Source organism: Methylibium rhizosphaerae, assembly GCF_006386545.1.
GTDB lineage: Bacteria > Pseudomonadota > Gammaproteobacteria > Burkholderiales > Burkholderiaceae_C > Pseudorivibacter > Pseudorivibacter rhizosphaerae.
On record NZ_SWAR01000038.1, the window covers coordinates 1 to 52,994 of the forward strand.

The following is a 52,994-nucleotide window of genomic DNA, read 5'->3' on the forward strand; positions in this document are numbered from 1 at the left end:
CTGTTCATCATGAACAACGCCATCGGCCTCATCACGCCGCCGGTGGGCACCGTGCTCAACGTGGTGGCCGGCGTGGGCCGCATGAAGATGGACGCCGTCACCCGCGGCGTCCTGCCCTTCATGGCCGCTCAGTTCGCCGTCATGTTCCTGCTCGTGTTCTTCCCTTCGCTCGTGCTCGTGCCGCTGCGCTGGCTGTCGCAATGACCCGGCGCTTTCCCGCTTTCCATTCCAACCGAGGAGACAAACCATGAAGACCTGGACCCGCGCACTCGCTCTGGGCCTGGCCGCGCTGATGCCCCTGGGCGCCGCGCTCGCCGCCGACATCAAGGAACGCAGCATCAAGTTCGCCTTCCAGAACCAGAAGGGCCATCCGCAGGCCGAAGGCGCCCAGAAATTCGCCGACCTCGTGGCGCAGAAGTCCGGCAACAAGATCAGCGTCAAGCTCTTCCCGGGCGGCACGCTGGGCGGCGACGTGCAGACCATCTCGGCCCTGCAAGGCGGCACCATCGAGATGACGGTGCTCAACGCCGGCATCCTGACCTCGCACGTCAAGGAATTCGCGGTGTTCGACCTGCCCTTCCTGTTCGCCAATGCGCAGGAGGTCGATGCGGTGACCGACGGCCCGGTCGGCACCAGCCTGCTGGCCAAGCTTGCCGAGAAGAACCTGGTCGGCCTGGGCTACTGGGACCTCGGTTTTCGCAACCTCACCAACAGCAAGCGGCCCATCACCAAGGTCGAGGACATCGCCGGCCTCAAGATCCGCGTGATCCAGTCGCCGATCTACGTCGACATGTTCAATGCGCTGGGCGCAACCGCAACGCCCATGCCCTTCCCCGAGCTCTACCCGGCGCTCGAGCAGAAGGCGGTGGACGGGCAGGAGAACCCGTTCACCCTGATCCGCACCTCGAAGTTCTATGAAGTGCAGAAGCACCTGGCGGTGACCCGCCACGTCTACAACCCGCAGGCGCTGCTGGTGAGCAAGAAGCTGTGGGACTCGATGAGCGCCGACGAGCGGAAGATCCTCACCGAGGCCGCTGCCGAAGCCACCAAGTTCCAGCGCCAGCTGTCGCGCGGCCAGGCCGACGACGCCCTGGCCGATCTCAAGAAGGCCGGCATGCAGGTCACCGAGTTCTCGCCCGAGGAACTGCAGCGCATGCGCAACGCGGTCAAGCCGGTGGTCCACAAGTACAGCGCCCAGATCGGCGACGCCACGGTGAAGGAGGTGTTTGCCGAGATCGCCAAGGTGCGCGGCGGCAAGTGAGCCGCCGGCACATATGAACGGACACACGCCAGCATGAACGCCCCCTCGTCCCTGGCTGCAGCGGTGCGCCAGCCCCTCGCCGAACGCAAGATCCTCGTCGGCCTCATCGGCGCCGGTATCCAGCGTTCGCTGACGCCGCTGATGCACGAGGAAGAAGCGCGCCAGCAGGGCCTGCGGCTGCACTACCAGCTCATCGACCTCGACCGCACCGGCGCCACGGCAGGCGACCTGCCCGGGCTCGTCCGCGCGGCCCGCACCATGGGCTTTGCCGGGCTCAACATCACCTATCCGTGCAAGCAGGCGGTCATCCCGCTGCTCGACGAGCTGTCGGACGATGCCCGGGCCATGGGCGCGGTGAACACCGTGGTGTGCAGGGACGGCCGGCTGGTGGGGCACAACACCGACTGGTCGGGCTGGGGCGAGGCGTTCCGGCGCGCTCTGCCGCAGGCGGACCTGTCCCGCGTGGTGCTGCTGGGTGCCGGCGGCGCCGGCGCCGCGGTGGCGCATGCCGCGGTGCGGCTGGGCACGCAGCGGCTCATGGTGGTCGACCGCGAGCCGGAGCGGGCGCGTGCGCTGGCCGACAGCCTCAACGCGCTGTACGAGGGCAGCCACGTCGAGGCCCGAGACGATGTCGCCGCAGCGCTGGAAGGCGCCACGGGCCTGATCCATGCCACCCCCACCGGCATGGACAAGCTGCCCGGCCTGCCGCTGGCCGCCGAGCTGCTGCACCCGGGCCTGTGGGTGGCCGAGATCGTCTACTTCCCCATCGAGACCGCACTGCTGAAGGCGGCCCGCGCGCGCGGCTGCGCCACGGTCGACGGCGGCGGCATGGCGGTGTTCCAGGCGGTCGGCGCCTTCCGCCTGTTCACCGGCCTGGAGCCCGACGCAGCCCGCATGGAGATCCATTTCCGGCGCCTGCTGCGCGAGCGCGAGGCGGCCCCCCACCACGTCTGACAGGACGACCCATGCGCCGCTCCATCGCCACCGTTTCTCTCAGCGGCATGCTGCGCGAAAAGCTCGAGGCCATTGCCGCCGCACGCTTCGACGGCGTGGAGATCTTCGAGAACGACCTGCTGCAGTTCAGCGGCACGCCGCGCGACGTGCGCTCCATCGCCGCCGACCTGGGCCTTTCGATCGACCTGTTCCAGCCCTTTCGCGACTTCGAAGGCGTGAGCGACACCCAGTTGCGCCGCAACCTCGACCGCGCCGAGCGCAAGTTCGACCTGATGCAGGAGCTGGGCGCGCCGCTGCTGCTGGTGTGCTCGAACGTGCAGCCCGAGGTGGACGCGGACCTCGACCGCACCGCAGACCAGCTGCGCCAGCTCGCCGAGCGCGCCGCGCGGCGCGGCCTGCGCATCGGCTTCGAGGCGCTGGCCTGGGGCACGCGCACCTCGCACTACGCCCAGGCCTGGAACATCGTGCAGCGCGCCGACCACCCGCACCTGGGCCTCATCCTCGACAGCTTCCACGCGCTGGCGCTGCGCGACGACCCGGCGCCCATTGCGCAGATCCCCGGCGAGCGCATCTTCTTCGTGCAGCTGGCCGATGCGCCCTGGGTCCGCACCGACGTGCTGTCGCACAGCCGGCACTACCGCTGTTTCCCCGGCCAGGGCGAATTCGACGTGGCCGGCTTCACCCGGGCGGTGCTCGATGCCGGCTACACCGGCCCGCTGTCGCTGGAGATCTTCAACGACGAGTTCCGCGCCGCGCCGGCGCGGCCCACCGCGGGCGATGCGATGCGCTCGCTGCTGTGGCTGGAGGAGCAGGTGCGTGCGCGGCCCAGCCACGTGGCCAACGGCAGCCGGCGCGTCGCGCTGTTCGACCCGCCCCCGCCGCCGCAGCTCACCGGCTGGTCCTTCGTCGAGTTCGCCGTGGACGGCACCACCGGCGAGCGGCTGCGCAGCTTCCTCGAGACGCTCGGCTTCGAGCGCATCGGCCACCACCGTTCGAAGGAGGTCGACCTGTTCGGCCAGGGCGAGGTCCGGGTCGTGCTCAACCGCGAGGACGACTCCTTCGCCCGCAACTACTTCGAGCAGCACGGCCCCTCGGCCTGCGCCATCGCGCTGTCCACCGACGACGCGCTGGCCGCGCTGTCGCGTGCCGAGGCGCTGGGCGCGAGCCGCGTGGCCGGCAAGCTGGGGCCCAACGAGCTCAGCATCCCGGCGGTGCGCGCCCCCGACGGCAGCCTCGTCTACTTCTTCGACCTGCACCACGGCGGCCGTCATGGCTTCGAGGCCGACTTCACGCTGCTGCGCGAGCCCAGCGGCAGCGCGCCGCTCGGCCAGGCCGCGCACATCGACCACATCTCGCAGGTGGTGCCGGTGGGCCACGTCGACGGCTGGGTGCTGTTCTATCGCGCGGTGCTCGGCCTGCAGCCGGCGCCCAGCGTGCTGATGCACGACCCCTACGGCGTGATCCGCAGCCGTGCGGTGGAGTCGCCCGACCGCGCGGTGCGCTACTCGCTCAACGTCTCGGACCGCGACAACACCGCGGTGGCGCGTTCGCTGCACAGCTTCTCGGGCGCCGGCGTGCACCACATCTCGATCGAGGTGGACGACCTCGTCGCCACCGCGCGGGCGCTGCGCTCGCGCGGTGCACCGCTGCTGCCGGTGCCGGCCAACTACTACGACGACCTCGCCGCCAGGTACGACCTCGACGCCGGACTGCTCGACCAGCTGCACGGCCTGAACCTGTTCTACGACCGCAACGCCAGCGGCGGCGAATTCCTGCACCTGTACACCACGCCGTTCGAGGACCGCTTCTTCTTCGAATTCATCGAGCGGCGCGGCGGGTACGACCAGTACGGCGCGGTGAATGCGCCGGTGCGGCTGGCGGCGCTGGCCGAGTGGCGGGCGCGCCGCGCTGCCAGCACCGGCTGACGAAGGCTGATGCTGCGCCAATGAAAAGGCCCGGGCTCGCCCGGGCTTCGGCCTTGCATCAGCGCAAGCTCACTGGACCTTCGGCAGGGCCGGGATGGCCTGGCCGCAGTCGCCCTTCAGCGGCAGGTTGCGGCACACGTACTGGCCGGCGCTGTTCTCGGTGGCGGCACCCGCCGGAGCCGGCTGGTGCACCCGCTGCTTCCAGATCTGCCAGATCATGAAACCGTCGTTCGACCGGCCCTTGTTGCGCACGTAGTTCACCAGCGTCTCGACGTTGTAGTAGGGCGTCGCGATGTTGTTCTGGCCGGTGAGCATGTCGGCGTCGTAGACCGCGCCGTTGGCCGGGATCTTCAGCACCGCGCCGCCCGAGCCTTCGGGGGCGATCTCCAGGCCCACGTTGATCGGGCCGGGGAAGATGGCCCGGTAGGACTCGTAGCCTTCGCGCGGGTCGTAGTACTCGCCGCCGTCATACGACATCAGGTTCACATGGCTGAGCTTGCTCGCCTGCGTCTTGACCGCGGTGTACATGACGCCGCCGAACGGCGACCCCCACTGCACCTTGCCTTCCTCGAACGGCGTGCCCTTCACGTAGTAGGCGCCGGTGGACCAGCCGGCCACCGAGATGCCGAGGCTGGCGCCGCGTGCGCGGATCTCGTTGTGCAGGCTGCCGATGATCCCGACGATCTGCGGGTCGGTGTTGCAGCTGAAGGCGGCGGCCTCGGCCTTGTTGCAGGTCGAGCCATGGGCTTCCCAGTCGACGTCGATGCCCGAGGCCCCCAGGTCGAGGGCGAGGTCCACCACCCGCGGCGCATTGAAGCCGGCCCATTCGCTGCCCTGGCTGTAGGCCCAGCCGCCGATCGACACCCACACCTGCGTGCCGCGCGCCTTCAGCGCCGCCACGTTGTTGCGCAGGTCCTGCGCCTGCTGGGGCGTGAACACCCGCTGGCCATTGGGCGTGGCCGCGCCCTCGGCGAACTCGAAGCCGGCCACCAGCTGGTCGAAGGCGTAGCTGCCCTTCGTGTAGGTGGTGTTGGGCTTGGCGAAGGCCAGGTTCACATGGGTGAAGTAGTTCGGGATGTTGGCCGGGGTGAGGTCGTGGATGCTGGTGTTCCAGGTGCCGGCATACCCGACGTACATGCGCGAGCCCGGCGCCGGGGTGGGTGTGGGAGACGGCGTGGGCGTCGGAGAAGGCGTCGGCGTGGGCGACGGGGTGGGCGTGGGTGCGCCGCAGTCGTTGACCCTGGTCCAGGGCTGGCCGCTGCCGGCGGGGCCGTTGTGGGTGGCCGGGTTCTGGCCCTGCGTCCACCAGTTGGCCTTGTAGTTCACGCCGGACACGCTGGCGAGCGCGCCGCCACCGTAGGCGGCGGTGGCGCTCCAGGCCGGGCTGCAGCCGGGGGCGGGGGTCGGCGCAGGCGTGGGGCTCGGGCTCGGGCTCGGGCTCGGGCTCGGGGTCGGGGTCGGGGTCGGGGTCGGGCTCGGGGTCGGGCTCGGGGTCGGGGTCGGGGTTGGCGTGGGGCCTGGGATGGGAGCGGGCGTGGGGGTGGGCGCCGGCGTCGGGCCGCTGGCCGGGCCCAGGTCGAGCCACAGGCTCGCCACCGTGGGGTTCCAGCCGGTGGCGGCATGGTCGACCTGGTCGACCCGCGCCTGATAGTTGCGGCCGTTGTAGGTCACCAGGGTGCCGGCGGCATAGAAGGTATCGGGCTTCCAGGCGGGGTAGGTGGCGGCGTAGAGGGAGGTGGCCGCCACCGCGGCCCAGAGGCCACCGAGCACGCGCAGCCGCAGGCCACGCGCGGTGAGTTGAAGGGACATGTCTGACCTCGGAAAAGCGTTTGGAACCGGCAGGGTTCTGTCGGGCTTCTCGCCGGGACAGCATGGCGAGTGGCTGGACTATAGCCACTTCAATACCAATGACATACCAATATGAGGATACTCCCCGACGGGCGGCGCGAATCTGGTATGCGAGCGGAATGCGTCAGGCCTTCGGCCGGGTGGGCGGCAGCGGGATGCGTTCGGTCTCGCCCGGCACCCGGCCCATGCGGTCGGCGTCCCAGTCGGCCGCCGCCTGCGCCAGCCTCTCCTTGCGGCTGGACACGAAGTTCCAGTACATGAACCGGTGGCCCACCGGCGAGCCGCCGATGAGGACCACACGCGCGCCCTGGGGTGCCGCGAGCAGCGGCTCGCTGCCGGGCTCCAGCACCGCCATGGTGGTGGGCTCCACCGTCTCGCCTTGCAGGACCACTGCCCGGTCCACGCCGTAGATCGCCCGCTCCTGGGCGGCGGCGGGCAGCACCAGCGAGGCGCCGGGCGCCAGGCGGATGTCGAGGTAGAGCGTGGGCGACAGCGTGGCCACCGGCGAACGCAGGCCGAAGGCTTCACCGATCAGCACCCGCACCGCGGCGCCGTCGCGCTCGAGCTGCGGAATGTCCTCGGCCGCGGTGTGCGCGAAGCCCGGTTCGGCCTCCTCGTGTTCTGCGGGCAGCGCGGCCCACAGCTGCAGGCCGTGGATGGAGCGGGTGCGCCCGCGTTGGTCGTCCGGGGTGCGCTCCGAATGCACGATGCCGCGGCCGGAGGTCATCCAGTTGATCGCGCCGGGCTCGATGCGCTGCACCACGCCGGTGGAGTCGCGGTGCACCTGTGCGCCTTCGAACAGGTAGGTCACGGTGGCCAGGCCGATGTGCGGGTGCGGCCGCACGTCGTGGTCGTCGGCCGGCCCGGCGGTGATGGGACCGAAGTGGTCGAAGAAGATGAACGGCCCGACCGCCTGGCGCGCCATCGCGGGCAGCGTGCGGCGGACGAGGAAGCCGCCGCCGAGGTCCTTGGTGTGGGGGCGCAGCAGTTGCAGGGGCATCGCAGTCTCTTTCGTGGGGCTGTGGCGCCCGAGGGTACTGCGGCCCCGACCCCGGCGCCTAAAATCCCCGCCTTTCCCCTCCAGACCTTTCCGAAAGCCCGCCATGAGCCTCAAATGCGGCATCGTGGGCCTGCCGAACGTCGGCAAGTCCACCCTGTTCAACGCCCTCACCAAGGCCGGCATCGCCGCCGAGAACTACCCGTTCTGCACCATCGAGCCCAACGTGGGCATCGTCGAACTGCCGGATCCGCGCCTGGCCAGGCTGTCGGAGATCGTGAAGCCCGAGCGCATCGTGCCGGCCATCGTCGAGTTCGTGGACATCGCCGGCCTGGTGGCCGGCGCCTCCAAGGGCGAAGGGCTGGGCAACCAGTTCCTGGCGCACATCCGCGAGACGGACGCGATCGTGAACGTGGTGCGCTGCTTCGACGACGAGAACGTCATCCACGTGGCGGGCAAGGTGGATCCGATCGCCGACATCGAGGTGATCCAGACCGAGCTCTGCCTGGCCGACCTCGCCACGGTGGAAAAGAGCCTGGTGCGCTACACCAAGGTGGCCAAGGCCGGCAACGACAAGGAAGCGCAGCGGCTGGTGGCGGTGCTCGACAAGTGCCAGGCCGCGCTCAACGAGGCGAGGCCGGTGCGCAGCATCGACTTCAGCAAGGAGGAGCAGGCGGTGCTGAAGCCGCTGTGCCTCATCACCGCCAAGCCGGCGATGTTCGTCGGCAACGTCGACGAGCACGGCTTCGAGAACAACCCCTACCTCGAGCGCCTGAAGGAATACGCCGCGAAGCAGAACGCACCGGTGGTGGCCATCTGCGCCAAGACCGAGGCTGACCTGGCCGACATGAGCGACGAGGACAAGGAGCTGTTCCTGGCAGAGATGGGCCAGACCGAGCCGGGCCTGAACCGCCTGATCCGCGCCGCCTTCAAGCTGCTGGGGCTGCAGACCTACTTCACCGCGGGCGTGAAGGAGGTGCGCGCCTGGACCATCCACATCGGCGACACCGCGCCGCAGGCGGCGGGCGTCATCCACACCGATTTCGAGCGCGGCTTCATCCGCGCACAGACCATCGCCTACGACGACTTCATCGCCTACAAGGGCGAGCAGGGCGCGAAGGACGCCGGGAAGATGCGCGCCGAAGGCAAGGAATACGTCGTGAAGGATGGCGACGTCATGAACTTCCTCTTCAACGTGTAAGCTGACGATCGAATCAGTTCGGTGAACTGTTCAGCACGGGAGCAAGGCTCGATGCGGTTGTCGGATGACGAATTGGAGGCGCTGGCGAACGACCTGGAGTCCGATCGGGCCGAACGAAAGGAGTCGTTCCGAGGAGACTCCCCTGAGAAGGTACGGCAGGCGGTCTGTGCCCTTGCAAACGACCTGCCGGGGCATCATCGGTCAGGCATCGTGTTCATCGGACTGAAGGATGATGGCTCACCTTCAGGCGTGCAAATCACCGATGAGTTGTTGCGGTCGCTAGCCGACATCCGGACCGACGGGGCCATACAACCGATGCCGAGCATGTCGGTGGAGAAGAGACAGGTCAGAGGACGGGAGGTGGCCGTCATCACCGTGCTGCCGGCCGATGCTCCGCCGGTGCGCTACAAAGGTCGCACCTACATCCGTACGGGTCCACGCCGCGACATCGCCAACGCTCAGGACGAACGCATCCTGAATGAGCGCCGGCGGCACCGCAACCTGCCCTTCGACCTTCAGCCGATCGCGTTCGCAACGCTGGCCGACCTCAGTCGAGCCACTTTTGAGTCTGAGTACCTCGCAGGCGCCTTCGCCCCGGACGTTCTCGAGGCGAACCACCGCAGCTACGAAGAACGCCTGAGTGCCTGCCGCATGATCGAGTCGGTCGAGAACCCGGTGCCAACCGTGCTTGGCAATCTAGTAGTCGGTACTCGTCCGCGTGATCTCGTCCCTTGCGCCTACATCCAGTTTCTTCGTTTGGATGGGCCAGAGCTCGACGCTCCTATCGTTGACGAAGCGGCCGTAGACGGCCGGCTCGGTGAAGTGCTCAGCCGTATTGACGACAAGATCAAGGCTCACATAACGACGGCAATCGATATCCGTGCAGCGGACGTAGAAAAGCGACGCGCCCACTACCCTTTGGTGGCACTTCAGCAGTTGATCCGCAATGCGATCATGCATCGCAGCTATGAAGCCACACACGCGCCGGTCCGATTCACGTGGTTTTCAGATCGGATCGAAATCATCAATCCTGGCGGCCCCTATGGGATCGTGACCCAGGCGAACTTCGGGCAGCCCGGACTGACCGACTATCGAAACCCGCATCTGGCTGAGGCAATGAAAGTGCTCGGCTATGTGCAGCGCTTTGGTGTGGGCATCGCCACCGCCAGGCGGCTTCTAGCAGACAACGGTAATCCGCCGCCCGAGTTCGATCCTCGCGACACCCACGTGCTCGTGACCGTACGAAAGGCAACATGACGGTACCTGTCCTCACCTTCTTCAACAACAAGGGCGGTGTGGGCAAGACCTCGCTCGTCTACCACCTCTCATGGATGTTTGCTGAGCTCGGATGGAAGATCCTGGCTGTCGACCTTGACCCCCAAGCCAACCTGACCGCAGCCTTTCTCGACGAGGACGCATTGGCGGGCCTTTGGGACGACAAGGCCGGGGAATCCACCATCTTCAGGAGCGTCAAGCCACTGCTGGATGTCGGCGACTTCGCGCCAGTCAACCTGCAAAGGATCCACCACTCGCTTGCACTCATTCCAGGCGACCTTGGCTTGTCAGGGTTCGAGGACGAACTCTCGGGCACTTGGACCGACGCGCTGGGCGACAAGAACAAGGCACGCCCGTTCCGGATCCTGACTGCCTTCTGGCGGTCAGCGCAAGAAGCTGCCAACCGGTTCGATGCGGACCTTATTGTCTTTGACGTCGGCCCTAACCTGGGCGCGATCAACCGAGCCGCCCTGCTCGGCAGCAACCACGTTGTGGTGCCGCTAGGCGCCGACCTGTTCTCGCTGCAGGGGCTGCGGAACCTTGGTCCAACGTTGCGCGATTGGCGCGCTGGCTGGGATAGGCGGCGCGCGGGTTGGCCGGCGCCGGAATTCGCCTTGCCGGCCGGGGACATGCACCCGATTGGCTACATCGCCATGCGTCACGGTGTGCGGCTGACTCGCCCTGTGAAGGCCTATACACGCTGGCTCGATCAGATTCCTGGCGAGTTCAGGCGAAGTGTGCTTGGGCAGAAGGCAGAAGGAGTGCCTGCCATCGAAACAGATGAGCACTGCCTAGCGATGCTCAAGAACTACAACAGCCTCATGCCCCTCGCTCAAGAAGCACGCAAGCCGATCTTCTCGCTGCGGTCTGCCGACGGCGCAATTGGCTCGCACGCCAACGCGGTAAGCAACGCATATTCCGACTTCAAGGCACTGGCTGAGCGCATCGCTCAACTGATCAGTCTTCCTACGGTGCTTTTCTGACGTGAACGTTCATCCCACCCCCCTGTGCACCGGCGGCCCGGCGCTGTCGCCCGTCGTGGCCGGCGCCTGGCGGCTCGACAGCTGGGGCTGGAGCCGCGAGGAGCGGCTGCGCTGGATCGAGCAGTGCGTCGAACTCGGCATCACCAGCTTCGACCATGCGGCGGTCTACGGCAGCTACACCGCCGAGGGGCTGTTCGGCGAAGCGCTCGCGCTGGCGCCCGGCCTGCGCAACAGGCTGCAGCTGATCAGCAAGTGCGGCATCCAGCTGGTGTCGCCGCAGCGGCCCGGCACCCGGCTGCAGCACTACGACACTTCGGCGGCGCACATCGTGGCCTCCGCCGAGAACTCGCTGCGCGAGCTGCGCACCGACCATCTCGACCTGCTGCTGGTCCACAGGCCGGACGCGCTGCTGGATGCCGACGAAGTGGCCGAGGCCTTCGAGCGGCTGCGCAGCGCCGGCAAGGTACGGCATTTCGGCGTTTCCAACTTCACGCCGCCGCAGTTCGCGCTGCTCGACTCGCGGGTGGCGCTGGCCACCAACCAGATCGAGCTGTCGCCGCTGGCGCTGGACGCGCTGCACGACGGCACGCTCGACCAAGCCCAGCAGCTGGGCCGCCGGCCCATGATCTGGTCGCCGGTGGCGGGCGGGCGCCTGTTCACCGGCGACGACGAGCGATCGCGCCGCGTGCGCAACGCGCTCACCGGCATCGCCGAACGCCTGGGCGTGCTGCCGGCCACCGTAGCCTATGCATGGCTGTTCCGCCTGCCCAGCCGGCCGGTGCCGGTGGTGGGCTCGCGCCGCATCGACGCCCTGCGCGAAGCCTGGGCCGCGCAGGACGTGCAGCTCGACGCGCAGACCTGGTACGAGATCTGGACGGCCTCGACCGGGCACAACGTACCCTGAGGTAACGCCGGCTGGCTACGATGCCGCCTCACCCGAGGAGGAGGCATCGCCATGACCAAGAACCGCCCCGTGCGCTGGGGCCTGATCGGCGCCGCGCGCATTGCCGAGCGTGCCCTGGTGCCGGCGTTTCGCCGCAACGGCAGCCATATCGTCGCGGTGGGCTGCCGCGACCCGCAGCGCGGCACGGCTTTCGCGCAGCGCCTGGACATCGCCGAGGCGCAGACCTACGAGGCCGTGGTGGCGCGGCCCGACATCGACGCGGTCTACATCGGCTTGCACAACGGCGGCCACCTGCCATGGACGCTGGCGGCGCTGGCCGCCGGCAAGCACGTGCTGTGCGAGAAGCCGCTCGGTCTCGACGCGGGCGAGGTGCGGCAGATGCAGGCGGCCGAGCGCGCCGCGGGCAGACTGGTCTGCGAAGCCTTCATGTACCGCTTCCATCCGCAGGCCGAGCGGCTGCGCGCCCTGGTGGCCGGCGGCGCAGTGGGCACCCCGCGGCTGCTGCGCGGCAGCTTCGGCGCGCCGCTCGCCGACCCCGCCGACTGCCGCTTCGACCCAGCCATCGGCGGTGGCGCGCTGTACGACGTGGGTTGCTACCCGCTGAACCTGATGCGGCTGGTCATGGGCCGCGAACCCGAGGCGCTGGCCTTCACCGCGCAGTGCACCGACCGCGGCGTGGACCATGCCGGCCATGCGGTGCTGCGTTTCGCCGGCGACGGCCCGGCCGAGGCGCTGGCCCACCTGGACTGCGGCTTCAGCCTGGCCTTCGAAACCAGCTTCGAGGTGCTGGGCAGCGAGGGCGTGGCCCGGCTCGACCAGCCCTTCGTCTGCCGCGACGTCGAGACACGGCTGCACTGGCGCAATGCCGGCGGCGAGCACGTCGAGCGTTTCGAGCCCTGCGACCCCTATGCCCTGATGGTGCGGCACTTCGAGGGCGCCATGCGCGGCGAGCACCCGCTGCGCTGGGGGCTCGACGACGCGCTGCGGCAGGCCCTGCTGATCGACGCGCTCCTTGCGCTGCGCTGACTGCACCCCGGCCGCGGATCGGTGCAGGCCCCTGGCCGCGGCCGCCGGGGCTGGTTCATACTCGCGCACACGTTGCCGCCGGGGACGCCCCGTGCGCCGGCGGACCACCCCATGACCCGCAGCACGACGCCCACCCTCCTTGCGCAGTTGCTGATCACCTTCGTTGCCTATGCCGCGACCGGCTTCGCCGCGCTGGCCCTGGCAATACCCCCGAGCTATGCATCGCCGCTGTATCCGTCGGCCGGCATCGGCCTGGCGTTCCTGCTGGCCTGGGGCAATCGCATGGCGGTGGGCGTGGGGCTGGGCGCCTTCGCGATCAACTTCTGGCTGAGCTACGACCGCAGTGCAGCCGGCAGCAGCGTCTGGCTGCTGCCGACGGTCATTGCGGCGGGCGCCGCGCTGCAGGCCTGGGTCGGCGCGGCGTTGGCGCGGCGCCATGTCGCATGGCCGCTGCGGCTCGAAGCGCCGGCCGACATCGCCCGCTTCCTGCTGCTGGTCGGCCCGCTCGCCTGCCTGGTGAGCTCGAGCATCGCCGTCACCGCGCTGTGGTGGTCCGGCACGCTGGGCGTCGAGCATCTCGCGCTCACCTGGGGCACCTGGTGGGGCGGCGACACGCTGGGCGTGCTGATCGGCGCGCCGATCCTGCTCACGCTCATCGGCCGCCCGCGCGAGGACTGGGCGCCGCGGCGCACGACGGTGGGCCTGCCGCTGGCGGCGGTGACGGCCCTGCTGGCCATGGCCATCCTGCAGGTGAGCCGCTGGGATTCGCAGCGCCTGGAGGCGAACTTCCAGCGCGACGCCGGCAACATCACCAACACGGTGACGCTGCGCATGCAGTCACACCTCGACGCCCTGGACGCCGCGCACGGGCTGTACTTCGCTTCCGAAGACGTGACGCGCGAGGAGTTCGCACGTTTCGCGCAGCCTTGGCTGGCCAAGCTGCCCAGCATGCAGGCCATCGGCTTCCACCAGCATGTGCTGCGCGAGGACCTGCCCGCGTTCGAGGCGCGGGTGCGCGCCGAGGGCAGGGCCAGCTACCGGGTATTCGACCGACCGAACAGCACGCCACCCACCGGCAGCGAAGTGTTCGCGATGCGCTACATCGAACCGGCGCGGGGCAACATCGACGCGCTCGGCGTCAACGTGCTCAGCATCCCGGCCGCCCGGGTGGCCATCGAGGCCACCCGCCGTCTCGACAGGTCGGTCGCCACTGCGGCGTTCCGCCTCACCCAGGACGCCAGCACCGACCAGGCGGGCGTGGTGGTGTACCGCGCGATCTACAGAGGCTCGCCCACCACGCCCCAGCAGCGCGAGGCGGCGGCCATCGGGCTGGTGTTCGTGACGCTGCGCATGGACGATGCCCTGCGCTCGCTGATGCAGGGCGCCCCGGCTTATCTCAACGTCTGCCTGCTCGACGACGACCCCGCCGCGCCGCGCCGGCGCCTGGCCGGCCCGCCCGACTGCGAGCGCGCGACGCCGGGCTCCGAAGCGCTGCGCAAGGAGGCGCGCCTGCCGTTCGCCGAGCGGCAGTGGACGCTGCGGGTGACCGCCGACCCGGGCGCCGCGACCGACCCGGGCGTCTGGAACGCATGGCTGTTCTCCATCGTCGGGCTGTTCGCGACCTCCATGCTCGGCGCGCTGCTGCTCACGATGACCGGGCATACGCGACGCGTCGAAGGTGCGGTGCGCGACCGCACCGCCCGGCTCGAGTCGGAGATGCGCGAACGCCAGGTCACCGAGGCGGCTTTGCGCGAAAGCGAGCAGCGCTTCCGCAGCATCTTCAACTCGGTGCCCATCGGCGTGGTCTACACCGACCTGCAGGGCCGGGTGCGCCAGCCCAACGCCGCCTACTGCCGGCTCACCGGCTACAGCCATGAAGAGCTGGTGCAGATGGCGGTGCCGCAGTTCACCCACCCGGACGATCACGTCGCCGACACCGAGTTCTTCGGGCGCCTCGTGCGTGGCGAGATCCCGATGTACAAGCGCCACAAGCGCTATGTCACGAAGGACGGCCGCACGGTGTGGGTCAACGTGTCGGTGGCGCTGCTGCGCGATGCCGAGGGCACGCCGCATCGCACCGTCGGCGTGGTGGAAGACATCACCGAGCACCTGCGGCTGCGCGAAGCCGAGCAGGCCCGCGAGGCGGCCGAGGCATCCAACCGCGCCAAGAGCGACTTCCTGTCGCGCATGAGCCATGAGCTGCGCACGCCGCTGAATGCGATGCTGGGCTTCGCCCAGCTCATGAACATGGACGAACGCACGCCGCTGTCGCAGCGGCAGCAGCAGTGGGTGAGCCAGATCCAGCGCGCCGGCTGGCACCTGCTCGAAATGATCAACGACGTGCTGGACCTGTCGCGCATCGAGGCCGGCACGGTGAAGCTGCTGATCGAGCCGCTCGACGTGGCCGAGATCGTGCGCGCTTCGGTCGCGCTGGTGGAGGCCGAGGCGGCCAAGCGAGGGCTGCGCATCGAAGTGGCGCCGGCGTCGCCGCCCGGTGCACTGCTGGCGGTCAACGGCGACGCCACGCGGGTCAAGCAGATTCTCACCAACCTGCTGTCGAACGCGGTCAAGTACAACCGCGAAGGCGGTGGCCTGCGGCTGGCCTGCCGTGCCGTGTCCGACGGCAGTGTCGAAGTCGAGGTCAGCGACACCGGCCTGGGCATGAGCGAGGCTCAGCTGGCCGATTTGTTCCAGCCCTTCAACCGGCTGGGCCGCGAGCGCTCCGGCCAGGAAGGCACCGGCATCGGGCTGGTCATCTCCAAGCGCCTGGCCGAGCTGATGGGCGGCACCCTGCGGGCGCGCAGCGTGGAGGGCGAAGGCTCGACCTTCGTGCTGACGCTGCCGCGTGCGCTCGACCCCGACACCCTGCCCTCGGGGCTCGACGAGATCGCCAGTACCGGCGACCCCGGCTACCACCGCCGCCGCGTCTGCTACATCGAGGACAACGAGACCAATGCCGAGGTGATGCGCGGCATCCTGCAGCAGCGCCCGCAGGTCGAGCTGGAGATCTCGCCGACCGGGCTGGACGGCCTGGCACGTGTGAAGCAGCGCCGGCCCGACCTGGTGCTGCTGGACATGCACCTGCCCGACATCGACGGCCTGGAGCTCCTGCGCCACCTGCAGTCCGATCCGCAGACCGCCAGCGTGCCGGTGGTGGTGGTGTCGGCCGACGCTCTGGCCGGGCAGATCGAAGAGGCGCTGAAGGCCGGCGCCCGGCGCTACCTCACCAAGCCGGTCAGCGTGAACGAGCTGCTCACCGTGGTCGACGAGGTCCTCGAACAGCAGGACACGATGTTCGGGTAGGCCCGGCGCCACCTTGGCAGTCGCGCCCTGCGCTGCCACACTCGCTGCCTTTCGTGTTCCGACCCCGACCATGAAACTTCGCCATGGCGCCCACAAGGCGCTGACCGCCAGCCTGACCCTGGCCGCCCTGCTGGCCGCCGCCTCCGTGCCGGCCGCCGGCGCCGAACCGGCCCGCAACACCCAGGCGCCGAAGTCCGCCGCCGCGCGGCTCCACGCCCTGTTCGACGCGGACTGGCAGTGGACCCTGCGCACCTTTCCCGAACTGGCCACCCGGGTGGGCGACCATCGCTACGACGACCGCCTGACCGACGAGTCGCCTGCCGCGCTGGATGCTCAGGACCGTCACGCGCGCGAGGTGCTGGCCCGGCTCAAGGCCATCCCGCGCGAGTCGCTGCCGGCCGAGGACCGCGTGTCCTACGACGTCTTCCGCCACCGCGCCGAAAGCGCCGTCGAAGGCCAGCGCTTCCCGCAGCTGCGCTGGATGGCCCTCACCGCGATGGAAGGGCTGCACATCGACCTTCCGCAGACCGTGCAGGACATGCCGCTGCGCACCGAGCGCGACGTGCGCAACCTGCTGGCCCGCCTGCGGCTGTATCCGTCGCGGGTGGACCAGACCCTGGTGCTGCTGCGCCGGGGGCTCGATTCCGGCTGGGTCACCTTCCGCGCCTCGATGGAACGGGTGGTGCCGCAGATCGAAGGCCAGCTGGCGGACGACCCGCGCAAGAGCCCGCTGTTCGAGCCCTTCACCCGGCTGCCGGCCGACCTGCCCGCCGCCCGCCGCGCCGAACTCGCGGCCGCCGCGGAACAGGTGCTGCGCGAGCACACCCTGCCGGCGCTGCGCCGCCTGCGGCAGTTCGTCGTCGACGACTACCTGCCCAAGGCGCCCGCCAACGGCGCCCTGAGCGCCTACCCGGGCGGCCGCGAGCTGTATGCGTACTTGGTGCGCCAGCAGACCACCACCGAGCTGTCTGCGCAGGCCATACACGACCTCGGCCTGAAGGAAGTGGCCCGCCTGCGCGGCGAAATGGAAGCGCTGATGCACCGCACCGGCTTTGCCGGCAGCTTCGAGCAGTTCGTGCAGTTCCTCAACACCGACCCGCGCTTCTTCCACAAGGACGCCGCGGCGCTGCTGGCCGGCTACCGCGACATCGCAAAGCGTGTCGACCCGGAGCTGCCCAAGCTGTTTGCCGAGCTGCCACGCCAGCCGTACGGCATCCGGCCCATGCCGGCCTACCAGGGCGAGGGCCAGGCCGAGTACTACTCGGGCGGTGCCGCCGACGGCTCGCGCGCCGGCTGGTTCAACGCCAACGTGCTGGCGCTGGCCAACCGGCCGATCTGGGAAATGGAAGCACTGTTCCTGCACGAGGCCGTGCCCGGACATCACCTGCAGTCGGCCCGCGCCCAGGAGCAGACGCGCCTGCCCCACTTCCGCCGCAACGACTGGTACGTGGCCTATGGCGAAGGCTGGGCCCTGTATGCCGAGTCGCTCGGCGAGGCGCTCGGGCTTTACACCGACCCGTACAGCAAGTACGGCCAGCTGCGCATGGAGATCTGGCGCGCCGCGCGCCTGGTGGTGGACACCGGCATCCATGCGCTGGGCTGGAGCCGCGCCCAGGCCATCGACTGGATGGTCGAACGCACCGGCATCTCGCGGGAGGACGTCGAGCCCGAGATCGACCGCTATTACGTGATGCCCGCGCAGGCGCTCGGCTACAAGATCGGCCAGCTCAAGCTGGTGGCGCTGCGCGACCAGGCCCGGCAGGCCCTGGGCGAGGCCTTCGACATCCGACGCTTCCACATGGCGGTGCTCGACCAGGGCGCCGTGCCGCTGCCGGTGCTGCAACGCCAGGTAGGTGAATGGATCGCCCGCGAGCGGGCCGCGTCCGTCGCACGTGACCATGCCGCCCCGGGGCGGCAGCGCCAGGCGCGCTGAAACGTCCGGTCACGGGCGGTTGCTACACTCGGCCCGCATATGAACTGGCTCGACGCCATCGCCTGGGACAGCAACGGCCTGGTCCCCGTGATTGCCCAGGAACAGGGCAGCAACGACGTGTTGATGTTCGCGTGGATGAACCGCGAGGCATTGGCACGCACGGCCGAACTCGGCCAGGCCGTGTACTGGAGCCGCTCGCGCCAGCGGCTGTGGCACAAGGGCGAGGAATCCGGGCACATCCAGCAGGTGCACGAGATCCGCATCGACTGCGACAACGACGTGGTACTGCTGAAGGTCACCCAGCTGGGCCACGCCCCCGGCATCGCCTGCCACACCGGGAGGCATTCTTGCTTCTTCCAGCTCTACAGGGACGGCGCCTGGCACACCGTCGAGCCGGTGTTGAAAGACCCGGAGCGCATCTACAAATGAGCCCTTCCAGCAGCAACGACACGCTGGCCCGCCTGGCCGAGATCATCGAATCGCGCAAGGGCGGCGATCCGGACAAGAGCTATGTCGCGCGCCTGTTCAGCAAGGGCACCGACGCCATCCTGAAGAAGGTGGGCGAAGAAGCCACCGAGACCGTGATGGCCGCCAAGGACGGCGATGCCCGCAAGATCGTCTACGAGGTGGCCGACCTGTGGTTCCACTCGATGATCGCGCTGGCCCAGTTCGGGCTCAAGCCGGCCGACGTGCTGGCCGAGCTGGAGCGGCGCGAGGGCCTGTCGGGCCTGGAGGAATTCGCTTTGAGGAAGGCGCAAGCCAGAGAGGAAGGACAGCCATGACCGATTTCACGAATCCCGTCTCCGCTCCTGCCGCTGCAGGCGATGTCAGCCCTGAAAAGCTGGCGAGCCTCAAGCAGCTGACGATGATCGTCTACGTGCTGTATGCCTTGTCCGCCTTCATCGGCGTGACCGGCATCGCGGCGATCCTCATCAACTACATCAAGCGCGACGACACGCGCGGCACGATCTACGAAAGCCACTTCACCTGGCAGATCCGCACCTTCTGGTGGAGCCTGCTGTGGGCGGTGATCGGTTTCGTGACCATGATCGTGGGCGTCGGCTTCTTCGTGCTGCTGGCCGACGCCATCTGGGTGATCTACCGCATCGTCAAGGGCTTCCTGAACTGGAACGACAACAAGCCGATGGACATCAAATGAGCGCCAAGTTCGACCCCACCTGCCTGTTCTGCAAGATCGCGGCCGGGCAGATCCCCAGCGCCAAGGTCCACGAGGACGACGAGCTGGTCGTCTTCAAGGACATCCATCCCGCCGCACCGGTGCACCTGCTGATCGTGCCGAAGAAGCACATCGCCAGCCTCGAGACCGCGGAGCCGGAAGACACCGCGCTGCTGGGCCGCATGCTGGCGCTGGCACCGCAGCTGGCGCACGACCAGGGCGCGTCCAACGGCTTCCGGGTCGTCATCAACACCGGGCCCGACGGGGGGCAAGAGGTGTACCACCTGCACGTCCACGTGATGGGCGGGCCGCGGCCCTGGAGCCGCATGGGTTGAACTCGACCCCTTCCAGGCCGACCTAAAATTCAACGAACCGTCGTTAGGAGTACTCCATGGGTTCATTCAGCATCTGGCACTGGTTGATCGTGCTGTTGATCGTCGTGCTCGTGTTCGGCACCAAGAAGCTCAAGAACATCGGCAGCGACCTCGGTGGCGCCGTCAAGGGCTTCAAGGACGGCATGAAGGACGGTTCGGCCGGCACGCCGAACGAACCGGTGCCGCCGTCGCAGCAGGTCACCTCGTCGAAGGCCAACGACCCGAACACGGTCGACGTGGACGCCAAGACCAAGTCTTGAAGTCACGGCCCGGCGCATGATCGATTTCGGCTTCGACAAGCTCGCGCTCATCGGGGCGGTGGCGTTGATCGTCATCGGCCCCGAGAAGCTGCCGCGCGTGGCCCGTACCGTCGGCCACCTGCTGGGCAAGGCCCAGCGTTACGTGGCCGACGTGAAGGCCGAGGTCAACCGTTCGATCGAGCTCGAAGAGCTCAAGAAAATGAAGTCCCAGTTCGAGGACGCGGCCCACAACGTGGAGCAGACGATCTCCAAGGAGATCCGCGAAACGAGCGGCGACTTCGAGAAAGCCTGGACCGAGGCCACCGGCAGCGAAGGCGCCCTGCCCTCGCCGCTGCATGAGCCGGCCCCGGTGTACCGGCATCCCAAGAAGAACTGGCGGCTCAAGCGCAGCGCCGTGCCGCAGTGGTACAAGCAGCGCCACGGCGTGCGCGCCCGGGCCCAGTCCGGTGCCGCCCGTGTTGCACGCTTTCGCCCGCCGCGCGCGCTTTGAAGACCTTTCGTGAGCGACAAATCCCCTGAAAAAGACGAACTGGAGGGCACCGAGCAGCCCTTCGTCAGCCACCTGATCGAGCTGCGCGACCGTCTGGTGCGCGCGCTGATCGCGGTGCTGGTGGTGTTCGGCGTGCTGTGCTTCTACCCGGGGCCGGGCGCGCTGTACGACATCCTCGCCCACCCGCTCGTGGCCCACCTGCCCAAGGGCGCCACGCTGATCGCCACCAACGTGATCTCGCCGCTGCTGGTGCCGCTCAAGATCACGCTGCTCGCCGCCTTCCTGGTGGCGCTGCCGGTGGTGCTGTACCAGACCTGGGCCTTCGTGGCGCCGGGGCTCTACAGCCACGAGAAGAAGCTGGTGCTGCCGCTGGTGGTCTCGAGCACCGTGCTGTTCTTCACGGGCGTGGCCTTCTGCTACTTCATCGTCATCCCGGCGATGTCGCAGTTCATCCAGAGCTTCGCGCCCAAGAGCATCACCGCGGCGCCTGACATCGAGCAGTACCTCGGCTTCGTGCTCACGCTGTTCCTGGTGTTCGGCGCGGCTTTCGAGGTGCCGATCGTGGTGATCGTGCTGGCCCGCATGGGGCTGGTCAGCATCGACAAGTTCAAGCAGTTCCGCGGCTACTTCATCGTGCTGGCGTTCATCATCGCGGCCGTCGTCACGCCGCCGGACGTCATCTCGCAGCTGGCGCTGGCCGTCCCGATGTGCATCCTCTACGAGCTGGGCATCATCGCGGCCCGGCTCTTCATCAAGCACACCCAGGCCCCCCAGGACGGGGAGTCCGCCGCGCAGGACAAGGTCTCCTGATTTCGCCGACACTGGCGGCCCCCACCCGACAAGAACGCGGCGCTTCGGCGCCGCGTGACGTTTCTGCATGACCACCACAAGAACCTCGCGTTTCCTGGGCGAGTCGCGCCGGCTGCTGGTGCTGGCCGGCCCCATCGTGCTGTCGCAACTCGGCTTCGTGCTCATGGGCCTGCTCGACACGGTGATGGCCGGCCGCGCCGGCGCGGTGGAGCAGGCGGTGGTCGGGCTGGGCGTGGCGGTGTGGGTGCCGGTGTTCATCTCGCTGATGGGCGTGGTGCAGGCGCTTTCGCCCATCGTGGCCCACCACTTCGGCGCCGGCGACCATGCGGCGATCGTGCACGACACCCAGCAGGCCGTCTGGCTGGCCGCACTGCTGGGACTCGTGCCGGTGGCGCTGCTGCCGCTGGCTGACGACCTGCTGCAGCTGTCGGGCGTGGAGGCCGAACTGGCCGGCAAGACGGTGCTGTTCCTGCAGGGCATCGTGCTCGGCCTGCCGGCTGCGCTGATGTTCCGCGCGCTGTCGTTCTACTCGGCGAGCATCAACCACACCCGCCCGCTCATCGGCCTGGCGGTCATCGGCCTGCTGGCCAACGCGCTGCTCAACTGGCTGCTGATCTACGGACACTGGGGCCTGCCGGCGCTGGGCGGCGCCGGCTGCGGCTGGGCGTCCGGCATCGGCATGTGGCTGTCGCTGCTGCTGATGGGCCTGTACACGGCTCGCTCGCATCACTACGAGAAGGTGCTGCTGTACCGCGGCTGGTCGCGACCCGAATGGGCCACCTTCAAGCGACTGCTCAGGCTCGGGCTGCCGATCGGCGCGGCCCACCTGGCCGAGGTGTCGGCCTTTGCCGGCGTCGCGCTGATGATCGGCAGCCTGGGCGCCGTGCCGATCGCCGCGCACCAGGTCGGCCTCAACTTCGCATCGGTGGTGTTCATGCTGCCGATGGGGCTGTCGACCGCGCTGTCCATCCGCGTGGGCCAGTCGCTCGGCGCGCAGGACCCGCGCGGCGCACGTTTCATCTCGGCCTGTGGTCTGGTGCTCGGCCTGCTGATCGCGCTGGCGCTGGTGCCGCTGCTGCTGGCGCTGCGCTCGGAGATCGTCGGGTTGTATTCACCCGACGCCTCGGTGCAGGCGGTGGCAGCCACGCTGCTGCTGTTTGCCGCCGCCTGGCAGCTGGCCGACGCCACCCAGGTGATCGCCATCGGCGCCCTGCGCGGCTACAAGGTCACGATGCTGCCGATGTGGCTGATGATCGTGGCCTTCTGGGCCATCGGCATCCCGCTGGGCGCCTGGCTGGGCCACCGCGGCTGGGCCGCCATGGAGCTGGCACCGCTGGGGGTCTACGGCTTCTGGATCGGGCTGGTGACGGCGCTGTTCGCCGCCGCAGTGTCGCAGCTGTGGCTGCTGCACAAGGTCGCCCGCGAGCGCCTGCAGCCGGCCGGCTGAACGCCGGGCTCAGCGCTCCCGCTGCCGCTGGTCCTGCTTCGGCCGCTGCGCCACCTTCACGCTCACTTCGAGCGCCTCGCTGCCGCGCTGCACCCCGATGCTCGCCTCGCTGTGTGGCTTGAGCGCGGCCACCGCATTGAGGAGCTGCGAGGTGTTGGTCACCGGCGTCTGGGCTACCCGCGTGACCACGTCGCCCGGTCGGATGCCGCCTTCGCTGGCCGGCCCGCCCTGCAGCACGCCGGTGATCAGCACGCCCTGCTTGATGGGCAGGTTGAAGGTGTCGGCCATCTCGGGCGTCAGGTCGCGCGGCTCCACGCCGATCCAGCCGCGGGTGACCTCGCCGTCACGGATGAGGCTTTCCATCACCATGCGGCCGGTGGACACGGGGATCGCAAAGCCGATGCCCAGGCTGCCGCCGCTGCGCGAATAGATCGCGGTGTTGATGCCCATCAGGTTGCCGTTGGCATCGACCAGCGCGCCGCCGGAGTTGCCCGGGTTGATGGCGGCGTCGGTCTGGATGAAGTTCTCGAAGGTGTTGATGCCGAGCTGGTTGCGGCCCAGCGCGCTCACGATGCCCGAGGTCACCGTCTGGCCCACGCCGAACGGGTTGCCGATGGCCAGCACCACGTCGCCGACCTGCAGCGCGTCGGCATTGCCGAAGGTGATGGCCGGCAGCTTGTCGAGGTCGACCTTGAGCACCGCGAGGTCGGTCTCGGGGTCGTTGCCCACCACCTTGGCCTTGGCACGCCGGCCGTCGGACAGCAGGACCTCGATGTCGTCGACACCCTCGACCACGTGGTTGTTGGTGAGCAGGTAGCCGTCGGTCGAGACGATGACGCCGGAGCCCATGCCGGTCTGCGCCTGCGGCGGGCCGTCCTGGTCGCCGAAGAAGAAGCGGAACCACGGATCGGTGGCATGCGGGTGGCGCGAGGGTGCCTTGCTGGTCATGACGCTCACGACCGCCGGCGCCGCACGGCGGGCCGCCTCGGCATAGCCGGTGCCGGCGGGCTTGGCGCTCGGGTTGCTCACCACCTCCTGGATGGAAATGGCCGGCGCCGGCGCCGAGCCCAGCAGCGCCGGCCTGCTGGCCAGCCACTCGGGCTTGAGTGTTGCCACCACGAAAAGCACGGCCAGGGCGACCGTGACCGCTTGCGAGAAAATGAGCCAGGTTCTGCGCATAACGATTGCAGATGGAAACCAAGGACAGGCCGTGACGACCCGCGACGCGCTCGATGCTTACCTGAAGACCCTGCTCGAGGTGGAGCGCTTCAAGGATTATGGGCCGAACGGTCTGCAGGTCGAGGGCAAACCCGAAATCCGCAAGATCGTGAGCGGCGTGACGGCCAGCCTGGCGCTCATCGAGGCCGCCGTCGCGGCCGGTGCCGACGCCATCGTCGTGCACCACGGCCTGTTCTGGCGCGGCCAGGACGGCCGGGTCACCGGCTGGATGAAGAAGCGCCTGTCGGCGCTGCTGGCCGCCGAGGTGAACCTGTTCGCCTACCACCTGCCGCTCGACGCCCACCCGGCGCTGGGCAACAACGCGCAGCTGGGCTCGCGCCTCAAGTTCAACATAGAAGGCCGCTTCGGCGACCAGGACCTCGGTTTCATCGGCAGCTCACCTCAGCCGATGACGCCGGCCGCACTCGCGGCGATGCTGCAGTTCCGCCTGGGCCGGGCGCCCACGCTCGCCGAAGGCGACGGCCGGCAGATCAAGCGGGTGGCCTGGTGCACCGGCGGCGCGCAAGGCTACTTCGAAGCCGCCATTGCCGCGGGGGCGGACGCCTTCCTCACCGGCGAGATCTCGGAACCGCAGGCGCACTACGCACGCGAGACCGGCGTGGCCTTCTATGCCTGCGGCCACCATGCCACCGAACGCTACGGCGCTCAGGCGGTGGCGGCGCACCTGGCCGAGCGCTTCGAGCTCGAGCACGAGTTCATCGACATCGACAACCCGGCCTGACCCCGGCCCGAGCCAGGCACCGCTCAGCTCAGGAGCTCTTCGGCGCGGCAAAACGCACCTGCCGCCGGCCATCGGCTCCGGGCAGCGCCGCCAGGAGCCCGGCCGCCTCGGCCTCGAGTTCGTCTCGCACGGCCTTGCCCAGCCGCATGAAGGGCTCGAAGACCACGCCGGCCGGCTCCAGCTTCCACACGCCGCTCACCATGCCGTCTACCAGGAAGGTGGGCGCGAACAGGCCGTTCACGGTGGCGATGAGCGGGCGATGCGCGTCGGCCACCACGCGGCGGCGGTCTTCGTGGGAGAGCACGAGGTTGTCGAAAGGAGCAAGCAGGCGCACCGGCACCAGCGTGTCGGGATCCGGCCGGGGCGCCTCTGGCAGGTCGAACAGCTCACGGCCGCGGTCGTCCTGCCACACCAGCAGCTTGGGGCGCAGCCGCTCGATCGCTTCGCGCAGGCCGCCGAGCCCGCTCCAGGTGGTCATGTCCTGCAGGCTCGCCGGGCCGAAGGCGGCGAGATAGCGCAGCAGCAGCTTGTCGGGCCGCGCCGGCGGCTTGAGCGGCTTGCCGAGCCACCGCGTCGCCGGCGTCATGGGCGCCGGCCGCGTCCACCCCCAGGTGCCGGCCGGCGGCACCTGCACCAGCGCATCGAGGCAGCGCGCCACCTGCGACAGGTGGCCGGCCTCATGCTGCGGCCAGCGCTCGCGCAGGCGCTGGCCGATGTCTGCATAGGTGAGCGGCCCGTCGGCCAGCACCTGCAGCGTGGCGTCGCACACTTCGTCGAGATCGAGGCCCGACAGGCCCTTGCCGTGGCTGGCCTGGAGTGCGCGCCGCATCATCCCGGTGAAGCTGCTGCGCCAGGCCAGCAGGTCGCGGGCGCTCATGAGGTGCAAGGTGCCGCGCAGCGTGGCGGCGCGCACCAGCTTGCGGGTTTCGATCAGCCGGGTGAGCTCGTCGAATCGGAAGCCTTCGACCCGTGCCCACAGGGCGAGGTACGGCGCATTGGCCACCTGGCCCTGCAGGCCGATGTGATGCTCGACCGCCGCGACCAGCGGCAGGCTGGCCCGCTGCAGGAGCATCTGCCGCGCCAGCGTGGCGCGGTTCAGGGCGCGTTGGGTGAAAAGCGGCGGCGCGGGCACTGCAGGTCCTGCCGCAGGCACGCGCTTACTGCCGCACCGGGATGCCGCGCGACGCCATCAGGGCCTTGGCTTGCGCGACCGTGTATTCGCCGTAGTGGAAGATGCTGGCCGCGAGCACCGCATCGGCATGCCCGATCTGGATGCCGTCGGCGAGGTGCTCGAGGTTGCCGACGCCGCCGGACGCGATGACCGGCACATCCACCGCATCGCTCACCGCGCGGGTGAGCTCGAGGTTGAAGCCGATCCGTGTGCCGTCGCGGTCCATGCTGGTGAGCAGGATCTCGCCGGCGCCGTATTCGGTCATCTGCTTCGCCCAGGCCACGGCATCGAGCCCGGTGTTCTTGCGCCCGCCGTGGGTGTAGACGTCCCAGCCGGTGCCATCGGGCCGCGCCTTCGCGTCGATGGCCACCACGATGCATTGCGAGCCGTACTTGTCGGACGCGTCGCGGATCACCTGCGGGTTGGCCACGGCGGCCGAGTTGAAGCTCACCTTGTCGGCACCGGCATTGAGCAGCCGGCGCACGTCGGCCACGGTGCGCACGCCGCCGCCCACGGTGAGCGGAATGAACACTTCGGAAGCCACCGCCTCGATGATCGGCAGGATCAGGTCGCGGTCGTCGCTGGTGGCGGTGATGTCGAGGAAGGTCAGCTCGTCGGCGCCCTGCTCGTTGTAGCGCGCGGCGATCTCCACCGGGTCGCCCGCATCGCGCAGCTCGACGAAGTTGACGCCCTTGACGACGCGGCCGCCGGTCACGTCGAGGCAGGGAATGATGCGCTTGGCCAGCATCAGGCGTCGCCGCCGTTGAGCTCGTCGGCCCGCTTCTGCGCCGCCACGAAATCGAGCGCGCCGGTGTAGATGGAGCGGCCGCAGATCACGCCTTCGACGCCATCGTCTTCCACCGCGCAGAGCTTTTCGATGTCGGTGATGCCGGCCAGCCCCCCCGAGGCGATGACCGGGATCGACAGCGCCTGCGCGAGCTTCACCGTGGCCTCGACGTTGATGCCGGTCAGCATGCCGTCGCGGCCGATGTCGGTGTAGATCACGCCTTCGATGCCGTAGTCCTCGAACTTCTTGGCGAGGTCGATCACCTCGTGGCCGGTGAGCTTGCTCCAGCCGTCGGTGGCGACCTTGCCGTCCTTGGCGTCGAGGCCCACGATGATGTGGCCGCCGAAGGCGGTGCAGGCATCGCGCAGGAAGCCCGGGTTCTTGACCGCGGCCGTGCCGATGATCACGTAGGACAGGCCGTCGTCGAGGTAGCGCTCGATGGTGTCGAGGTCCCGGATGCCGCCGCCCAGCTGCACCGGGATCTCGTCGCCCACCTCGGCAATGATGGCCTTGATGGCCGCCTCGTTGACCGGCTTGCCGGCGAATGCGCCGTTCAGGTCCACCAGGTGCAGGCGTCTTGCGCCGGCCTCCAGCCAGCGCCGCGCCATGGCGGCCGGGTCCTCGCTGAAAGTGGTGGAGTCATTCATGTCGCCCTGTTTCAGGCGAACGCACTGACCGTCTTTCAGGTCAATCGCGGGGATCAGCAGCATGGCTGTTGAAGCGCAGTGGCGAAAGGAGGAGGAGTCCGAGAAAGGGGCTCAGGGCTTCCAGGTCAGGAAGTTGCGGTACAGGGCCAGGCCGTGCGCAGCACTTTTCTCGGGGTGGAACTGGGTGGCAAAAATATTATCGCGGGCCACGGCACAGGTAAAGCGGCTGCCGTACTCGGTTTCACCCGCGCTGTGGGCCGCATCCGACGGATTTGCGTAGTAGCTGTGCACGAAATAGAACCAGCTGTTGTCGGGCACGCCGGCCCACACCGGGTGGGCGCGCGGCTGCGACACGCGGTTCCAGCCCATCTGGGGCACCTTGTAGCGGCTGCCGTCGGGCTGCAGCTGCCCATCGAGGCGGAAGCGCTTCACGACACCGGGGATGAGGCCCAGGCCCGGCGTGTCCTGCTCCTCGCTGTGGTCGAGCAGCATCTGCATGCCCACGCACACGCCCATCAGCGGCTTGGCCGCGGCCGCTTCCAGCACGCTGTGCAACAGGTCGCCGCCATGGGCCTCGTGCAGCTCGCGCATGCAGTCGCGCATTGCGCCCTGCCCCGGCAGCACCACCCGTTCTGCGGCGCGCACGGCCTCGGGGTCGGCGGTCACCACCACCTGCAGGCCGGTGCCGTTGGCCGCATGCAGCACGGCCTGCGACACCGAGCGCAGGTTGCCCATGCCGTAGTCGACGACTGCCACCGTGCGCGTCATCTAGAGGCTCCCCTTGGTCGACGGGATGACGCCCGCCGAACGCGGGTCGAGCGTCATCGCCATGCGCAGAGCGCGGCCGAAGGCCTTGAAGATGGTCTCGCACTGGTGGTGGGCGTTGTGGCCCTTCAGGTTGTCGATGTGCAGCGTGACCAGCGCATGGTTGGCAAACCCCTGGAAGAACTCGAAGGCCAGCTGCGTGTCGAAGGCGCCGATCATGCCGGACTTGAAGGCCACGTCCATCTCGATGCCGGGGCGGCCGGAGAAGTCGATCACTACCCGCGACAGCGCTTCGTCGAGCGGCACGTACGAATGCCCGTAGCGGGTAAGCCCCTTCTTGTCGCCCACCGCCTCAGCAACGGCCATGCCCAGCGTGATGCCGACGTCCTCGACCGTGTGGTGGCCGTCGATGTGCAGGTCGCCCTGCGCCTCGATCTCGAGGTCGATCAGGCCGTGGCGGGCGATCTGGTCGAGCATGTGGTCGAAGAAGCCGATGCCGGTGGAGAGCCTGGCCTCGCCGGTGCCGTCGAGGTTGACCCGCACGCGGATCTGCGTCTCCTTGGTGTTGCGTTTGACTTCGGCAATACGGGGGGCGCTCATCACAGGCTCGCTTTCAAGGCATCGATCATCAGGGTGTTCTCTTCGGGCGTGCCCACCGTCAGGCGCAGGCAGCCTGCCAGCAGCGGGTGCATGTTCTCGATGTTCTTGACCAGCACCCCGCGCTCCTTCATGCCGGCGAAGGCACGCTTCGCGTCGGGCACCCGCACCAGGATCATGTTGGCCTCGCTCGGGAAGGGCGATACACCGGGCATGGCCGCCAGGGCGGCCTGCAGCCTGTCGCGCTCGCTGCGCAGCACCTGCGCCTGGCGCGCGTACTCGTCGGCGTGCTCCAGCGCGAACAGGGCCGCCTCGGCATTGAGCGCGCTGATGTTGTAGGGCGGGCGCACCTTGTTGATCTCGTCGATGAGCGCCGCGGCGCCGATCATGTAGCCCAGCCGCACGCCGGCCAGCCCGAACTTGCTGAGCGTGCGCATCACCAGCACGTGCTCGTGTTCGCCGATGCGGTCGAGCCGGGTGCGCGACGCGAACGGCTGGTAGGCCTCGTCGAACACCACCAGCCCGTCCTGCCGGCCCACCGCGTCGACGATGCGGTCGATCACCGCGTCGTCGAACAGGTTCGCGGTCGGGTTGTTGGGATAAGCGATGTAGGTGATGGCCGGGCGGTGCTGCTCGATGGCAGCCAGCATGGCCGCCTCGTCGAGCTCGAACCGCGCCGTGAGCGGCACGCCGACGAAGCGCAAGCCCTGCAGCCTGGCCGACATCTCGTACATCACGAAGCCTGGCATCGGCGCGAGGATGCTGGCGCCCGGCACGTCGCAGGCCAGCGCCAGCAGGCTGATGAGCTCGTCGGAGCCGTTGCCTAGCATCAGCTTGCAGCCGGCCGGCAGCCCCACATGGCGCGACAGCGCCTCGATCACGTCGTTCACGCAATGCGTCGGGTAGCGGTTGATGGCCACGCCGCCGAGGCGCTCGCCGAGCTCGCGCTGCAGCACGGCGGGCAGGCGGAACGGGTTTTCCATCGCATCGAGCTTCACCATGCCGGCGCTCTGCTGGATGGCATAGCCGTGCATCGACTGCACGTCCTGGCGGATCACCTTCTGCAAACGGTCCTTCAGCGAGCTCATCGTGCACCGCCCTTCGTGTTGTTCGCAGACAGGCGGAACTCGGCCGCCTGCGCATGCGCCTGCAGGCCTTCGCCATAGGCCAGCTCGGCCGCGATGGTGCCCAGCACCTGGGCCCCCGCTTCGCTCACCTCGATGAGGCTGGAGCGCTTCTGGAAGTCGTACACGCCCAGCGGCGACGAGAAGCGTGCCGTGCCCGAGGTGGGCAGCACGTGGTTGGGGCCTGCGCAATAGTCGCCCAGGCTTTCGCTGGTGTAGGCGCCCAGGAAGATGGCGCCGGCATGCCGCAGCAACGGCTCCCAGCGGTGCGGGTCGCGCGAGCTCACCTCGAGGTGCTCGGGCGCGATGCGGTTGCTGATCTCGCAGGCCTCTTCCATGCTGCGGGTGCGGATCAGCGCGCCGCGGCCTTCGAGCGAGGCGCGGATGATGCCTTGCCGCGGCATGCCCGGCAGCAGGCGCTCGATCGCGGCCTTCACTTCGGCGATGTAGCCGGCATCGGGGCACAGCAGGATGCTCTGCGCCAGCTCGTCGTGTTCGGCCTGGCTGAAGAGGTCCATCGCCACCCAGTCGGCCGGCGTGGAGCCGTCGGCCAGCACCAGGATCTCGCTGGGCCCGGCGATCATGTCGATGCCTACCTGTCCGAACACGTGCTTCTTGGCCGAGGCCACGTAGGCATTGCCCGGGCCGGTGATCTTGTCGACCCGCGGCACGGTGGCTGTGCCGTACGCGAGCGCGGCCACTGCCTGCGCGCCGCCGAGGGTGTAGGCACGGTGCACGCCGGCCACATAGGCCGCGGCCAGCACCAGCGGGTTCTTCTCGCCGCGCGGCGTGGGCACCACCATGACGATCTCGCCGACACCGGCCACCTGGGCCGGCACCACGTTCATGAGCACGCTGGACGGATACGCCGCCTTGCCGCCGGGCACGTACACGCCCACGCGGTCGAGCGGCGTGACCTTCTGGCCCAGCAGCGTGCCGTCTGCGTCGCGGTAGCTCCAGCTGCGGCCGCAGGCTTCGAGCTGGCGCTCGTGATAGGCCCGCACCCGCGCGGCGGCCGCTTCGAGCGCGCTGCGCTGCGCCGGCGTGATGGCCTCGAAGGCGGCCTTGAGCTCGTCGCGCGACAGCTCCAGGGCCGCCACCGAGGCGGCCTCCAGCGCATCGAAGCGCGCGGTGTACTCCAGCACCGCGGCGTCGCCGCGCGCCTTCACGTCGGCCAGGATGGCCTTCACCCTTTCCTCGATCGCATGGTCTTCTTCCGCCGACCAGTGCAGCACGCGCTGGAATTCGGCATCGAAGCCGGGCGCGCTGGTTTGCAGTTGGCGGATGTTGACCGGGGAGGACATGGTGTTTCCTATCGGATGGCGGTTGAGAAAGCGTCGATGAGCGGCCGGATGGCGTCGCGCTTCAACTTGAGCGCGGCCTGGTTGACGACGAGGCGCGAGGAGATGTCCATGATCTTCTCGACCTCGACGAGGTGGTTGGCCTTGAGCGTGCTGCCGGTGGACACGAGGTCGACGATGGCGTCGGCCAGGCCGGTGAGCGGCGCCAGTTCCATCGAGCCGTAGAGCTTGATCAGGTCGACGTGCACGCCCTTGTCGGCGAAGTGGTCGCGCGCCACGCTCACGTACTTGGTGGCCACGCGGATGCGCGAGCCCTGCTTCACCGCCGCGGCGTAGTCGAAGTCGGCCCGCACCGCCACGCTCATGCGGCACTTGGCGATCTGCAGGTCGAGCGGCTGGTACAGGCCCTCGCCGCCGTGTTCGAGCAGCACGTCCTTGCCGGCAACGCCCAGGTCGGCGCCGCCGTACTGCACATAGGTCGGCACGTCGGTGGCGCGCACCAGCACCACCCGCACGTCGGGCCGGGAGGTGGGCAGGATCAGCTTGCGGGAGGTTTCCGGGTCTTCGGTCACCTCGATGCCCGCGGCCTTCAGCAGCGGCAGGGTTTCCTCGAAGATGCGGCCCTTCGACAGCGCCAGCGTCAGCATCACTTCACCCTTTCGATGTCGGCGCCGATGCCGCGCAGCTTGGCTTCCATCTGGTCGTAGCCGCGGTCGAGGTGGTAGATGCGGTCGACCAGCGTCTCGCCGTCGGCCACCAGGCCGGCGATCACCAGGCTCGCCGAGGCGCGCAGGTCGGTGGCCATCACGGTGGCGCCCGACAGGCGCGGCACGCCGGTGACCACGGCGGTGTGGCCGTCGACCTCGATCTTCGCGCCCAGGCGCACGAGTTCGTTCACGTGCATGAAGCGGTTCTCGAAGATGGTCTCGGTGATGCGCGCGCTCCCCTCGGCCACGCAGTCGAGCGCCATGAACTGCGCCTGCATGTCGGTCGGGAACGCCGGGTATTCGCTGGTGCGGAAGCCCACCGCCTTGGGCCGTCCCTGGGACCGCACCCGGATCCAGTCGTCGCCGGACTCGATGGAGGCGCCGGCCTCGCGCAGCTTGTCGATCACCGCGTCGAGGTGCCGGGCATCGGCGCGGCGCAGGGTCACGTCGCCGCCGGCCGCAGCCACCGCGCAGAGGAAGGTGCCGGTCTCGATGCGGTCGGGAATGATCTCGTGCGGCACCGCCGGCGCATGCAGCCGCTCGACGCCCTGGATGCGGACCTTGCTGGTGCCGTGCCCCTCGATGCGCGCGCCCATCTTGATGAGCAGTTCGGCCAGGTCGGGGATCTCGGGCTCCTGCGCGGCGTTCTCGAGCACCGTTTCGCCTTCGGCCAGCGCGGCGGCCATCATCAGGTTCTCGGTGCCGGTCACGGTGACCATGTCGGTCGTGATGCGCGCGCCCTTCAGGCGCTGCGCGCGCGCCAGGATGTAGCCGTGCTCGACGCTGATGTCGGCACCCATGGCCTGCAGGCCCTTGATGTGCTGGTCCACCGGCCGCGAGCCGATGGCGCAGCCGCCGGGCAGCGACACCTTGGCCTCGCCGAAACGTGCCAGCAGCGGCCCCAGCACCAGGATGGAGGCCCGCATGGTCTTGACCAGGTCGTAGGTGGCCTCCCGGGAGGTGATGTTGCCCGCGTCGATGGTCACCGTGTCGGGCTGCGACTCGGACCGCTCGGCCTGGGCGCCCAGGCTGCGCAGCACCTTGAGGGTGGTGGCCACGTCCTGCAGGCGCGGCACGTTGGAGAGCACCACCGGCTCGGCGGTCAGCAGCGCTGCGCAGAGTTCCGGCAGGGCGGCGTTCTTGGCGCCGGAGATGGTGACTTCGCCCTGGAGGGAGCGGCCGCCGCGGATGAGGAGTTTGTCCATGGTGTGGGCTTCATCGAGGAGCCTCAGCATCCATGCGCTTGCCCGGACCGACACCCCGCTTGCGCGAGATGGCCCACAAGCCGCGCAGAAGATGCAGCGGCTTGAGTGTCAGTGGTGGTGGCCTTGGGTGGAGGTGGTCTGGGCCCACTCCGCCGGTGTCAGCGTCTTCATCGACAGGGCGTGGATTTGCTCACGCATTCTATCGCCCAGCGCCTGGTAGACGCGCTGGTGGCGCGCGACGCGGGTCTTGCCCTCGAAGTCGCGCGAGACGATGGTGGCGAAGAAGTGGCGGCCATCCCCCTCGACCTGCAGGTGTTCGCAGGCGAGGCCTTGCGCGATGTAGCGCTCGACTTCCTGGGGGGTGGGGTCCGACATGATGGGCGAGATTCTAGTGCCGCAGCTTGTAGCCGCTTTTCAGCAGGGCCAGCGCGACGCCGGCCACGGCCAGGAAGCTCGCGCTCACGATGCCCAGACTCAGCCACGGCGACACGTCGCTCTGGCCGAAGAAGCCGCGGCGGAAGCCGTCGATCATGTAGAAGAACGGGTTCAGGTGGCTCACCCCCTGCCAGAACCCGGGCAGCGAATGCACCGAGTAGAAGACGCCGGCCAGGAAGGTCATCGGCATGATGAGGAAGTTCTGGAAGGCGGCCATCTGGTCGAACTTCTCGGCCCACAGCCCCGCCACCAGCCCGAGCGAGCCGAGCATGCCCGCGCCCAGCACCGCGAACACCACGACCCACCAGGGCTCGGCCAGGTGCAGCGGCGCGAACCACACCGTCACCAGGAACACGCCCAGCCCCACCACCACGCCGCGCACGACCGAGGCGCCCACATAGGCCACGAACCAGGCCCAGTGGCTGAGCGGCGTGACCAGCAGGAACACGAGGTTGCCGGTGATCTTGCTCTGGATGAGAGACGACGAGCTGTTGGCGAACGAGTTCTGCAGCACGCTCATCATCACCAGGCCGGGGATCAGGAAGCTGGTGTAGCCCACCTGGTCGTAGACCTTGACGTGGTCCTCGAGCACGTGGCCGAAGATCAGCAGGTACAGCACCGCGGTGAGCACCGGGGCGGCCACCGTCTGGAAGGCCACCTTCCAGAAGCGCAGGATCTCCTTGCGGAACAGTGTGGAGGCGCCGGCGAGGTTCATGCTGCGACCCTGCGGGCGGCAGCCACCACGGTGTCCAGCGGCATCGGCGAGCTGTGCGATTGCATGATTTCGAGGAACACGTCTTCCAGGTCGGCGCGGCCGATCTCGAGGTCTTCGACCCGCACGCCGGCACCGCGCAGCAGGCCGAGCAGCGTCTCGACCTCGGCCGCGTCGTGGGCCGTGACCTGCACGATGCGGCCGGTGACGCGCGCCTGCGCGGCCACCGCGGCCGGCAGGGGGTCGTCGGTCTTGAAGCGCAGCATGGTGCTCGCCGTGCCCGCGAGCAGGTTGGAGGTGCGGTCGAGCGCGACCACGCTGCCCTGCTTGAGCATGGCGATGCGGCCGCACAACGCCTCGGCTTCCTCGAGGTAGTGGGTGGTCAGCAGCACGGTGTGGCCCTGCCGGTTGAGCCGGGCGACGAACTGCCACAGCGTCTGGCGAAGCTCGACGTCCACCCCGGCGGTCGGCTCGTCGAGCACGATGACCGGCGGGCGGTGCACCAGCGCCTGGGCCACCAGCACGCGGCGCTTCATGCCGCCCGACAGCTGGCGCATGTTGGCATTGGCCTTGTCGGCGAGACCGAGGTTTTCGAGCAGCTCGTCGATCCAGGCGTCGTTGTTCTTCACGCCGAAGTAGCCGCTCTGGATGCGCAAGGTCTCGCGCACGCTGAAGAACGGGTCGAACACCAGCTCCTGCGGCACGATGCCCAGCGACTTGCGGGCGGCGGCGTAGTCGGTCACCACATCGTGGCCGTGCACCGTCACCGAGCCGGCCGTGGCGCGGCTCAGGCCGGCGAGGATGCTGATGAGCGTGGTCTTGCCGGCGCCGTTGGGCCCCAGCAGGCCGAAAAACTCGCCGGCTTCGATGTCGAAGCTCACGCCCTGCAGCGCGCGCACGTCGCCGCGGGGGGAGCTGTAGGTCTTGGAAACGTGCTGGAAGGAAACGGCGGGCATGGGGTGTCGGATTGTAGGCAGCACCCTTCCGCTCCGCTGCCGTAGGGGAAGCACTCTCCTGCTCCCCGTTGGACGGGGCGTGCGTCGATGCTAGATTGGCAGCCCCGAAAGACAGGGTCGCCCATGAGTTCGAGGACCAACAAGAAGGAACCGCGCCGCACTGCCGAGCGCATCCTTGAAGTCACGCTGGAGCTGTTCAACCGCTTCGGCGAACCCAACGTCTCGACGACGCTGATCTCCGCCGAGCTGAACATCAGCCCCGGCAACCTGTACTACCACTACCCCGCGAAGGACGAGCTGATCAACAGCCTGTTCGACCGCTACGAGCGCGCCCTCAACGAACTGCTCAATGCGGCCGACAACGTGAAGAACGTGGAGGATGCGTGGCTGTTCTTCCACATGTTCTTCGAGCTGATCTGGCAGTACCGCTTCCTGTACCGCGACCTGAACGACCTGCTGTCGAAGAACCGGCGCCTCGAAACGCATTTCCAGTTCGTGCTGAAGAACAAGCAGCAGGCGGTGCGCGCTGTGCTCGACGGCCTGAGCCGCCACCAGAGCATCCGCATCGACGCCCGGGAGTCAGAGCCGGTGGCGACCTCCATGGTGGTGGTGCTGACCTACTGGCTGAGCTACGAATACGTGCGCGATCCGCGCAAGGCGCTGGAGCCCGAAAGCGCCAATGCCGCCCTCATGCGCGGTGCCTACCACGTGCTGAGCCTGCTGCTGCCCTATCTCGAAGCCTCGCAGCGTGCCCACATGCTGTCGCTGGTGGGCAGCTACGCCAAGAACTGAAACCGAACACGACCGAGGAGACACCCCATGGCCAAGTGGACCGCCTTTCCGTACGACAGCGACGTCTACCGTCACGATGCAGCCGCCCTCAAGAAGCACTGGGCGCGGCTGCACGCCGGCGACGCCGAACCCTTTCCGAAGGACGCCGCCGTCATCGAGGCCTGGGCGCTCTTTCATGCGGGGGACTTCCAGAAGGCGGCGGAGGCCGGCCTGAAGGCGGGCGGCGCCGGCCTCACGGTGGCCAACAAGGCCCAGGCCATCTATGCCAACTACCTCGAGAAGAGCGAAAAGAAGAAGCTGGAGCTCTTCATGGAGGTGGCCGAGCGGGCCGAGGCTCAGCAGGCCGAGGAGCCGAAAAACGCCAACGCCTACTACTGGCAGGCCTATGCGCTGGGCCGCTACAGCCAGGGCATCAGCGTGGCCAAGGCGCTGGCCCAGGGCCTGGGCGGCAAGGTGAAGGCCGCGCTCGAAACCGCCATCAAGCTGGCCCCCAAGCATGCCGACGCGCACATCGCGCTGGGCACCTTCCATGCCGAGGTGATCGACAAGGTGGGCAAGCTGCTGGGCAAGACCCAGGGCGCAGACGCCGCCACCGGGCTGAAGATGTTCCAGCAGGCGCTGAAGCTCAACCCCAGCTCCGCCATCGCGCGGGTGGAATATGCCAACGGCCTGGTGATGCTCGAAGGCGACAAGAAGATGAAGGAAGCCGAGAAGCTCTATGCCGAGGCGGCCGCCTGCGAGCCGGCCGACGCGATGGAGCGGCTCGACGTGGAGATGGCGAAGGCCGAGCTGGAAGACTAGAAGCCGGGAAGACAGCACCCCGGCCGGTGGCTCAGTGCGCCTCGTCCCCCCAGGGGAGCATCAGCGTCACCATCAGCAGCTTCTCGAACTCCGGGGCGAAGCGGGCGATGATGTTCTCGGGGTCGGGGCAGAGCTTGCTGTCGGTGATGAGGCCGAACTGCACCCCGCCGCCGTACGACAGGATGCTCACTCCCATGCCGATGTCGCCCGACTGCGGCACCCAGAACATCACCTGCTTGAGCGTGGCGCCGCAGAACTTGAGCGGCTCCCTCGGCCCCGGCACGTTGGTCATCACCGCGGTGGCCTTCCTGGCAAACAGGTTCAGCAGCGCGTGCTGCACCGGCTTGATGAGCAGGCCCGCCATCGCCAGCACGGCAAAGGCCAGCAGCGGCTGGTAGCTGCCCTTCAGCTCGTTCATGCGGGCACGCACCGCGTACACCCGCTCGATCGGGTTGCCGATGCCGATGGGCAGCACCAGCGGCACCAGCCCGAAGCGGTTGCCCAGCTGATGGGCCTTCTCGAGCGGGCGCAGGTTCACCGGCACCATCGCGCGGATCTCCTTGCCTGCAGTGACGTCGCCCTTGGCCTCGAGGTAGCCGCCGATCGCGCCGGCCGCGCAGGCCAGCAGCACGTCGTTGATCGAACAGCCGAGCGCCCGACCGATCGCCTTCACGTCGTCGAGCGGGATCGGTTCGCACCAGGCGACCCGCTTGGCACGGCCGGGCTTGCCCTTCAGCGGCGTGGGCGAGTCGTCCGGCATCAGCGCGAGCGCCGCCACGTCGCTCACCACCTGGTAGCCCGCGCGCGCCGCGTCGAGCGAGCCCACCAGCGGGTTGCCCGGGTTCGAAAGCATCTCCATCGACTTGGCCACACCGTCGCCATACATGCCGATGGCCTTGATGGTGATGTCGGTGATGGGCTTGAGCACCGCATCGGCCAGCCAGTCGTTTTCACCCTCCGGCTTCTGCTGGCGCTCGGGCGGCGCCTTGCCGCCGTCGGTGATGGACAGCATCACCGAGATCAGCGCGATGCCGTCGGCAATGCAATGGTGGATGCGCGCGATGAGCGCGCTGCCCTGGTGGCCGTGTTCGTCGTGGTAGTGCTCCACCAGATGCAGCTGCCACAACGGCCGGTTCGGGTCGAGCGGCATGGCGGCCAGGTCGGCCACCCGCTGCTCGAGCGCGCGCTGCAGCGGCTGGCCGCGCTTCGGCGCGAGCTTCTCGCGCACCACATGGCGCTGCAGGTCGAATGCGGCATCGGCGACCCAGCTCGCCCCCATGGCGTCCTCGACCACCTTCTGGCGAAAGCGGCGGTACTTCAGCAGCCGCTCCTCCACCCGCTGGCACAACAGCTCGTAGGGCACGGCCGGCTCGAGCAGCCACACCCCGACGATCATCATCAGGTTGGCCTCGGTGTCCATGCGCAGCCAGGCGGTATCCACGCGCGACATGCGCTCGACGGCTTTCGTGGCCATGGGTCTCCTCGACGGATTTCTTGGTTGTTCGTTCTAGACGATGCTGGCTAAGATGCCCGCCGTCAATCCGATTTTCTCTTCAGAGGAGACAAACACCATGGCCGACCTGAAAGCCACGTTCGAGCAAGCCGTCGCCGAGTCCAAGCAGCTGCCCGAGAAGCCCGACAACATGACGCTGCTCAAGATCTATGCGCTGTACAAGCAGGCCACGGCCGGCGACGTGGAAGGCAAGCGCCCCGGCTTCACCGACATGGTGGGTCGCGCCAAGTTCGACGCCTGGGACGCCCTGAAGGGCAAGTCCGGCGAAGAGGCGATGCAGGAATACATCGACCTCATCGAGTCCCTGAAGTAGGTCCCTCCCCGTCACTCACACCAGCGGGCGCGGCGGCAGCGGGCTTTCGTAGTAGTCGGCGAGCTGCTGCAGCGCATGCGGCTGCGGCAGGTACAGCCGGCCCCCGCGCAACGCATACAGTTCGAGCTGCCGCAGCCGGCTCATCGTCTTGTTGGTATGCACCAGCGACAGGCCGAGTGCATCGGCCAGGTGGCTCTGGTTCATCGGGAACGGCACGCCGCCCGACTCGTCCACCAGCCCCAGCAGGGTCGCCCGCTTGTGCAGGTGGATGAGCAGCATCGCCACCCGCTCCGCCGCGCTGCGCCGACCCACCGACACGAGGTTCATGTCGACGATGCGCTCCTCGTGCGCCGCCAGCCAGGTGACGTCGTAGCCCAGCCCCGGGTGGTTCTTGAAGAGGTCCCACAGGCCGGCGGCCGGGAAGACGCACAACTCCACGTCGGTGAGCGCCTCCACCCCGTGCGGCGACTGCTCGTTGAGCCGCTCCTGCAGTCCGAAGAAGTCGCCGGGCAGCAGGAAGTTGAGGATCTGGCGGCGGCCGTCGCTCAAGGTGCAGTAGCGGAAGGCCCAGCCCGAGAACAGCGTGAACAGCTCGCCCACCGCATGGCCTTCGTGCACCAGCGTGCTGCCCGATGGCAATGCGCGGTGGGCCTGCTTGAAGCTCTGGATGAACTCGATCTCCTGCGGCTCGTTGCTGCGGAAGCTCGGCAGTTGCCGCATCGGGCAATCGGCACAGGGCACGAACATGGCTTCTCCGGCAAGGGGCGCGGCGCTACGTCGTAAGACACAAGTACCGCCAGCCCCGGCGCATATGCTGGCACGACTCGACAACAACAGGAACAGCGGGAAGGACGGGGCGGCCGCCGGTGAAACAACTTCTTTGCATCAGCTCCATCGCCGACGGCACGCCGGCGCGGGAGATAGCCCGCATCGCCGCCACATCGCGGCGCTTCAATCAGACAGCTGCCATCACGGGGACGCTGGTCTTCGACGGCGCGTCGTTCTGCCACTACCTGGAAGGCCCGGACCCGGCCCTCGAAGCCCTCTTGTCACGGCTCGCGGCCGACCCCCGGCACGAGAGGTTCGCGGTGCTCTTCGAGGCGCGGATCGAGGCGCGGCGGTTCGACCTGTGGCGCATGGGCTATGCACTGCCCGAGACGCAGGCCGTGCGGCTGGACGAGCTGCGCAAGCTGTCGGGTGAGGCGGCCCTGCAGCAATGGCTGCTCTGGCTGCCCTCTTTCGAACTCGGCGACTGAGCTCAGCCCTTCCTGCGCGGCGCCGCCTTCTTCGCCGCCGTGGCCGCGCCTCGGGCGCTGCCCAGCAGCTGGTCGAGGTTCTTGAGGATCTCGCCTTCGATCGTCTTCTGGAACGCACCGAGCAGGAAGCCGAGCCTGGCCTTGAGATCGAAGGCGTCGGCCGTCACCCGCAGTGTGCCGTTGACGCCGGAACGCTCGAAATGCACCAGGTCTTCGTCGTCGCCCTCTTCGACCGTGCATTCCATGTTGAACTCGGCCTCGACCTGTTCGGCCCACTGCCAGGCGATCTCGCGGGCCTTCTTCAGGCCCAGTTGGTGCTCGCGGCGGATGGCGATGTCTGGCATGGCGGATCTCGTGGTCGTCTGGGTCAGTGCAGGTAGCGCTGCAGTGTGGCGCGGCGCTCGTCCTTCGGCAATGCGGCCAAACGCTTGACCGCCGCATAGAAGCGCTCGAAGTCGCGCCCCTCGGCCTCGAACAGCGCTTCGAAGGCCGGCACGAGCGCGTTGTAGGCCGCCAGGACGCCGAGCGACGCGTTGTTGGCCCGGGCGAACCAGGCGTCGAAGCCGGCATAGCCGCCGAACGGCCCGGCCTTCAGCGCCTCGTACTCGCCGCGCATTTCCTGCATCAGGGCCGCCTTGGCCAGGCGCTTTTCCTCGTCGGGCCGGTCCGACGCGTACATCGCCTCGAAGCGGTGGCGATAACGCATGGTCAGTTCGCGAAAGGCCTGGCGCCGCTTGTCGAAGCGCTCGTATTCCTCGCGGGCCGCCGCACCGGCACGTTCGTTCAGCCAGCGGCTGCCGCCCAGGCGCTCGACCGCGGTCGCGAAGCTCTCGTTGAACTCGGTGTCGCCGCTGGCATAGGCTACCTGGTGCGCCAGTTCATGGAACAGCATGCGCGCCAGCTCGCCCTCAGGGTAACGGATGAAGGTGTTCAGCAGCGGATCGTCGAACCAGCCGAGCGTCGAATACGCCGGCACCCCGTACACCATGACCTCGTACCCCTGGCTGCGCAGGTCGGTGGCCAGTGCGTCGGCTGCGGCGCGGTCGAAATAGCCGCGGTAGCCCACGCAGCCCACCACCGGGAAGCACCAGGTCTTGAGCTTCAGGCCGAGCTCGGGCGCAGCCACCACGTTCCACACCACCGCATTGCGCCCGAGGTCGGCGTACTTGCGGTAGCTGCCGTTGTCGGGCAGCTTCAGCTCCCGTACCGCGTAGTCGCGCATGCGCTGCGACAGCGCCAGTCGCTCGCGCAGTTCGGGCGGGGTGTCCGTCTCGCCCAGCACCTCTTCGACCGGGCGCGCGCTCGCCAGCAGGCTGAAATGACCCTGGGCCGATTGCGCCAGGTAGCCGATGCTGCTGCAGCCGCTGGTCAGGCACAGCGTGGCGCCGGCCAGGGCCAGCGTGCCGAGAACACCGAGTGTCGCCATCCAGTACCAGCGCCAGCGTCTTGGGCTCATCGATCAGGCGGCCGCCACTTCGACCAGGCAGTCGTAGAAGCTGGGCGCGCGGCCGATGTCGGTGAGCCTCTGGTGGGTCAACTCGTTGACGTTGGTGCCGTCGGGTCCGAGCTTGCGCCACCAGATGCCCAGGCCGTTGACCACGCCAGGGCGGGCCCGTTCGCTCACCGAGGCGGCGCAGCGGTATTCGCCGCGGTCGTTGAAGACACGCACCATCGCGCCGTCGGCGATGCCGCGCGTGGCCGCGTCGCTCGGATGGATCTCGACCAGCGGCTGCCCCTCGACGCTGCGCAGGCTGGTGACGTTGACGAAGGTGGAATTGAGGAAGTGGCGCGCCGGCGGGGAAATCATCGCCAGCGGGTAGCGCGCCGCGAGCTCGGGCGCCGAGGCGGCCGATTCGTAGTTCGGCACGTAGTCCGGCACGCCCAGGCCCGGCGCGTCGAGCTGGCACTTGCCGCTGGGCGTGAGGAAGCGGCCTTCGGCAAACGGCGCATCCGGCAACGGCAGCTTGACCCAGCCGTCGCGGCGCAGCTGCTCCAGGCCGATGTGATCGCCGAAGGCCACTGCCGCGATCTGCTCATCGGTATCGGCAAAGCAGGCGTCGGTGTAGCCCATGCGGGCGGCCAGCCGGCGGAAGATCTCGGTGTTCGACAGCGCTTCGCCCAGCGGCTCGATGGCCCGCTCGTTGACCAGCGCATAGGTGTGGCCGTAGCTCAGGTGCACGTCGAAGTGCTCGAGCTGAGTGGTGGCCGGCAGCACGTAGTCGGCATGGTCGGCCGTGTCGGTGAGGAAATGCTCCAGCACCACGGTGAACAGGTCTTCGCGGGCGAAGCCGCGCACGACCTTGGGCGACTCGGGCGCCACCGCCACCGGGTTGCTGTTGTAGACCACCACCGCCTCGACCTTGGGGCCGAAGGCCGCGGAGCCGTCGCGCAGCAGGTCGTCGCCGATGGTGCTCATGTTGATGGTGCGCGGCTTGCGGCCGGCCAGCAGGTCGGGACGCTGCAGCCCCGCCTTGTTGACCGGGAACCAGCCCGAGCTCGACAGCAGCAGGCCGCCGGCCGCATGGCCCCAGGCGCCGGTGAGGCATGGCAGGGCCGCGATCAGCCGCACCGCATTGCCGCCGCCGCGCACCCGCTGCATGCCGTAGTTGAGGCGGATCGCCGCCGGCTTCGTGGTGCCCCAGTCGCGCGCGAGGCCGCGCACTTCGTCCGCGGTGATGCCGCAGACCCCGGCGGTGCGCTCGGGCGTCCAGGCCATGGCCTTGTCGCGCAGTGCCTCCCAGCCTTCGGTGCGGCGGGCGATGTAGTCGTGGTCGAGCCAGTCGTTCACCACCAGCTCGCGCATGACGCCCAGCGCCAGGGCGCCGTCGGTGCCGGGCAGCAGCGCGATGTGCTGGTGGCACTTGTCGGCCGTCTCGGTGCGGCGCGGGTCGATGCACACCAATCTGGCGCCGGCGCGCTTGGCCGCCTGGGCGAAGGTCCAGAAGTGCAGGTTCGACGCGATGCTGTTGCTGCCCCAGATCACGATCAGCCGGCTGTGCGCGAAGTTCTCGAGGTGCATGCCGACCTTGCCGCCGTAGGTGGCGGCCAGCGCCTCGCCGCCGGCGTTGGCGCAGATGGTGCGGTCCAGCAGCGAAGCGCCCAGCTTGTGGAAGAAGCGCGCCGCCATGCTCTCGCCCTGCACCAGGCCCATGGTGCCGGCATAGCTGTACGGCAGGATGGCCTGCGAATCGCGGGCCGCGATGGTCGCGAGGCGGCCGGCAATGTCGGACAGCGCCTCGTCCCAGCCCACCCGCTCGAACTGCCCGCTGCCCTTGGGGCCGACCCTGCGCAGCGGAAACAGCACGCGCTCGGCATGGTAGGTGCGCTCGGGGTAGCGCGAAACCTTGGTGCACAGCGCCCCATGCGTGGGCGGGTGGTCGGGGTCCCCCTGCACGCGAACCGCCCGGCCGTCTTCGACCGTTACGCGTATCGCACAGGTGTCGGGGCAGTCGTGGGGGCAGGCGGCACGGACCAGCGTCTTCATGCGCGAACTATTGCACAGCACGGCGAAGGAATCGGGCGCCCGGGCTCCCAGGCCTGCCGGCGGCCGGAACGATGTCACGTCCGGCGCAACGCCATGGCGCATATCCTGCGAGGCAGGGGGCTAGCGCTGTCAGAAAAGCGCGCGTGATGAGAGCCCGGACGTGGTCACCGGCCGCCGCGCGAGACCTTGGAGTTGCCGTGATGAACCGTCGAGACGCGATCAAGCGTGTGGCCGCCGCCAGTGCCGCCCTTTCCCTGCCCGCCTGGGCGCAATCCGGCCGCATCGTGCTGGGCCAGTCGGCCGCGATGAGCGGGCCCGCCGCCCAGCTCGGCATCCAGATGAACAAGGGCGCGAAGATCTTCTTCGACCAGCTCAACGCCAGTGGCGGCGTCAACGGCCAGACCGTCGAACTGCGCGTGCTGGACGACGGCTATGAGCCCGACCGATGCAAGGCGAACACCGAAAGGCTCATCAAGGACGACGTCTTCGGGCTGCTGGGCTACGTCGGCACGCCCACCTGCATGGCCGCACTGCCGCTCGTCAACGAAGCGAAGATTCCGTTCTTCGGCCCGTTCACCGGCGCCGAGTCGCTGCGCGATCCGTTCAGCAAATGGGTCTTCCATGTGCGCGCGAGCTACTACGACGAGACAGCCCTGATCGTGAAGCAGCTCACCTCGCTGGGGCTTCGGAAGATCGCCGTGTTCTATCAGAACGACGCCTACGGCAAGGCCGGTCTGGAAGGCGTGCGCCGGGCGCTCAGGCCGCTGGGCCTCGAGCCGGTCGCGCTGGGCACGGTCGAGCGCAACACGGTCGAGGTGGCCAAGGCCGTCGCGGACATCGCCCCCTCGAAGCCCGACGGCGTGGTGCAGATCGGCGCCTACAAGGCCTGTGCCGCCTTCGTCCGCGCGGCGCGCAAGGCCGGCTACGGCGGCACCTTCTACAACGTGTCGTTCGTGGGCACCCAGGCGCTGGCCGACGAGCTGGGCCGCGAAGGCCGCGGCGTCATGGTGAGCCAGGTGATGCCCTTTCCCTTCTCGACCACGACCCAGATCTCGCGCGAATACCTCGACGCCGTGCAGAAGGCCGGACCCGAGGCGCAGCCCAACTACTCGAGCATGGAGGGCTACCTCTGCGCCAAGGTGTTCACCGAGGGCCTGAAGCGGGCCGGCCGCAACCCGTCGCGCGAATCGCTGGTGTCGGCGCTGGAGTCGATCCAGAACGCCAGCTTCGGCGGCTTCCGGGTTGACTTCGGCCCGAAACGCCACGTGGGCTCGAGCTTCGTCGACCTGTCCATGCTGACGGAGGATGGAAAAGTCCGGCGCTAAGATGCCCCCGGCCCTGCAGCCGGAGTCTTCATGAAGCTGATCGAATCCATCCTCGCCGACGCGGCCTCGATCACGACCCTGCGTCGCGACATCCACGCCCACCCGGAGCTGTGCTTCGAGGAAGTGCGCACGTCCGACGTGATCGCCAGGCAGCTCACCGAATGGGGCATTCCCATCCACCGGGGCCTGGGCAAGACCGGCGTGGTGGGCATCGTGAGCAACGGCACGTCCGGGCGTGCCGTCGGGTTGCGCGCGGACATCGACGCATTGCCCATGACAGAGCACAACCATTTCGAGCATGCCAGCCGCCACGCCGGGAAGATGCACGCCTGCGGCCATGACGGCCACACGGCGATGCTGCTGGCCGCTGCCAAGCACCTGTCCAAGCACCGCAACTTCGACGGCACCGTGTACCTCGTGTTCCAGCCGGCCGAAGAAGGCGGCGGCGGTGCGCGCGAGATGATCAGGGACGGACTGTTCGAGAAGTTCCCGATGGAGGCCATGTTCGGCGCCCACAACTGGCCCGGCATGAAGGTCGGCCAGTTCGCCATCAAGAGCGGGCCGTGTTTCGCCTCGAGCAACGAGTTCAAGATCACCATCCGCGGCAAGGGCGCCCACGGGGCCATGCCGCACCTGGGCCTGGACCCGGTGCCGGTGGCCTGCCAGATGGTGCAGGCCTTCCAGACCATCATCACCCGCAACAAGCGGCCCATCGACACCGGCGTGATCTCCGTCACGATGATCCACACCGGCGAAGCCACCAACGTCGTGCCCGAGACCTGCGTGATCGAAGGCACGGTGCGCACCTTCACGACCGAAGTGCTCGACCTGATCGAGCGACGCATGAAGACGGTGGCCGAGGCCACCTGTGCCGCGTTCGAGGTGGGCTGCGAGTTCGAGTTCGCGCGCAACTACCCGCCCACCATCAACCACCCGGCCGAAACGCAGTTTGCCCGCGAGGTGATGGCCGACGTGGTGGGCCAGGACAACGTGCTGGAGTTCGAGCCGACCATGGGCGCCGAGGACTTCAGCTACTTCCTGCAGCACAAGCCCGGCGCCTATTTCCTCATCGGCAACGGCGACGGCTCGCACCGCGCCGGCGGCCACGGCCTGGGGCCGTGCATGCTGCACAACCCCAGCTACGACTTCAACGACGACCTGATCCCTCTCGGCGCCACGCTCTGGGTGCGGCTGGCCGAGAAGTGGCTGGCATCGCCGCGGGGCTGATTCATGAGCACGCCGGCCGAAGCCTTTTCGTCAAGCTACGCCGAGGCCCGGGCCAAGTTCCGCGCCGCGGCCGAGGCGGCCGGCCTCGACGTCGAGGCGCACCTGCACCCCCTGCGCGGACGAGACGGCGAAGAGCTGGCGATGGACGTGGTGCGCGACGGGCCGCGGCAGGCCGAGCGGCTGCTCGTCCTTTCCAGCGGCTGCCACGGCGTGGAAGGCTATTGCGGGTCCGGCGCCCAGGTCGCCCTGCTGCGCGACCGCGAATGGCGGGCGGCGGCCCGCGCCGCCGGCGTGGCGGTGCTCTATCTCCATGCGCTCAATCCGTATGGCTTCTCTTGGCTGCGGCGGGTGACGCAGGAAAACGTCGACCTCAACCGCAATTTCCAGGACTTCTCGAAGCCGCTGCCGGCCAACCCGAGCTACGACGAGATCGCCCACCTGCTGCTGCCCGCCCACTGGCCGCCCGGCGCAGAAGTGCGCCAGCAGCTCGACGGCTACCTCGCCCGGCACGGCATCGCGGCACTGCAGGCGGCCGTATCGGGCGGGCAATACAGCCACCCCGAAGGCCTCTTCTACGGCGGTGTGAATCCCACCTGGAGCAACGTGACGCTGCGCCACGTGCTGCGCGAGCACGGCGCAGGCGCGCGCAGGCTGGGCTGGATCGACCTGCACACCGGCCTGGGGCCGCAAGGCCATGGCGAGCGCATCTTCGCCTGCCGCGACGACGCCGCTGCCCTGCGCCGGGCTCGCGCCTGGTGGGGGCCGGAAGTCACGTCCATCTACGACGGCAGCTCCAGCTCCGCCCTGCTGACCGGCCTGATGTGGACGGCAGCCTACGACGAGATCCCGCAGGCTGAGTACACCGGCATTGCGCTGGAATTCGGCACCGTGCCCGTCATGGAGGTGATCGAGGCGTTGAGAGCCGAGCACTGGCTCGAAAACCATCCGCAGGCGCCGGCCGAGCAGGCCTGGCAGATCAAGCAGCGGCTGAAGGATGCCTTCTACGTGGACAGTCCGGAATGGAAACATCAGGTCGTGGAGCAGACCTCGGCAGCCGTCGAACTGGCGGTCGATGGCCTGTGCCAGCCGGATTCTGAGTAGTCCTGCACGCCTGGGGTGGCACAGCAGGAACAATGTCGGCTGCGCTGTCTCCTAGGCGCTGCATAGTTGCGCTTTGGTACTTTTCCAGGGTGTTGCACCGTTTACAGTGCACTATCAATCAACGATGATCCCCCAGTTTTTTTCGCATTGTGAAGTGACGCCGTGGCAGTGGATACCCTTGTAGAAGCCCCTCAAAGCTCCCTTTCGGGTGTGGCGCGGGTGCTGGTCCATGCCGGCAAGATCAACGCCAAGGCTGCCGAGGAGCTGGTCAAGACCTCGAAGGAGCAGCGCCGCAGCTTCGTTTCTGCGGCGGTGGCTGCCGGCACGATCAGCGCCGCCGACTTGGCTCACACGCTTTCGAGCGCGCTGGCGGTGCCCCTGCTCGACCTCAACGCGGTCGATGCCCAGCGGCTGCCCAAGAACGTCATCGACAACAAGCTGTCGGCGCAGTACCAGGTGGTGGTGCTGGGCAAGCGCGGCAGCCGGCTGTTCATCGGCGGCGCAGACCCTACCGACCAGGAAGCCGTCGAGCGCATCAAGTTCGCCACCCAGCTCACGCCCGAGTGGGTGATCGTCGAGCAGGACAAGCTCGCCAAGCTGCTGGAAGGTGCCACAGCCACCGCCAGCGAAGCGCTGGAGGCGATGTCCGGCGGCGACTTCGAGTTCGACGTCACAGACGACGTCACCGAGAAGCAGCAGGAAACGCAAGAGGTCACCACCGACGTCGAAGACGCTCCGGTCGTGCGCTTCCTGCAGAAGATGCTGATCGACGCGATCAACATGCGCGCGTCCGACCTGCACTTCGAACCGTTCGAATACAGCTACCGCGTGCGTTTCCGCGTCGACGGCGAGCTGCGCGAGATCACGCAGCCGCCCATCGCCATCAAGGAAAAGCTCGCCTCGCGCATCAAGGTCATCTCGCGGCTGGACATCGCCGAAAAGCGCGTGCCGCAGGACGGCCGCATGAAGCTGAAGTTCGGCAGCAAGTCGATCGACTTCCGGGTCAGCACGCTGCCCACGCTGTTCGGCGAGAAGATCGTGATCCGTATCCTCGATTCCTCCAGCGCCAAGCTGGGCATCGAGGCGCTGGGCTACGAGAAGGAAGAAAAAGACCGGCTGATGAACGCCATCGTGCGCCCGTACGGCATGGTGCTGGTCACCGGCCCCACGGGTTCGGGCAAGACGGTGTCGCTGTACACCTGCCTCAACATCCTGAACCAGCCGGGCGTCAACATCTCCACCGTCGAGGATCCGGCCGAAATCAACCTGCCGGGCATCAACCAGGTCAACGTCAACGACAAGGCCGGCCTCAACTTCGCCGTCGCGCTCAAGGCCTTCCTGCGCCAGGATCCCGACGTGATCATGGTGGGCGAAATCCGCGACCTCGAAACTGCCGACATCGCCATCAAGGCCGCCCAGACCGGCCACATGGTGATGAGCACGCTGCACACCAACGACGCACCGACCACGCTGACCCGTCTGCTCAACATGGGCGTGGCGCCTTTCAACATCGCCTCGAGCGTGATCCTGATCACGGCCCAGCGCCTGGCGCGCAGGCTGTGCGAGGGCTGCAAGGTGCCGGCCGACTACCCGCGCGAGTCGATGCTGAAGGCCGGATTCAAGGAGCCGGACCTCGATGGCAACTGGAAGCCCTACCGCGCGGTCGGCTGCTCGTCGTGCAACAACGGCTACAAGGGGCGGGTCGGCATCTACCAGGTGATGCCGATCAGCGAAGAGATCCAGCGCATCATCCTGAGCGAAGGCACGGCGATGGACATCGCCGCGCAGGCACAGCGCGACGGCGTGCGAGATCTGCGGCAGTCCGGGCTGGTGAAGGTCAGGCTCGGGGTGACGACGCTGGAAGAGGTCATTTCGGTGACCAACGAGTGAAGCTCAGCAAGAGATAACGAACTAGGAACGTCGGGGGCACTATGGCTACGGCAGCGATGGCGGCGAAGGGGAACATCAAGGACTTCGTCTTCGAGTGGGAGGGCAAGGACCGCAACGGCAAGATCGTCCGCGGCGAAATGCGTGCCGGCGGCGAGGCCATGGTGAGCGCGAGCCTGCGCCGCCAGGGCATCATGGTCAACAAGGTGAAGAAGCGCCGCATGAGCGGTGGCAAGTCCATCAAGCTGAAGGACATCGCCATCTTCACGCGGCAGCTGTCCACCATGCTGCGCGCCGGTGTACCGCTGCTCCAGGCCTTCGACATCGTCGGCCGCGGCAACCCCAACCCTCGGATGGCGCGGCTGCTGAACGACATCCGCGCGGACGTCGAAACCGGCACCAGCCTTTCAGCCGCCTTCCGCAAGTACCCGCTGTTCTTCGACGCGCTGTACTGCAACCTGGTCGAAGCCGGCGAAGCCGCCGGTATCCTGGAAACCCTGCTCGACCGCCTTGCCACGTACCAGGAAAAGACGCTCGCCATCAAGCAGAAGATCAAGTCGGCGCTGATCTATCCCGTGGCCGTGCTGGTGGTGGCCTTCATCGTGGTGTCGGTGATCATGATCTTCGTGATTCCCGCCTTCAAGCAGGTGTTCGACTCCTTCGGCGCCGATCTGCCCGCCCCCACCCTGCTGGTCATGGCCATCTCCGACGTATTCGTCAAGTACTGGTGGGCCATCTTCGGCTTCATCGGAGGCGGCGTGTATTTCTTCTTCGAGTCCTGGAAGCGTTCGGAGAAGATGCAGAAGGCCATGGACCGCATGCTGCTGAAGATGCCCATCTTCGGCGAGATCGTGCACAAGGCCACCGTCGCCCGCTGGACGCGCACGCTGTCCACCATGTTCGCCGCCGGCGTGCCGCTGGTCGAGGCGCTCGACTCCGTGGGTGGCGCCTCCGGCAACGCGGTGTTCGTCGAGGCGACCGAAAAGATCCAGAAGGACGTGTCCACCGGCGCCAGCCTCACTTCGTCGATGAACTCCACCGGCGTGTTCCCCAACATGGTCCTGCAGATGTGCGCCATCGGCGAGGAATCGGGCTCCATCGACCACATGCTCGGCAAGGCTGCCGACTTCTACGAAGAAGAAGTGGATGAGGCGGTCAAGGGCCTGTCGACCCTGATGGAGCCGATCATCATCGTGATCCTCGGCGGCCTGATCGGCGGCATCGTGGTGTCGATGTACCTGCCCATCTTCAAGCTCGGCCAAGTGGTCTGACGCCCCGGTGGAATTCGGCACCGAACTGCAGCAGGCGCTGCTTTCGCCCTGGGGACTCGGACTGCTCGGACTGTGCATCGGCAGCTTCCTCAACGTGGTGGTGCATCGGCTGCCGCTGATGCTTGAGCAGCAGTGGCGGGCTGAAAGCGCCGAACTGCTGGGCATCGAGAACAAGGACGAGGGTGCACCGCTCAGCCTGTCGCGCCCCCGCTCGCGCTGCCCGCACTGCGGGCACCAGATCCGCTGGTTCGAGAACATCCCTCTGGTGAGCTGGTTGGCCCTGCGTGCCCGCTGCTCGGCGTGCAAGGCCCCCATCTCCGCGCGCTATCCGCTGGTGGAGCTCTTTACCGGCGTGCTGCTGGCCGCGGTCGGCTGGCGTTTCGGCGCCGCGCCGACGACGCTGCTGTGGTGCGGCTTTGCGGCCACGCTGGTCGCCCTGGCCGCCATCGACTGGGACACCACGCTGCTACCCGACAGCCTGACGCTGCCGTTGCTGTGGGCCGGCCTCATCGCCGCGACGCTGGGCTGGACGCTGCCGCTGCCCACGGCGTTGTGGGGGGCAGTGGCCGGGTACCTCTCGCTCTGGTCGGTGTACTGGCTTTTCAAGCTGACCACCGGCAAGGAAGGCATGGGGCGCGGTGACTTCAAGCTGCTCGCGGCAATGGGCGCGTGGCTGGGCTGGCAGATGCTGCTGCCCATCCTGCTGGGCGCTTCGATCATCGGCGCCATCGTCGGCATCGCGATGAAGCTCAGCGCCAACCTGCGCGAAGGCCGCTACGTGCCTTTCGGCCCCTTCCTCGCCGGCTCGGGTGTCGTCGTCATGCTGGCCGGCCAGCAGCGTGTGCTGGGCTGGATCGGCTGGAACTAGCACACACGCACGCCGGCGAACGAGCATGCGTCGCATCGGACTCACCGGCGGCATCGGCAGCGGCAAGAGCGCGGTGGCCGGCATGCTGGGCGAATTCGGCGCCTGCATCGTCGATACCGACGCCATCGCGCGCCAGATCAGCGCGCCGGGCGGCCTGGCGATCCCGGCACTGCGCGAACGTTTCGGCGACGAGGCCATCGACGCAACCGGCGCCCTCGATCGCGACCGCATGCGCACGCTGGCCTTTGCCGACCCTGGTACCCGCACGGCGCTCGAGGCGGTTCTGCACCCGCTGATCGGCGCAGAGGCCGAGAGGCAGGCCGCCGCAGCCCGGCCGGACCAGAGCGTGGTGTTCGACGTGCCGCTGCTGGTCGAGTCGGGCCGCTGGCGGGCGCGGGTCGAACGCGTGCTGGTGGTCGACTGCACCGTCGAGACGCAGATCGAGCGCGTGATGCGCCGCTCGGGCTGGGAGCGTGTTGCCGTCGAGCGCGTGATCGCGCAACAGGCCTCGCGCGAAGCCCGCCGGGCCGCGGCCGACGCCGTCATCCACAACGACGGCGGCATGAGTCTCGACGAGCTGCGCCAGGCCCTGTACACGTTGTGGCAGCGTTGGAGGCTGTGAAACAATCGGCGCGCCTCGCCCGTGCCATCATCGCGGGCACTCTCTCCCTCGCGAGCGCCGCCCCTTGATCCTGTACGAGTACCCCTTCAACGAGAGCATCCGCACGATGCTCCGGCTTGAGCACCTGTTCGACCGGCTCGGCCAGCTGATCCCGCGCGAGGCCTCGGTCGACCACCACTACGCTCTCGCCACCATCTTCGAGATCATGGATGTGGCCGCCCGGGCCGACCTGAAGAGCGACCTGCTGAAGGACCTCGAGCGGCTGCGCACGCAGTTCAACGGCTACCGCGGCAACCCGTCGATTTCGGAGGCCGCGCTCGACGAGGTGATCGGCCGCATCGACCATGCCTTCCAGCGGCTGAACCAGGTGTCCGGCAAGGCCGGCCAGGCCCTCACCACGAGCGAGTGGCTGATGGGTATCCGCAGCCGCATCAGCATTCCCGGTGGCACCTGCGAGTTCGACCTGCCGGCCTACTACGCCTGGCAGAAGGACAGCCCGCAGCGGCGCCGCAGCGACCTGCAGCACTGGACCGTGACCCTGATGCCGCTGGCCGAGGCGCTGAAGGTGCTGCTCGCGCTGCTGCGCGACGCCGGCGCGCCCCACATGGTGGTGGCGCACGGCGGCCAGTACCAGCAGAGCCTGCCCGCCGGCCGCAGCTACCACCTGATGCGGGTCAAGATCGACCAGGGGCTCGGCCTCATCCCTGAAATCTCGGGGCACCGGCTGATGGTGTCCATCCGCCTGATGCGCCAGGACGCCGAAGGCCGCCTGAAGCCCGCCACCGAAGACGCCAGCTTCGAGCTGACGCTGTGCAGCTGAGGCCCGCCGTGAACCAGCCCGCGCCCCGTACCGTCCCTTGCCCCACCTGCGGCGGGCCGAGCGTGTTCGCGCCGCAGAACAAGTGGCGCCCCTTCTGCAGCGAGCGCTGCAAGAACATCGACCTCGGCGCATGGGCCAGCGAAGGCTACCGGGTGGCCGACAGGCCGTCGGGGGACGACCCGCTGGCCGACCTGCCCGCTGCACCGCGCGAGCACTGAAAAAGTCGCCCCCTTGTTTCAGGGGTCACCCCGTCGCAGGGGGGTGGCCGTCCGCAGCGCACCGGTCCACACTTTGGACACCCCGCGAGCAGTTGCGTGGGACCGTCCGAAGAAGGAGCGCGCCGTGTTCAGCAGCAGCGGGAACAAGCCCAGCAGCAGAAGCAGCAGCCATCGCCAGTCCGGCTGGTCTTCGAGCCGGTGGCCCGGCTCCCGCACATCCGCTGGCGCCGGCACCTCAGGTACGGAAAGCGCCGCATCGCGCCAGGGCAGCATGTACGACTCGTCGTGGGAACTCAGCCACGGCTGCGAAGTGGCCGAACTCAGCGACGTGCCGGTGGAATGGAAGGACCTGACCGGCTGACCGCCCGGCCCGCTCACGCCACGTGCGTGGCTCCGTCGAACCCGCGCTCCTGCGCAAACCACCTCAGCACCGGCACCGTGCCGGGCAGCACGGGCTGCACCTGCACCGGCAAGCCCGCCCAGGCCATCTGCTGGCCCTCGCGCATCTCGAACTCGCCGCTCCATTCGTAGACCTTGCAGAAGTGCAGGCGCACCAGCGCGTGCGGGTAGTCCATCATTTCCACGTGCCAGTGGTGGGCTGCGCCGATGGTGATACCCAGCTCCTCGTGCAGCTCGCGGCGCAAAGCCTGCTCGACGGTTTCGCCGGCTTCGAGCTTGCCGCCCGGAAACTCCCAGTAGCCCGCATACACCTTCCCCTCGGGCCGCGAGGTCAGCAGGAAGTCGCCTTCGCGGCCCAGGGCATCGCGTCGCACCAGCACGCCCACGGCCACGTCCACCGGCTTGCGTTCACCGCTCATGTCTGCCCCTCGGCCGGCGAGTACGCCGGCCGATCCCCCGGGGGGATGCGGGCCGGCTTGGGAGCGGCCCGGCGCTCGGCCCGCAAAGATGTCTGCCCCTCGTCCGGCGGGTACGCCGGCCGATCCCCCGGGGGGATGCGGGC

General features: G+C 68.4%; 55 protein-coding genes. 33 read left to right on the forward strand and 22 right to left on the reverse strand.

Annotated features, from left to right (window positions below):
- The 4 genes from E8D38_RS22010 to E8D38_RS22025 all read left to right on the forward strand — a co-directional run.
- The coding region (locus E8D38_RS22010) for a TRAP transporter large permease subunit (RefSeq protein ID WP_140635640.1) at positions 1–204 on the forward strand (204 nt) is incomplete at its 5' end.
- 43 nt (positions 205–247) lie between these two features.
- Positions 248–1,261, forward strand: coding sequence for a TRAP transporter substrate-binding protein (locus tag E8D38_RS22015; RefSeq protein ID WP_140635642.1), 1,014 nt, complete (start codon positions 248–250; stop codon positions 1,259–1,261).
- A 33-nt stretch (positions 1,262–1,294) separates the two neighbouring features.
- A complete protein-coding gene (locus E8D38_RS22020; RefSeq protein WP_140635644.1) occupies positions 1,295–2,215 on the forward strand; it encodes a shikimate dehydrogenase in 921 nt (306 codons plus the stop codon).
- A gap of 11 nt (positions 2,216–2,226) precedes the next feature.
- A complete protein-coding gene (locus E8D38_RS22025) occupies positions 2,227–4,140 on the forward strand; it encodes a bifunctional sugar phosphate isomerase/epimerase/4-hydroxyphenylpyruvate dioxygenase family protein (protein WP_140635646.1) in 1,914 nt (637 codons plus the stop codon).
- 69 nt (positions 4,141–4,209) lie between these two features.
- Here the strand turns inward: E8D38_RS22025 and E8D38_RS22030 are convergent, their stop codons facing one another.
- A complete protein-coding gene (locus tag E8D38_RS22030) occupies positions 4,210–5,949 on the reverse strand; it encodes a carbohydrate-binding protein (RefSeq protein ID WP_140635648.1) in 1,740 nt (579 codons plus the stop codon).
- A gap of 163 nt (positions 5,950–6,112) precedes the next feature.
- Positions 6,113–6,988: a pirin family protein gene (locus tag E8D38_RS22035; RefSeq protein WP_140635650.1), complete on the reverse strand. Its 876-nt coding sequence runs from the start codon at positions 6,986–6,988 to the stop codon at positions 6,113–6,115.
- Positions 6,989–7,091: 103 nt separating this feature from the next.
- On the opposite strand from E8D38_RS22035, the gene ychF reads away from it, so the two are divergent.
- From ychF to E8D38_RS22110, 15 genes are all read left to right on the forward strand, one after another.
- Complete coding sequence (ychF, locus tag E8D38_RS22040; RefSeq protein WP_140635652.1) at positions 7,092–8,186, forward strand: redox-regulated ATPase YchF; 1,095 nt, start codon at positions 7,092–7,094, stop codon at positions 8,184–8,186.
- Between the two features lie 21 nt (positions 8,187–8,207).
- Complete coding sequence (locus E8D38_RS22045; RefSeq protein ID WP_246099606.1) at positions 8,208–9,443, forward strand: ATP-binding protein; 1,236 nt, start codon at positions 8,208–8,210, stop codon at positions 9,441–9,443.
- A complete protein-coding gene (locus E8D38_RS22050; protein ID WP_140635654.1) occupies positions 9,440–10,444 on the forward strand; it encodes a ParA family protein in 1,005 nt (334 codons plus the stop codon). Before E8D38_RS22045 ends, E8D38_RS22050 begins: the two co-directional genes overlap by 4 nt.
- A 1-nt stretch (position 10,445) precedes the next feature.
- Positions 10,446–11,348, forward strand: coding sequence for an aldo/keto reductase (locus E8D38_RS22055; protein WP_219851828.1), 903 nt, complete (start codon positions 10,446–10,448; stop codon positions 11,346–11,348).
- Between the two features lie 51 nt (positions 11,349–11,399).
- A complete protein-coding gene (locus E8D38_RS22060) occupies positions 11,400–12,374 on the forward strand; it encodes a Gfo/Idh/MocA family protein (protein ID WP_140635656.1) in 975 nt (324 codons plus the stop codon).
- A 111-nt stretch (positions 12,375–12,485) separates the two neighbouring features.
- Complete coding sequence (locus E8D38_RS22065; RefSeq protein ID WP_140635658.1) at positions 12,486–15,677, forward strand: CHASE domain-containing protein; 3,192 nt, start codon at positions 12,486–12,488, stop codon at positions 15,675–15,677.
- A gap of 70 nt (positions 15,678–15,747) precedes the next feature.
- Positions 15,748–17,610 (forward strand): DUF885 domain-containing protein, encoded by a 1,863-nt coding sequence (locus tag E8D38_RS22070; RefSeq protein WP_140635660.1) that lies wholly within the window; start codon positions 15,748–15,750, stop codon positions 17,608–17,610.
- A gap of 39 nt (positions 17,611–17,649) precedes the next feature.
- Positions 17,650–18,039, forward strand: a complete 390-nt coding sequence (gene hisI / locus E8D38_RS22075) for a phosphoribosyl-AMP cyclohydrolase (RefSeq protein ID WP_140635662.1) — start codon at positions 17,650–17,652, stop codon at positions 18,037–18,039.
- Positions 18,036–18,392: a phosphoribosyl-ATP diphosphatase gene (locus E8D38_RS22080; RefSeq protein WP_140635664.1), complete on the forward strand. Its 357-nt coding sequence runs from the start codon at positions 18,036–18,038 to the stop codon at positions 18,390–18,392. The genes hisI and E8D38_RS22080 overlap by 4 nt, the downstream gene beginning before the upstream one ends.
- Positions 18,389–18,769 carry a DUF4870 family protein gene (locus tag E8D38_RS22085; protein ID WP_181179332.1) on the forward strand — a complete coding sequence of 127 codons (381 nt, stop codon included), beginning with the start codon at positions 18,389–18,391 and terminating at the stop codon, positions 18,767–18,769. Before E8D38_RS22080 ends, E8D38_RS22085 begins: the two co-directional genes overlap by 4 nt.
- Positions 18,766–19,122, forward strand: a complete 357-nt coding sequence (locus tag E8D38_RS22090; RefSeq protein ID WP_140635666.1) for a histidine triad nucleotide-binding protein — start codon at positions 18,766–18,768, stop codon at positions 19,120–19,122. Before E8D38_RS22085 ends, E8D38_RS22090 begins: the two co-directional genes overlap by 4 nt.
- A 56-nt stretch (positions 19,123–19,178) precedes the next feature.
- On the forward strand, positions 19,179–19,421 hold the full coding sequence (tatA, locus tag E8D38_RS22095) for a Sec-independent protein translocase subunit TatA (protein WP_140635668.1): 243 nt from the start codon (positions 19,179–19,181) through the stop codon (positions 19,419–19,421).
- A 16-nt stretch (positions 19,422–19,437) separates the two neighbouring features.
- On the forward strand, positions 19,438–19,911 hold the full coding sequence (tatB, locus tag E8D38_RS22100; protein WP_140635670.1) for a Sec-independent protein translocase protein TatB: 474 nt from the start codon (positions 19,438–19,440) through the stop codon (positions 19,909–19,911).
- A gap of 9 nt (positions 19,912–19,920) precedes the next feature.
- Positions 19,921–20,721, forward strand: coding sequence for a twin-arginine translocase subunit TatC (gene tatC, locus E8D38_RS22105; protein WP_140635672.1), 801 nt, complete (start codon positions 19,921–19,923; stop codon positions 20,719–20,721).
- Between the two features lie 67 nt (positions 20,722–20,788).
- Positions 20,789–22,168, forward strand: a complete 1,380-nt coding sequence (locus E8D38_RS22110) for an MATE family efflux transporter (RefSeq protein WP_140635674.1) — start codon at positions 20,789–20,791, stop codon at positions 22,166–22,168.
- Between the two features lie 9 nt (positions 22,169–22,177).
- On the opposite strand, the gene E8D38_RS22115 is transcribed toward E8D38_RS22110, so the two are convergent.
- A complete protein-coding gene (locus E8D38_RS22115; RefSeq protein WP_140635675.1) occupies positions 22,178–23,347 on the reverse strand; it encodes a S1C family serine protease in 1,170 nt (389 codons plus the stop codon).
- A 31-nt stretch (positions 23,348–23,378) separates the two neighbouring features.
- On the opposite strand from E8D38_RS22115, the gene E8D38_RS22120 reads away from it, so the two are divergent.
- Positions 23,379–24,128, forward strand: coding sequence for a Nif3-like dinuclear metal center hexameric protein (locus E8D38_RS22120; protein WP_246099607.1), 750 nt, complete (start codon positions 23,379–23,381; stop codon positions 24,126–24,128).
- A gap of 28 nt (positions 24,129–24,156) precedes the next feature.
- Here the strand turns inward: E8D38_RS22120 and E8D38_RS22125 are convergent, their stop codons facing one another.
- The 12 genes from E8D38_RS22125 to E8D38_RS22180 all read right to left on the reverse strand — a co-directional run bounded on the left by E8D38_RS22125 (position 24,157) and on the right by E8D38_RS22180 (position 34,535).
- Positions 24,157–25,260, reverse strand: a complete 1,104-nt coding sequence (locus E8D38_RS22125) for a winged helix DNA-binding domain-containing protein (protein WP_246099608.1) — start codon at positions 25,258–25,260, stop codon at positions 24,157–24,159.
- 25 nt (positions 25,261–25,285) lie between these two features.
- Positions 25,286–26,047: an imidazole glycerol phosphate synthase subunit HisF gene (hisF, locus tag E8D38_RS22130; protein WP_140635680.1), complete on the reverse strand. Its 762-nt coding sequence runs from the start codon at positions 26,045–26,047 to the stop codon at positions 25,286–25,288.
- The gene (gene hisA / locus E8D38_RS22135; RefSeq protein ID WP_140635682.1) at positions 26,047–26,796 is read right to left on the reverse strand and encodes a 1-(5-phosphoribosyl)-5-[(5-phosphoribosylamino)methylideneamino]imidazole-4-carboxamide isomerase; all 750 of its coding nucleotides are present in this window, start codon (positions 26,794–26,796) and stop codon (positions 26,047–26,049) included. Before hisA ends, hisF begins: the two co-directional genes overlap by 1 nt.
- Positions 26,797–26,844: 48 nt before the next feature.
- On the reverse strand, positions 26,845–27,501 hold the full coding sequence (gene hisH, locus E8D38_RS22140) for an imidazole glycerol phosphate synthase subunit HisH (RefSeq protein ID WP_140635685.1): 657 nt from the start codon (positions 27,499–27,501) through the stop codon (positions 26,845–26,847).
- Entirely contained in the window at positions 27,502–28,098 is a 597-nt protein-coding gene (gene hisB, locus E8D38_RS22145) for an imidazoleglycerol-phosphate dehydratase HisB (RefSeq protein WP_140635687.1), read from the reverse strand.
- Positions 28,098–29,183, reverse strand: coding sequence for a histidinol-phosphate transaminase (gene hisC, locus E8D38_RS22150; RefSeq protein WP_140635689.1), 1,086 nt, complete (start codon positions 29,181–29,183; stop codon positions 28,098–28,100). The genes hisB and hisC overlap by 1 nt, the downstream gene beginning before the upstream one ends.
- Positions 29,180–30,523 carry a histidinol dehydrogenase gene (hisD, locus tag E8D38_RS22155; RefSeq protein ID WP_140635691.1) on the reverse strand — a complete coding sequence of 448 codons (1,344 nt, stop codon included), beginning with the start codon at positions 30,521–30,523 and terminating at the stop codon, positions 29,180–29,182. The genes hisC and hisD overlap by 4 nt, the downstream gene beginning before the upstream one ends.
- An 8-nt stretch (positions 30,524–30,531) precedes the next feature.
- Positions 30,532–31,167: an ATP phosphoribosyltransferase gene (gene hisG / locus E8D38_RS22160; protein ID WP_140635693.1), complete on the reverse strand. Its 636-nt coding sequence runs from the start codon at positions 31,165–31,167 to the stop codon at positions 30,532–30,534.
- Positions 31,167–32,432: a UDP-N-acetylglucosamine 1-carboxyvinyltransferase gene (murA, locus tag E8D38_RS22165; protein ID WP_140635695.1), complete on the reverse strand. Its 1,266-nt coding sequence runs from the start codon at positions 32,430–32,432 to the stop codon at positions 31,167–31,169. The genes hisG and murA overlap by 1 nt, the downstream gene beginning before the upstream one ends.
- 108 nt (positions 32,433–32,540) lie before the next feature.
- On the reverse strand, positions 32,541–32,807 hold the full coding sequence (locus E8D38_RS22170) for a BolA family protein (RefSeq protein ID WP_140635697.1): 267 nt from the start codon (positions 32,805–32,807) through the stop codon (positions 32,541–32,543).
- 13 nt (positions 32,808–32,820) lie between these two features.
- Positions 32,821–33,582: an ABC transporter permease gene (locus E8D38_RS22175; RefSeq protein ID WP_140635700.1), complete on the reverse strand. Its 762-nt coding sequence runs from the start codon at positions 33,580–33,582 to the stop codon at positions 32,821–32,823.
- Positions 33,579–34,535 (reverse strand): ABC transporter ATP-binding protein, encoded by a 957-nt coding sequence (locus E8D38_RS22180; protein ID WP_140635702.1) that lies wholly within the window; start codon positions 34,533–34,535, stop codon positions 33,579–33,581. Before E8D38_RS22180 ends, E8D38_RS22175 begins: the two co-directional genes overlap by 4 nt.
- A 123-nt stretch (positions 34,536–34,658) precedes the next feature.
- Here E8D38_RS22180 and E8D38_RS22185 point away from each other — a divergent pair, with 123 nt between their 5' ends.
- Positions 34,659–35,327, forward strand: coding sequence for a TetR/AcrR family transcriptional regulator (locus tag E8D38_RS22185; protein WP_140635704.1), 669 nt, complete (start codon positions 34,659–34,661; stop codon positions 35,325–35,327).
- 27 nt (positions 35,328–35,354) lie between these two features.
- Entirely contained in the window at positions 35,355–36,128 is a 774-nt protein-coding gene (locus E8D38_RS22190) for a tetratricopeptide repeat protein (protein WP_140635706.1), read from the forward strand.
- 31 nt (positions 36,129–36,159) lie between these two features.
- On the opposite strand, the gene E8D38_RS22195 is transcribed toward E8D38_RS22190, so the two are convergent.
- Positions 36,160–37,602, reverse strand: a complete 1,443-nt coding sequence (locus tag E8D38_RS22195) for a wax ester/triacylglycerol synthase family O-acyltransferase (protein WP_140635708.1) — start codon at positions 37,600–37,602, stop codon at positions 36,160–36,162.
- 97 nt (positions 37,603–37,699) lie between these two features.
- On the opposite strand from E8D38_RS22195, the gene E8D38_RS22200 reads away from it, so the two are divergent.
- Complete coding sequence (locus E8D38_RS22200) at positions 37,700–37,954, forward strand: acyl-CoA-binding protein (protein WP_140635710.1); 255 nt, start codon at positions 37,700–37,702, stop codon at positions 37,952–37,954.
- Between the two features lie 15 nt (positions 37,955–37,969).
- Here the strand turns inward: E8D38_RS22200 and E8D38_RS22205 are convergent, their stop codons facing one another.
- The gene (locus E8D38_RS22205; protein WP_246099609.1) at positions 37,970–38,701 is read right to left on the reverse strand and encodes a Crp/Fnr family transcriptional regulator; all 732 of its coding nucleotides are present in this window, start codon (positions 38,699–38,701) and stop codon (positions 37,970–37,972) included.
- A gap of 119 nt (positions 38,702–38,820) precedes the next feature.
- On the opposite strand from E8D38_RS22205, the gene E8D38_RS22210 reads away from it, so the two are divergent.
- Entirely contained in the window at positions 38,821–39,210 is a 390-nt protein-coding gene (locus E8D38_RS22210) for a BLUF domain-containing protein (protein WP_181179334.1), read from the forward strand.
- Between the two features lie 2 nt (positions 39,211–39,212).
- On the opposite strand, the gene E8D38_RS22215 is transcribed toward E8D38_RS22210, so the two are convergent.
- Genes E8D38_RS22215 through E8D38_RS22225 form a run of 3 tightly spaced genes read right to left on the reverse strand, consistent with a single transcriptional unit; the run spans position 39,213 to position 42,694 of the window.
- Positions 39,213–39,554, reverse strand: coding sequence for a polyhydroxyalkanoic acid system family protein (locus E8D38_RS22215; protein WP_140635714.1), 342 nt, complete (start codon positions 39,552–39,554; stop codon positions 39,213–39,215).
- A 23-nt stretch (positions 39,555–39,577) separates the two neighbouring features.
- A complete protein-coding gene (locus tag E8D38_RS22220; RefSeq protein ID WP_425462810.1) occupies positions 39,578–40,666 on the reverse strand; it encodes an aminopeptidase in 1,089 nt (362 codons plus the stop codon).
- A gap of 3 nt (positions 40,667–40,669) precedes the next feature.
- Positions 40,670–42,694, reverse strand: a complete 2,025-nt coding sequence (locus E8D38_RS22225) for a molybdopterin-containing oxidoreductase family protein (protein ID WP_140635716.1) — start codon at positions 42,692–42,694, stop codon at positions 40,670–40,672.
- 200 nt (positions 42,695–42,894) lie between these two features.
- On the opposite strand from E8D38_RS22225, the gene E8D38_RS22230 reads away from it, so the two are divergent.
- The 9 genes from E8D38_RS22230 (at position 42,895) to E8D38_RS22270 (ending at position 52,033) form a co-directional block, all read left to right on the forward strand.
- Positions 42,895–44,019 (forward strand): ABC transporter substrate-binding protein, encoded by a 1,125-nt coding sequence (locus E8D38_RS22230; RefSeq protein WP_140635718.1) that lies wholly within the window; start codon positions 42,895–42,897, stop codon positions 44,017–44,019.
- Positions 44,020–44,049: 30 nt separating this feature from the next.
- Positions 44,050–45,246, forward strand: coding sequence for a M20 aminoacylase family protein (locus tag E8D38_RS22235; RefSeq protein WP_140635720.1), 1,197 nt, complete (start codon positions 44,050–44,052; stop codon positions 45,244–45,246).
- Positions 45,247–45,249: 3 nt separating this feature from the next.
- Positions 45,250–46,347, forward strand: a complete 1,098-nt coding sequence (locus E8D38_RS22240) for a M14 family metallopeptidase (RefSeq protein ID WP_140635722.1) — start codon at positions 45,250–45,252, stop codon at positions 46,345–46,347.
- A 162-nt stretch (positions 46,348–46,509) separates the two neighbouring features.
- Positions 46,510–48,237, forward strand: a complete 1,728-nt coding sequence (pilB, locus tag E8D38_RS22245) for a type IV-A pilus assembly ATPase PilB (protein ID WP_140635724.1) — start codon at positions 46,510–46,512, stop codon at positions 48,235–48,237.
- A gap of 41 nt (positions 48,238–48,278) precedes the next feature.
- On the forward strand, positions 48,279–49,505 hold the full coding sequence (locus tag E8D38_RS22250) for a type II secretion system F family protein (protein WP_140635726.1): 1,227 nt from the start codon (positions 48,279–48,281) through the stop codon (positions 49,503–49,505).
- 7 nt (positions 49,506–49,512) lie between these two features.
- A complete protein-coding gene (locus E8D38_RS22255) occupies positions 49,513–50,373 on the forward strand; it encodes a prepilin peptidase (RefSeq protein WP_140635728.1) in 861 nt (286 codons plus the stop codon).
- 25 nt (positions 50,374–50,398) lie between these two features.
- Entirely contained in the window at positions 50,399–50,995 is a 597-nt protein-coding gene (gene coaE, locus E8D38_RS22260) for a dephospho-CoA kinase (RefSeq protein WP_140635730.1), read from the forward strand.
- A gap of 64 nt (positions 50,996–51,059) precedes the next feature.
- Entirely contained in the window at positions 51,060–51,815 is a 756-nt protein-coding gene (gene zapD / locus E8D38_RS22265) for a cell division protein ZapD (RefSeq protein WP_140635732.1), read from the forward strand.
- A gap of 8 nt (positions 51,816–51,823) precedes the next feature.
- Positions 51,824–52,033, forward strand: a complete 210-nt coding sequence (locus E8D38_RS22270) for a DNA gyrase inhibitor YacG (RefSeq protein ID WP_140635734.1) — start codon at positions 51,824–51,826, stop codon at positions 52,031–52,033.
- 18 nt (positions 52,034–52,051) lie between these two features.
- Here E8D38_RS22270 and E8D38_RS22275 read toward each other — a convergent pair whose 3' ends face one another.
- Positions 52,052–52,306 carry a hypothetical protein gene (locus E8D38_RS22275; protein WP_140635736.1) on the reverse strand — a complete coding sequence of 85 codons (255 nt, stop codon included), beginning with the start codon at positions 52,304–52,306 and terminating at the stop codon, positions 52,052–52,054.
- Positions 52,307–52,407: 101 nt separating this feature from the next.
- Complete coding sequence (locus tag E8D38_RS22280) at positions 52,408–52,851, reverse strand: NUDIX domain-containing protein (RefSeq protein WP_140635738.1); 444 nt, start codon at positions 52,849–52,851, stop codon at positions 52,408–52,410.
- Positions 52,852–52,994: the final 143 nt, after the last annotated feature.

Excerpts from the sequence above, each read along its gene's own strand:
- E8D38_RS22015 (WP_140635642.1), top strand. The coding sequence starts at position 248 with ATGAAGACCTGGACCCGCGCACTCGCTCTGGGCCTGGCCGCGCTGATG.
- E8D38_RS22020 (WP_140635644.1), top strand. The coding sequence starts at position 1,295 with ATGAACGCCCCCTCGTCCCTGGCTGCAGCGGTGCGCCAGCCCCTCGCC.
- E8D38_RS22025 (WP_140635646.1), top strand. The coding sequence starts at position 2,227 with ATGCGCCGCTCCATCGCCACCGTTTCTCTCAGCGGCATGCTGCGCGAA.
- E8D38_RS22030 (WP_140635648.1), bottom strand. The coding sequence starts at position 5,949 with ATGTCCCTTCAACTCACCGCGCGTGGCCTGCGGCTGCGCGTGCTCGGT.
- E8D38_RS22035 (WP_140635650.1), bottom strand. The coding sequence starts at position 6,988 with ATGCCCCTGCAACTGCTGCGCCCCCACACCAAGGACCTCGGCGGCGGC.
- ychF (WP_140635652.1), top strand. The coding sequence starts at position 7,092 with ATGAGCCTCAAATGCGGCATCGTGGGCCTGCCGAACGTCGGCAAGTCC.
- E8D38_RS22050 (WP_140635654.1), top strand. The coding sequence starts at position 9,440 with ATGACGGTACCTGTCCTCACCTTCTTCAACAACAAGGGCGGTGTGGGC.
- E8D38_RS22060 (WP_140635656.1), top strand. The coding sequence starts at position 11,400 with ATGACCAAGAACCGCCCCGTGCGCTGGGGCCTGATCGGCGCCGCGCGC.
- E8D38_RS22065 (WP_140635658.1), top strand. The coding sequence starts at position 12,486 with ATGACCCGCAGCACGACGCCCACCCTCCTTGCGCAGTTGCTGATCACC.
- E8D38_RS22070 (WP_140635660.1), top strand. The coding sequence starts at position 15,748 with ATGAAACTTCGCCATGGCGCCCACAAGGCGCTGACCGCCAGCCTGACC.
- hisI (WP_140635662.1), top strand. The coding sequence starts at position 17,650 with ATGAACTGGCTCGACGCCATCGCCTGGGACAGCAACGGCCTGGTCCCC.
- E8D38_RS22080 (WP_140635664.1), top strand. The coding sequence starts at position 18,036 with ATGAGCCCTTCCAGCAGCAACGACACGCTGGCCCGCCTGGCCGAGATC.
- E8D38_RS22085 (WP_181179332.1), top strand. The coding sequence starts at position 18,389 with ATGACCGATTTCACGAATCCCGTCTCCGCTCCTGCCGCTGCAGGCGAT.
- E8D38_RS22090 (WP_140635666.1), top strand. The coding sequence starts at position 18,766 with ATGAGCGCCAAGTTCGACCCCACCTGCCTGTTCTGCAAGATCGCGGCC.
- tatA (WP_140635668.1), top strand. The coding sequence starts at position 19,179 with ATGGGTTCATTCAGCATCTGGCACTGGTTGATCGTGCTGTTGATCGTC.
- tatB (WP_140635670.1), top strand. The coding sequence starts at position 19,438 with ATGATCGATTTCGGCTTCGACAAGCTCGCGCTCATCGGGGCGGTGGCG.
- E8D38_RS22110 (WP_140635674.1), top strand. The coding sequence starts at position 20,789 with ATGACCACCACAAGAACCTCGCGTTTCCTGGGCGAGTCGCGCCGGCTG.
- E8D38_RS22115 (WP_140635675.1), bottom strand. The coding sequence starts at position 23,347 with ATGCGCAGAACCTGGCTCATTTTCTCGCAAGCGGTCACGGTCGCCCTG.
- hisF (WP_140635680.1), bottom strand. The coding sequence starts at position 26,047 with ATGCTGGCCAAGCGCATCATTCCCTGCCTCGACGTGACCGGCGGCCGC.
- hisA (WP_140635682.1), bottom strand. The coding sequence starts at position 26,796 with ATGCTGCTGATCCCCGCGATTGACCTGAAAGACGGTCAGTGCGTTCGC.
- hisH (WP_140635685.1), bottom strand. The coding sequence starts at position 27,501 with ATGACGCGCACGGTGGCAGTCGTCGACTACGGCATGGGCAACCTGCGC.
- hisB (WP_140635687.1), bottom strand. The coding sequence starts at position 28,098 with ATGAGCGCCCCCCGTATTGCCGAAGTCAAACGCAACACCAAGGAGACG.
- hisC (WP_140635689.1), bottom strand. The coding sequence starts at position 29,183 with ATGAGCTCGCTGAAGGACCGTTTGCAGAAGGTGATCCGCCAGGACGTG.
- hisD (WP_140635691.1), bottom strand. The coding sequence starts at position 30,523 with ATGTCCTCCCCGGTCAACATCCGCCAACTGCAAACCAGCGCGCCCGGC.
- hisG (WP_140635693.1), bottom strand. The coding sequence starts at position 31,167 with ATGCTGACGCTGGCGCTGTCGAAGGGCCGCATCTTCGAGGAAACCCTG.
- murA (WP_140635695.1), bottom strand. The coding sequence starts at position 32,432 with ATGGACAAACTCCTCATCCGCGGCGGCCGCTCCCTCCAGGGCGAAGTC.
- E8D38_RS22170 (WP_140635697.1), bottom strand. The coding sequence starts at position 32,807 with ATGTCGGACCCCACCCCCCAGGAAGTCGAGCGCTACATCGCGCAAGGC.
- E8D38_RS22175 (WP_140635700.1), bottom strand. The coding sequence starts at position 33,582 with ATGAACCTCGCCGGCGCCTCCACACTGTTCCGCAAGGAGATCCTGCGC.
- E8D38_RS22180 (WP_140635702.1), bottom strand. The coding sequence starts at position 34,535 with ATGCCCGCCGTTTCCTTCCAGCACGTTTCCAAGACCTACAGCTCCCCC.
- E8D38_RS22185 (WP_140635704.1), top strand. The coding sequence starts at position 34,659 with ATGAGTTCGAGGACCAACAAGAAGGAACCGCGCCGCACTGCCGAGCGC.
- E8D38_RS22190 (WP_140635706.1), top strand. The coding sequence starts at position 35,355 with ATGGCCAAGTGGACCGCCTTTCCGTACGACAGCGACGTCTACCGTCAC.
- E8D38_RS22195 (WP_140635708.1), bottom strand. The coding sequence starts at position 37,602 with ATGGCCACGAAAGCCGTCGAGCGCATGTCGCGCGTGGATACCGCCTGG.
- E8D38_RS22200 (WP_140635710.1), top strand. The coding sequence starts at position 37,700 with ATGGCCGACCTGAAAGCCACGTTCGAGCAAGCCGTCGCCGAGTCCAAG.
- E8D38_RS22205 (WP_246099609.1), bottom strand. The coding sequence starts at position 38,701 with ATGTTCGTGCCCTGTGCCGATTGCCCGATGCGGCAACTGCCGAGCTTC.
- E8D38_RS22215 (WP_140635714.1), bottom strand. The coding sequence starts at position 39,554 with ATGCCAGACATCGCCATCCGCCGCGAGCACCAACTGGGCCTGAAGAAG.
- E8D38_RS22220 (WP_425462810.1), bottom strand. The coding sequence starts at position 40,666 with ATGAGCCCAAGACGCTGGCGCTGGTACTGGATGGCGACACTCGGTGTT.
- E8D38_RS22225 (WP_140635716.1), bottom strand. The coding sequence starts at position 42,694 with ATGAAGACGCTGGTCCGTGCCGCCTGCCCCCACGACTGCCCCGACACC.
- E8D38_RS22230 (WP_140635718.1), top strand. The coding sequence starts at position 42,895 with ATGAACCGTCGAGACGCGATCAAGCGTGTGGCCGCCGCCAGTGCCGCC.
- E8D38_RS22235 (WP_140635720.1), top strand. The coding sequence starts at position 44,050 with ATGAAGCTGATCGAATCCATCCTCGCCGACGCGGCCTCGATCACGACC.
- E8D38_RS22240 (WP_140635722.1), top strand. The coding sequence starts at position 45,250 with ATGAGCACGCCGGCCGAAGCCTTTTCGTCAAGCTACGCCGAGGCCCGG.
- E8D38_RS22250 (WP_140635726.1), top strand. The coding sequence starts at position 48,279 with ATGGCTACGGCAGCGATGGCGGCGAAGGGGAACATCAAGGACTTCGTC.
- coaE (WP_140635730.1), top strand. The coding sequence starts at position 50,399 with ATGCGTCGCATCGGACTCACCGGCGGCATCGGCAGCGGCAAGAGCGCG.
- E8D38_RS22275 (WP_140635736.1), bottom strand. The coding sequence starts at position 52,306 with ATGCTGCCCTGGCGCGATGCGGCGCTTTCCGTACCTGAGGTGCCGGCG.
- E8D38_RS22280 (WP_140635738.1), bottom strand. The coding sequence starts at position 52,851 with ATGAGCGGTGAACGCAAGCCGGTGGACGTGGCCGTGGGCGTGCTGGTG.